General features: G+C 58.7%; 55 protein-coding genes and 9 pseudogenes (1 of these 64 only partly in view). 27 read left to right on the plus strand and 37 right to left on the minus strand.

The genetic code is table 11. The features are described 5' to 3' along the window. Window positions 1–459: 459 nt before the first annotated feature. The 4 genes from AC13RC_RS31060 to AC13RC_RS31075 all read right to left on the minus strand — a co-directional run bounded on the left by AC13RC_RS31060 (window position 460) and on the right by AC13RC_RS31075 (window position 3,186). Window positions 460–1,164 carry a DUF899 family protein gene (locus tag AC13RC_RS31060; protein ID WP_113420999.1) on the minus strand — a complete coding sequence of 235 codons (705 nt, stop codon included), beginning with the start codon at window positions 1,162–1,164 and terminating at the stop codon, window positions 460–462. Window positions 1,165–1,333: 169 nt separating this feature from the next. Next, a complete protein-coding gene (locus tag AC13RC_RS31065) occupies window positions 1,334–1,615 on the minus strand; it encodes an alpha/beta fold hydrolase (RefSeq protein WP_113353591.1) in 282 nt (93 codons plus the stop codon). A gap of 263 nt (window positions 1,616–1,878) precedes the next feature. Further along, window positions 1,879–2,439, minus strand: a complete 561-nt coding sequence (locus tag AC13RC_RS31070) for a cupin domain-containing protein (protein ID WP_488559520.1) — start codon at window positions 2,437–2,439, stop codon at window positions 1,879–1,881. Between the two features lie 18 nt (window positions 2,440–2,457). Beyond that, window positions 2,458–3,186 carry an NAD-dependent epimerase/dehydratase family protein gene (locus AC13RC_RS31075; RefSeq protein WP_488559521.1) on the minus strand — a complete coding sequence of 243 codons (729 nt, stop codon included), beginning with the start codon at window positions 3,184–3,186 and terminating at the stop codon, window positions 2,458–2,460. A gap of 69 nt (window positions 3,187–3,255) precedes the next feature. On the opposite strand from AC13RC_RS31075, the gene pdxR reads away from it, so the two are divergent. From pdxR to AC13RC_RS31090, 3 genes are all read left to right on the plus strand, one after another. Next, window positions 3,256–4,701, plus strand: a complete 1,446-nt coding sequence (gene pdxR, locus AC13RC_RS31080) for a MocR-like pyridoxine biosynthesis transcription factor PdxR (protein ID WP_488559522.1) — start codon at window positions 3,256–3,258, stop codon at window positions 4,699–4,701. Window positions 4,702–5,148: 447 nt separating this feature from the next. Continuing rightward, entirely contained in the window at window positions 5,149–7,362 is a 2,214-nt protein-coding gene (locus AC13RC_RS31085; RefSeq protein ID WP_488559523.1) for a PAS domain S-box protein, read from the plus strand. Between the two features lie 55 nt (window positions 7,363–7,417). After that, window positions 7,418–7,729, plus strand: a complete 312-nt coding sequence (locus AC13RC_RS31090) for a PAS domain-containing protein (RefSeq protein ID WP_162759652.1) — start codon at window positions 7,418–7,420, stop codon at window positions 7,727–7,729. Between the two features lie 146 nt (window positions 7,730–7,875). Here the strand turns inward: AC13RC_RS31090 and AC13RC_RS31095 are convergent, their stop codons facing one another. Then, a complete protein-coding gene (locus AC13RC_RS31095; RefSeq protein ID WP_488559524.1) occupies window positions 7,876–8,859 on the minus strand; it encodes a PAS domain S-box protein in 984 nt (327 codons plus the stop codon). Window positions 8,860–9,540: 681 nt separating this feature from the next. On the opposite strand from AC13RC_RS31095, the gene AC13RC_RS31100 reads away from it, so the two are divergent. Then, window positions 9,541–10,035 carry a response regulator gene (locus AC13RC_RS31100; RefSeq protein WP_488559525.1) on the plus strand — a complete coding sequence of 165 codons (495 nt, stop codon included), beginning with the start codon at window positions 9,541–9,543 and terminating at the stop codon, window positions 10,033–10,035. A 608-nt stretch (window positions 10,036–10,643) separates the two neighbouring features. Here the strand turns inward: AC13RC_RS31100 and AC13RC_RS31105 are convergent. Next, a complete protein-coding gene (locus tag AC13RC_RS31105; protein WP_488559526.1) occupies window positions 10,644–11,621 on the minus strand; it encodes a 3'-5' exonuclease in 978 nt (325 codons plus the stop codon). Between the two features lie 135 nt (window positions 11,622–11,756). Next, window positions 11,757–11,972, minus strand: coding sequence for a hypothetical protein (locus AC13RC_RS31110; RefSeq protein ID WP_113353600.1), 216 nt, complete (start codon window positions 11,970–11,972; stop codon window positions 11,757–11,759). 260 nt (window positions 11,973–12,232) lie between these two features. Here AC13RC_RS31110 and AC13RC_RS31115 point away from each other — a divergent pair, with 260 nt between their 5' ends. Next, window positions 12,233–12,697 (plus strand): hypothetical protein, encoded by a 465-nt coding sequence (locus AC13RC_RS31115; RefSeq protein WP_488559527.1) that lies wholly within the window; start codon window positions 12,233–12,235, stop codon window positions 12,695–12,697. Window positions 12,698–13,131: 434 nt separating this feature from the next. Then, entirely contained in the window at window positions 13,132–13,710 is a 579-nt protein-coding gene (locus AC13RC_RS31120; RefSeq protein ID WP_145324678.1) for a response regulator, read from the plus strand. A gap of 29 nt (window positions 13,711–13,739) precedes the next feature. Here AC13RC_RS31120 and AC13RC_RS31125 read toward each other — a convergent pair whose 3' ends face one another. From AC13RC_RS31125 to AC13RC_RS31140, 4 genes are all read right to left on the minus strand, one after another. Further along, window positions 13,740–14,207 (minus strand): hypothetical protein, encoded by a 468-nt coding sequence (locus tag AC13RC_RS31125; protein ID WP_145324676.1) that lies wholly within the window; start codon window positions 14,205–14,207, stop codon window positions 13,740–13,742. 102 nt (window positions 14,208–14,309) lie between these two features. After that, window positions 14,310–14,657, minus strand: a complete 348-nt coding sequence (locus AC13RC_RS31130) for a VOC family protein (protein WP_352231215.1) — start codon at window positions 14,655–14,657, stop codon at window positions 14,310–14,312. 51 nt (window positions 14,658–14,708) lie between these two features. After that, on the minus strand, window positions 14,709–15,125 hold the full coding sequence (gene arr / locus AC13RC_RS31135) for an NAD(+)--rifampin ADP-ribosyltransferase (RefSeq protein ID WP_488559528.1): 417 nt from the start codon (window positions 15,123–15,125) through the stop codon (window positions 14,709–14,711). Between the two features lie 49 nt (window positions 15,126–15,174). Continuing rightward, window positions 15,175–15,795: a CGNR zinc finger domain-containing protein gene (locus tag AC13RC_RS31140; protein ID WP_488559529.1), complete on the minus strand. Its 621-nt coding sequence runs from the start codon at window positions 15,793–15,795 to the stop codon at window positions 15,175–15,177. 88 nt (window positions 15,796–15,883) lie between these two features. Here AC13RC_RS31140 and AC13RC_RS31145 point away from each other — a divergent pair, with 88 nt between their 5' ends. From AC13RC_RS31145 to xth, 5 genes are all read left to right on the plus strand, one after another. Then, the gene (locus tag AC13RC_RS31145; RefSeq protein WP_488559530.1) at window positions 15,884–16,828 is read left to right on the plus strand and encodes a DMT family transporter; all 945 of its coding nucleotides are present in this window, start codon (window positions 15,884–15,886) and stop codon (window positions 16,826–16,828) included. A gap of 28 nt (window positions 16,829–16,856) precedes the next feature. Next, a complete protein-coding gene (locus AC13RC_RS31150) occupies window positions 16,857–17,336 on the plus strand; it encodes a GNAT family N-acetyltransferase (RefSeq protein WP_113420325.1) in 480 nt (159 codons plus the stop codon). Between the two features lie 294 nt (window positions 17,337–17,630). Next, on the plus strand, window positions 17,631–18,035 hold the full coding sequence (locus tag AC13RC_RS31155) for a GFA family protein (protein ID WP_113353606.1): 405 nt from the start codon (window positions 17,631–17,633) through the stop codon (window positions 18,033–18,035). A gap of 194 nt (window positions 18,036–18,229) precedes the next feature. Continuing rightward, a complete protein-coding gene (locus AC13RC_RS31160) occupies window positions 18,230–18,406 on the plus strand; it encodes a DUF3606 domain-containing protein (RefSeq protein ID WP_113353607.1) in 177 nt (58 codons plus the stop codon). Window positions 18,407–18,409: 3 nt separating this feature from the next. Continuing rightward, on the plus strand, window positions 18,410–19,210 hold the full coding sequence (gene xth, locus AC13RC_RS31165; protein ID WP_488559531.1) for an exodeoxyribonuclease III: 801 nt from the start codon (window positions 18,410–18,412) through the stop codon (window positions 19,208–19,210). Window positions 19,211–19,293: 83 nt separating this feature from the next. On the opposite strand, the pseudogene AC13RC_RS31170 reads toward xth, so the two are convergent. After that, window positions 19,294–19,465: pseudogene (locus tag AC13RC_RS31170) on the minus strand (SOS response-associated peptidase); the annotation flags it as partial. A gap of 379 nt (window positions 19,466–19,844) precedes the next feature. After that, entirely contained in the window at window positions 19,845–20,732 is an 888-nt protein-coding gene (locus AC13RC_RS31175; protein WP_162759613.1) for a LysR family transcriptional regulator, read from the minus strand. Between the two features lie 96 nt (window positions 20,733–20,828). On the opposite strand from AC13RC_RS31175, the gene AC13RC_RS31180 reads away from it, so the two are divergent. Both AC13RC_RS31180 and AC13RC_RS31185 read left to right on the plus strand, forming a co-directional pair. Further along, entirely contained in the window at window positions 20,829–21,749 is a 921-nt protein-coding gene (locus AC13RC_RS31180; protein ID WP_183813610.1) for an NmrA family NAD(P)-binding protein, read from the plus strand. A gap of 20 nt (window positions 21,750–21,769) precedes the next feature. Beyond that, the gene (locus AC13RC_RS31185; RefSeq protein ID WP_113420322.1) at window positions 21,770–22,708 is read left to right on the plus strand and encodes an NADP-dependent oxidoreductase; all 939 of its coding nucleotides are present in this window, start codon (window positions 21,770–21,772) and stop codon (window positions 22,706–22,708) included. 97 nt (window positions 22,709–22,805) lie between these two features. On the opposite strand, the gene AC13RC_RS31190 is transcribed toward AC13RC_RS31185, so the two are convergent. After that, window positions 22,806–23,426: a TetR/AcrR family transcriptional regulator gene (locus AC13RC_RS31190; RefSeq protein ID WP_488559532.1), complete on the minus strand. Its 621-nt coding sequence runs from the start codon at window positions 23,424–23,426 to the stop codon at window positions 22,806–22,808. Between the two features lie 87 nt (window positions 23,427–23,513). Here AC13RC_RS31190 and AC13RC_RS31195 point away from each other — a divergent pair, with 87 nt between their 5' ends. After that, a complete protein-coding gene (locus AC13RC_RS31195) occupies window positions 23,514–24,959 on the plus strand; it encodes an MFS transporter (RefSeq protein ID WP_488559533.1) in 1,446 nt (481 codons plus the stop codon). Between the two features lie 317 nt (window positions 24,960–25,276). Here the strand turns inward: AC13RC_RS31195 and AC13RC_RS31200 are convergent, their stop codons facing one another. The 3 genes from AC13RC_RS31200 to AC13RC_RS31210 form a co-directional block, all read right to left on the minus strand. Continuing rightward, window positions 25,277–25,756 carry a Rid family hydrolase gene (locus tag AC13RC_RS31200; RefSeq protein ID WP_113353613.1) on the minus strand — a complete coding sequence of 160 codons (480 nt, stop codon included), beginning with the start codon at window positions 25,754–25,756 and terminating at the stop codon, window positions 25,277–25,279. A 175-nt stretch (window positions 25,757–25,931) separates the two neighbouring features. Next, window positions 25,932–26,147 (minus strand): hypothetical protein, encoded by a 216-nt coding sequence (locus tag AC13RC_RS31205; protein WP_183813606.1) that lies wholly within the window; start codon window positions 26,145–26,147, stop codon window positions 25,932–25,934. Between the two features lie 105 nt (window positions 26,148–26,252). Continuing rightward, window positions 26,253–26,891, minus strand: coding sequence for an outer membrane protein (locus tag AC13RC_RS31210; RefSeq protein ID WP_183813604.1), 639 nt, complete (start codon window positions 26,889–26,891; stop codon window positions 26,253–26,255). 298 nt (window positions 26,892–27,189) lie between these two features. On the opposite strand from AC13RC_RS31210, the pseudogene AC13RC_RS31215 reads away from it, so the two are divergent. Continuing rightward, window positions 27,190–27,347, plus strand: a pseudogene (locus tag AC13RC_RS31215) (LysR family transcriptional regulator); the annotation flags it as partial. Between the two features lie 47 nt (window positions 27,348–27,394). Here AC13RC_RS31215 and AC13RC_RS31220 read toward each other — a convergent pair. The 3 genes and pseudogenes from AC13RC_RS31220 to AC13RC_RS31230 all read right to left on the minus strand — a co-directional run. Beyond that, window positions 27,395–27,670, minus strand: a pseudogene (locus AC13RC_RS31220) (ester cyclase); the annotation flags it as partial. 18 nt (window positions 27,671–27,688) lie between these two features. Then, on the minus strand, window positions 27,689–28,597 hold the full coding sequence (locus AC13RC_RS31225; protein ID WP_183813600.1) for an alpha/beta fold hydrolase: 909 nt from the start codon (window positions 28,595–28,597) through the stop codon (window positions 27,689–27,691). Further along, window positions 28,594–29,736, minus strand: a complete 1,143-nt coding sequence (locus AC13RC_RS31230; RefSeq protein WP_488559534.1) for an epoxide hydrolase family protein — start codon at window positions 29,734–29,736, stop codon at window positions 28,594–28,596. The genes AC13RC_RS31225 and AC13RC_RS31230 overlap by 4 nt, the downstream gene beginning before the upstream one ends. Before the next feature lie 152 nt (window positions 29,737–29,888). Between AC13RC_RS31230 and AC13RC_RS31235 the strand changes: the two genes are divergently transcribed. The 4 genes and pseudogenes from AC13RC_RS31235 to ligD all read left to right on the plus strand — a co-directional run bounded on the left by AC13RC_RS31235 (window position 29,889) and on the right by ligD (window position 32,960). Continuing rightward, window positions 29,889–30,803 (plus strand): LysR family transcriptional regulator, encoded by a 915-nt coding sequence (locus AC13RC_RS31235; protein ID WP_488559535.1) that lies wholly within the window; start codon window positions 29,889–29,891, stop codon window positions 30,801–30,803. A 240-nt stretch (window positions 30,804–31,043) separates the two neighbouring features. Beyond that, window positions 31,044–31,474 (plus strand): annotated as a pseudogene (locus AC13RC_RS31240) (ATP-binding cassette domain-containing protein); the annotation flags it as partial. Window positions 31,475–31,480: 6 nt separating this feature from the next. Then, window positions 31,481–31,699, plus strand: a pseudogene (locus AC13RC_RS31245) (DNA polymerase Y family protein); the annotation flags it as partial. A 217-nt stretch (window positions 31,700–31,916) separates the two neighbouring features. Continuing rightward, window positions 31,917–32,960 carry a non-homologous end-joining DNA ligase gene (ligD, locus tag AC13RC_RS31250; protein ID WP_488559536.1) on the plus strand — a complete coding sequence of 348 codons (1,044 nt, stop codon included), beginning with the start codon at window positions 31,917–31,919 and terminating at the stop codon, window positions 32,958–32,960. 201 nt (window positions 32,961–33,161) lie between these two features. On the opposite strand, the gene AC13RC_RS31255 is transcribed toward ligD, so the two are convergent. From AC13RC_RS31255 to AC13RC_RS31265, 3 genes and pseudogenes are all read right to left on the minus strand, one after another. Then, window positions 33,162–33,584, minus strand: a complete 423-nt coding sequence (locus AC13RC_RS31255; protein WP_488559537.1) for a phage prohead protein — start codon at window positions 33,582–33,584, stop codon at window positions 33,162–33,164. Between the two features lie 344 nt (window positions 33,585–33,928). Beyond that, window positions 33,929–35,095 (minus strand): ATP-binding protein, encoded by a 1,167-nt coding sequence (locus AC13RC_RS31260; protein ID WP_488559538.1) that lies wholly within the window; start codon window positions 35,093–35,095, stop codon window positions 33,929–33,931. Between the two features lie 76 nt (window positions 35,096–35,171). Continuing rightward, a pseudogene (locus AC13RC_RS31265) lies at window positions 35,172–35,580 on the minus strand (tyrosine-type recombinase/integrase); the annotation flags it as partial. A 252-nt stretch (window positions 35,581–35,832) separates the two neighbouring features. Between AC13RC_RS31265 and AC13RC_RS31270 the strand changes: the two are divergent. After that, window positions 35,833–36,450, plus strand: a complete 618-nt coding sequence (locus tag AC13RC_RS31270; protein ID WP_113353623.1) for a type IV toxin-antitoxin system AbiEi family antitoxin domain-containing protein — start codon at window positions 35,833–35,835, stop codon at window positions 36,448–36,450. After that, a pseudogene (locus AC13RC_RS31275) lies at window positions 36,443–37,312 on the plus strand (nucleotidyl transferase AbiEii/AbiGii toxin family protein). The gene AC13RC_RS31270 and the pseudogene AC13RC_RS31275 overlap by 8 nt, the downstream one beginning before the upstream one ends. Window positions 37,313–37,509: 197 nt before the next feature. Here the strand turns inward: AC13RC_RS31275 and AC13RC_RS31280 are convergent. The 7 genes from AC13RC_RS31280 to AC13RC_RS31310 form a co-directional block, all read right to left on the minus strand. Continuing rightward, entirely contained in the window at window positions 37,510–38,490 is a 981-nt protein-coding gene (locus tag AC13RC_RS31280; protein WP_183813435.1) for a L,D-transpeptidase, read from the minus strand. Window positions 38,491–38,817: 327 nt separating this feature from the next. Further along, window positions 38,818–39,735, minus strand: coding sequence for an NADP-dependent oxidoreductase (locus tag AC13RC_RS31285; RefSeq protein ID WP_368518408.1), 918 nt, complete (start codon window positions 39,733–39,735; stop codon window positions 38,818–38,820). 140 nt (window positions 39,736–39,875) lie between these two features. Beyond that, the gene (locus AC13RC_RS31290; protein ID WP_113390856.1) at window positions 39,876–40,340 is read right to left on the minus strand and encodes a DUF3788 domain-containing protein; all 465 of its coding nucleotides are present in this window, start codon (window positions 40,338–40,340) and stop codon (window positions 39,876–39,878) included. An 85-nt stretch (window positions 40,341–40,425) separates the two neighbouring features. Further along, window positions 40,426–41,118 carry an FMN-dependent NADH-azoreductase gene (locus AC13RC_RS31295; protein ID WP_488559539.1) on the minus strand — a complete coding sequence of 231 codons (693 nt, stop codon included), beginning with the start codon at window positions 41,116–41,118 and terminating at the stop codon, window positions 40,426–40,428. A 42-nt stretch (window positions 41,119–41,160) separates the two neighbouring features. Beyond that, a complete protein-coding gene (locus AC13RC_RS31300; RefSeq protein WP_488559540.1) occupies window positions 41,161–41,706 on the minus strand; it encodes a carboxymuconolactone decarboxylase family protein in 546 nt (181 codons plus the stop codon). A gap of 33 nt (window positions 41,707–41,739) precedes the next feature. Then, a complete protein-coding gene (locus AC13RC_RS31305) occupies window positions 41,740–42,393 on the minus strand; it encodes a nitroreductase family protein (protein WP_145322810.1) in 654 nt (217 codons plus the stop codon). Window positions 42,394–42,506: 113 nt separating this feature from the next. Next, the gene (locus tag AC13RC_RS31310) at window positions 42,507–43,475 is read right to left on the minus strand and encodes an AraC family transcriptional regulator (protein ID WP_113353630.1); all 969 of its coding nucleotides are present in this window, start codon (window positions 43,473–43,475) and stop codon (window positions 42,507–42,509) included. A gap of 282 nt (window positions 43,476–43,757) precedes the next feature. Here AC13RC_RS31310 and AC13RC_RS31315 point away from each other — a divergent pair. After that, window positions 43,758–44,030, plus strand: a pseudogene (locus AC13RC_RS31315) (LysR substrate-binding domain-containing protein); the annotation flags it as partial. Between the two features lie 54 nt (window positions 44,031–44,084). Here the strand turns inward: AC13RC_RS31315 and AC13RC_RS31320 are convergent. Genes AC13RC_RS31320 through AC13RC_RS31335 form a run of 4 tightly spaced genes read right to left on the minus strand, consistent with a single transcriptional unit; the run spans window position 44,085 to window position 46,673 of the window. Continuing rightward, window positions 44,085–45,290, minus strand: coding sequence for an MFS transporter (locus AC13RC_RS31320; RefSeq protein WP_488559547.1), 1,206 nt, complete (start codon window positions 45,288–45,290; stop codon window positions 44,085–44,087). Then, window positions 45,290–45,619 (minus strand): hypothetical protein, encoded by a 330-nt coding sequence (locus AC13RC_RS31325; protein ID WP_113390851.1) that lies wholly within the window; start codon window positions 45,617–45,619, stop codon window positions 45,290–45,292. The genes AC13RC_RS31320 and AC13RC_RS31325 overlap by 1 nt, the downstream gene beginning before the upstream one ends. 2 nt (window positions 45,620–45,621) lie before the next feature. After that, a complete protein-coding gene (locus tag AC13RC_RS31330; protein WP_069614900.1) occupies window positions 45,622–46,188 on the minus strand; it encodes a cysteine hydrolase family protein in 567 nt (188 codons plus the stop codon). A gap of 35 nt (window positions 46,189–46,223) precedes the next feature. Beyond that, complete coding sequence (locus AC13RC_RS31335; protein WP_069614899.1) at window positions 46,224–46,673, minus strand: MarR family winged helix-turn-helix transcriptional regulator; 450 nt, start codon at window positions 46,671–46,673, stop codon at window positions 46,224–46,226. Window positions 46,674–46,738: 65 nt separating this feature from the next. On the opposite strand from AC13RC_RS31335, the pseudogene dnaE2 reads away from it, so the two are divergent. The 3 genes and pseudogenes from dnaE2 to AC13RC_RS31350 form a co-directional block, all read left to right on the plus strand. Further along, window positions 46,739–47,330, plus strand: a pseudogene (gene dnaE2, locus AC13RC_RS31340) (error-prone DNA polymerase); the annotation flags it as partial. A 391-nt stretch (window positions 47,331–47,721) separates the two neighbouring features. After that, window positions 47,722–49,512, plus strand: coding sequence for an ABC transporter ATP-binding protein (locus AC13RC_RS31345; RefSeq protein ID WP_488559541.1), 1,791 nt, complete (start codon window positions 47,722–47,724; stop codon window positions 49,510–49,512). Window positions 49,513–49,589: 77 nt separating this feature from the next. Then, window positions 49,590–49,901 carry a DUF982 domain-containing protein gene (locus tag AC13RC_RS31350; RefSeq protein WP_113390861.1) on the plus strand — a complete coding sequence of 104 codons (312 nt, stop codon included), beginning with the start codon at window positions 49,590–49,592 and terminating at the stop codon, window positions 49,899–49,901. Window positions 49,902–50,028: 127 nt separating this feature from the next. Here the strand turns inward: AC13RC_RS31350 and AC13RC_RS31355 are convergent, their stop codons facing one another. From AC13RC_RS31355 to AC13RC_RS31365, 3 genes are all read right to left on the minus strand, one after another. Next, on the minus strand, window positions 50,029–50,478 hold the full coding sequence (locus AC13RC_RS31355) for a hypothetical protein (protein ID WP_488559542.1): 450 nt from the start codon (window positions 50,476–50,478) through the stop codon (window positions 50,029–50,031). 95 nt (window positions 50,479–50,573) lie between these two features. After that, window positions 50,574–51,569, minus strand: a complete 996-nt coding sequence (locus AC13RC_RS31360) for an MDR family oxidoreductase (protein ID WP_069614895.1) — start codon at window positions 51,567–51,569, stop codon at window positions 50,574–50,576. Window positions 51,570–51,609: 40 nt separating this feature from the next. Next, window positions 51,610–52,362 (minus strand): FadR/GntR family transcriptional regulator, encoded by a 753-nt coding sequence (locus tag AC13RC_RS31365; protein ID WP_069614894.1) that lies wholly within the window; start codon window positions 52,360–52,362, stop codon window positions 51,610–51,612. Window positions 52,363–52,496: 134 nt separating this feature from the next. Between AC13RC_RS31365 and AC13RC_RS31370 the strand changes: the two genes are divergently transcribed. Together AC13RC_RS31370 and AC13RC_RS31375 are read left to right on the plus strand one after the other, a co-directional pair. Continuing rightward, window positions 52,497–53,954, plus strand: coding sequence for an FAD-binding oxidoreductase (locus tag AC13RC_RS31370; protein ID WP_152094325.1), 1,458 nt, complete (start codon window positions 52,497–52,499; stop codon window positions 53,952–53,954). After that, window positions 53,955–55,494 carry the 5' end (the start) of an indolepyruvate ferredoxin oxidoreductase family protein gene (locus AC13RC_RS31375; protein ID WP_488559543.1) on the plus strand. It continues 1,973 nt past the right edge of the window, so 1,540 of the gene's 3,513 nt are visible here — the first part of the coding sequence; it begins with the start codon at window positions 53,955–53,957; its stop codon lies off the right edge, out of view.

The following is a 55,494-nucleotide window of genomic DNA, read 5'->3' on the forward strand; positions in this document are numbered from 1 at the left end:
AGACAATGTTTTTCGCGATCGTTGTCTGTCGACTCAACGCATGGCTTCAGACTCCACCGCGATGACTGGCGTACCAACGCTGTGCGATAGGGGCCATGCACCATGTCCAGATTTCTCGCGCGCGCTCTAAGTCGTCCGACGCGGGCAACGGCGAACGCTCCAGAGCGATGCTCGAGCACGACACCTGGCGCGTGGTTCCGTAGCTCCTCTGGCAGATGCCCTCAAGCGTCGTAAGGTAACGATGATCACCTGCCTGCGCATCAACGCCGCGCTAATCCAGGCGGTCGGTCCACAGCTCGGGTACACGAGATCGGGTCGGATCTCCACATCCGGCCTCACGGCGCCCCGCATGCTGGATCGACATCCATCTTACCGCGGTTCAAAGGAGGAGGTGGTGCCGCTGTCGTTCCATCTGACTTCTGACTCGTAGCATGAGACCAACGACTACAATGATCGTGCTCAGTAATTGAGCTTCGGGTACCAGTCTGTGCCGCGGCCGGCTGGCGTCATGTCCAGAATGTTCCAGAGTGGTGCGATATCGACTGCGCCCCTTGGATCCTGGCCAGGATCCGCCGCTTCGGTCGGCATCTCGCCATTGTAGAAGACGCGGATATCTTTCCCATCCTTCTGGTAGACGGTGAATCCTGGATTTTCAGATCCGTTGTCATTCAGCAGGCCTAGGTCACGGGCGTAGTCGTCGCCGACGATCTGGACGAAGTCCAGGTCGCGCCAGCCGCGTTCGATGGCAAAGGCGCGTTGTCGTGCCACCGGGCTGCGACCGATGATTTTGAAGGCAACCCGTTGCTTGATGTCGGCGCCGTTGCCGTTCGCTCCGCCAAGAAAGTTCGTGCACATGGGGCAGGGCCGTTCGCGCTGTGGGCCGAACATCCAGAAGTACGTCACTAGTGTATCGTGGTGACCGAACATGTCCGCGAGACCGACCTCGTCGCCGTTCTCATCCTTGAAGCGATAGTTCTTCTCAACGACGGGACCTGGAGGCAGGCGCCGGCGCTGCTCCGCAAGCCTCGTGAGATGTCGCCGGACTTCGATTTCCTCCGCCAGCAGGGCCGTCCTTGCCTCGGCGTATTCCGGAGTTTCGTTCGTGAACTTGCTCACACGTTTTGCGGCCAGTTCCTTTGCGGGTCTCAATTCGCTCATGTCCATGTGCCTGCTCCTTGGATCTATTCCGACCGTCTCGCAAAACGACCTCCATTCGGCCATCCCATGCTTGTCGTCGGAAATCGGCGGGCGCGCATGATGGTTTTCCACGCCTCACTTGAAATAGACGTACGAGGCGATCCGTTCTCGACAAGAGCTCGAATTTTTTTCGGTTTCAGTTGCGGTCGCCTTGCTCAGAGGTGGCAATCAGAATCAGCGCGATAACACGCTCGGACGCCTGGCGCACAATTTCAAGGGCCACGTGGCCTCCCATCGAGAAGCCGACCAGCACCATTTCCGCCATCGCCACAGCAATAGCACGACTCGCCATTTCAGCGGTTGACGAGTCCTGCGATAGGTCGGCATGGATGATTGGGCCATATGCCGCCAGCTCGGGTTCAACGTCACGCCAGAGGTCGGCGTCGAGCATGAATCCTGGAATTAGGACCATCCCCATCTTCACGCTTCCTTCTGAGATCTGGCAAAGGTCGCCGGTCGTGGCTCATGCGGAGATCAATCACGTGCGAGCGCCTTCGACAACCAAAGAGAGCTGACGCTGCCGATTGCCGGCAATGCTATATGGTAGCCCAACGCGGTGCTTCTTCTAACCTAGCATACGCGGCGTTGATGTCACGTGAGGGTCCAGGTGGCATATTACCTTGATTCATTGATGAAGCGAGGCTCGGACAAATGTAATCCAAACGACGTCAAAGGAGATCGTCAATCGGGTATTACCAGCGGCCCGCAGTCACTATCGGCGACAAAGGTCGCCAGCAACTCAGCGGGCTCGGTCTTGCTGACGTTCTCTGCAAAAAGATGCACAGTTCCGGGTGGCTCGAACCAGGTTTCGCCCGCGCGATAGGTCCCGGCCGGGCCACCTTCAAGCTGAGAGCGCAAGGTCCCCTTCAGCACGAAGGCCGAGACCGAGCCAGGATGCCGATGACGTGGCGTATAGGCGTTGGGTGGATAATCGACGACCGCGACGGTCAGTGACTTACCCGGCACGTTCGGCAATGGCTCGCAGGAAATTGGCCTCACTGTGGTCTGGGGTCGTCCGGCGGCCGCCGGATCGGAGGTTTCGGACATATGATGCTGAGCAGGGCCTGGATCGGCCTCGCCGCTCCGGTAAGCGGTAATGCCCAGGAATAAAGCAAGCACGGCGACGGTTCCCAAGGTCATCGAAATAGATGATGAGATCGCGCTGTTCTCCGCGACCGAGCCGAGGATTGAATGAACGTTTGGTTTCAGCATGGAGTATCTCACCGGCGACAGGGTTTTCAATGATAGCTCACGGGGGCTTCAGATCCGGAACTCCGGCGTCCATCCGAGTTCTCGGATAGCCTTCGCAGAGCTAACCATTGGGCTCGCTTCGGCAATATTGTAGATGCCCTGCGTTCCCGCCTTGACTGCAAGCATGGCCGCGCGGGCCGCCGCGTCCACATGGACGGCGAGCGTGGCATCGGGGAGGTCCGCTCCGGTCGCGGGGCCGTAGAGGCGCCCATAGCGCAGAACGATACCGGTTACCCTTTCAGGCTCTCCCAGGACAGCGGCCTCCAGCGCCGCAACACCCGAGACGCTAACGCTGCGAGGCTCGGGCGCTGCGAGATCCAGGGGTGCCGACTCGTCATGGGGTTCGTTCCCAGCAGCATAGGCCCAGGCGATGCTTTGCGCGATAATGCGCTTGGCGCCCGCAGCCATCGCGGCCCGCATAAGATTGGCGGTCCCCTCGCGGCGGATGCGCGCATTGCGGGCGGCGAATTCGGATGCTCGTGACGGGTCTACGGCCGGGGGGAGATCGGTCAACTGGTGGATGATCACATCCGGATTTGCCTCTATCACCGCCCGCTTTAGCGCATCGCGATCGAAGACGTCGACCACCACTGCATGGACGCCGGCCGCATCAAGGTCGCGCGCTTTGTCGGACGAGCGTGTTGTCCCGAAAACGTCATATCCTGCATCCAACAATTGCGGCACGAGCCGCCTGCCGATAGCACCTGTGGCACCCGCCAGAAAAATCGTCTTGAGCACGATATTCTCCTTGCCTCTTCGTTGTATAGCTACACTATGGCCGCTATCATCCAGTAAAAAGGACCAAGATTGGGCAAAAAAACTGTACCATCCACGGATGTTCGGTCCCTCTCCATAACGGTTGATCGGCAATCTGGAAAAACGCTCACTGACCAGCTGACGCAGTCGATCGAGGCCGCCATTCTGGATGGGCGGTTGTCGGGAGGCGCGCGGCTGCCATCGTGGCGCGATCTGGCAAGCCAGCTCGGCGTTGCGCGCGGGACGGTCAAGGCCGCATATGAAAGGCTTATCGACCGCCAACTTCTGATCAGTCACGGTCCCGCGGGAACGCGGGTCAGCGCGCACCTGCCCCCGCGCACCGCGGGCGAGCGTCGCATGTCGCTCCGCGATCCCTTCCACGCGCTCGGAATGATCACACCCGGTATGCCGCCGCGCCTGTTTCAGCTCGGCGTGCCTGCACAGGATGCGTTCCCTGCGACGACCTGGTCTCGACTGTTGGTACGGGCCGGCCGAAAGGCAGCGCTCCTGCCGCTCAGTTACCCGGACCCACGCGGCGAGCTGGCCCTGCGTCGCGAGATCGCAGCTTATCTTGCCGTGGCCCGTTCTGTCGTCTGTCATGAGGAGCAGGTCTTCATCACCACAGGTTTCACCGCCGCGCTCGGCCTGATTGCCGATACGCTCGCAGCACGGCCATGCAAGGCGTGGGTCGAAGATCCGGGTTACCCTTTGGCAAAGGCCGGACTTGCGCTGAAAGGCATAGAGGTTTTGCCCGTCCCGGTTGACTGCGACGGGCTCGACGTGGCGTTCGGCATGGCGATCGCCCCCGACGCATCGCTCGCGGTCGTAACGCCGGGACAGCAAGCCCCACTGGGAATGACAATGTCGCTCACCCGTCGGCGGGCTCTTCTGGACTGGGCGGCATCGGCAGACGCTTTCATCATCGAAGACGACTATTTGGGTGAATTGCAGCTGAAGGGACGCGCTGCACCGGCACTCGCCTCGCTGGACGCCGAAGAGCGTGTCATCCATGTGGGGACGTTCAGCAAGACGATCAGCCCGGCGCTGCGACTCGCTTTCTTCGTGGCGCCTCCCCGCCTGCTGGACGAGCTTTTCCGCCGGGCGATGTTTCTTTCTCCTGCTCCCGCGACGATGGCCCAGATTGCCGTTGCCTCCTTCCTCTCCGAAGGCCATTTCCTTCGGCATTTGCGCAAGATGCGGCGACTCTATTCGGAACGGAGCGAAGTTTTGAGCGGCATCGCGGGCACCGCGCTGATGGACCGGAAGAGGGGCGGATTGGCGCTTATTCTTGGTCTTCCGGATGGTGCGGATGATGCCGCCATCGCTCGCCGCGCCCGCGACCTTGGGCTGGGGCCATCACCCCTGTCGAGCTGGTATGCGGATGCGAGCCGCTCCCGGCCTGGGCTGCTGCTGGGGGTAACGAACGTGACGCCGTGGTCGGCCGCTACCGCTTGGCAGGCACTGCAGGCCATCATCGGTGAATTTACGCAAGCTTGACGTCCGGTAGCTCACGAAGAAAGGCTGTTCGTGCTAAGCACGGAAGCTGGATTGCGCGGCTCGGCTTCTTGTATGTTGCGCAGCACATAGAGGCGAGGCGGCTCTTCCCTTTGTTGGAGAACTACACCCGAACGACCTGGAACTCGCCTATACAGTCTTTATTGGGTATGTTCCGTCCCTGAACGCCATACCCGAAGGGCCAAACCCGGACGCAGGTCTGGAGCACGGCGACTGGAAATCGCACACCCGCTTCATTGTTTGCCCCTCCGGCTATCGCAATTTTGATAATATCGGATGGAGAAGGAGCGCTGGTGCGCGAACGATATGGCGCCGCCGATCTACCACCAAGGAACTGGACGGAAGGAACTAAAGTGGGCTCTCGACGTTAACGCGCGAACGATTTTGTGGGGAGACTGAAACCCGTTGCCATCGGGTGGGAGGAGCTCGATGAACAATTCCGGAGCGCCCAGCGGTCCTGAAGCGATTTCTGCGCCTGAATGGCGACAAATCGTCCATAGCGCGGTCGATACGGCGATCATTACGACCGACCTCCAAGGCAAGGTGACGAGCTGGAACGAAGGCGCGCACCGCATCCTGGGCTGGACGGAAGCTGAAATGCTGGGCCAGACGCTGGAGCGTTTGTTTACTGACCAGGACCGCCAGCGAGACATATTGGCAAATGAGATGCGCGACGCGCTGGCATACGGCCGTGGCGGCGGCCAAGAAGGATGGCGTATATGCAAGGATGGGAGCCGCATTTGGGCGTCTGGCGCGATGACCCCTATCAGGGCCACCGATGGGGTGCAGAGCGGATACGTGAAGATCTTGCGGGATCGGACCTCCCAGCGCAAGGCTGAAGAGGTCGCGGCCGAAGAGCGTCGCGCGCTCGAATTGCTGAACCGCGCGGGATCTGCCCTGGCGGCTGAGACGGACCTCCATAAGGTGGTGCAGATCGTCACCGATGCCGGTGTTGCCATCTCCGGCGCTGAATTCGGCGCGTTCTTCTACAATGTGCTGAACGAACGTGGTGAGAGCTATATGCTCTATACGCTTTCCGGAGCGCCCATCGAAGCCTTTTCGAGATTCCCGATGCCGCGCAACACGCAAGTGTTCGCGCCGACGTTCAACGGGGAAGGCATCGTACGCTCGGACGACATCACGAAGGATCCGCGATATGGCCGAAACGCGCCTCGACGCGGGATGCCCGAGGGCCATTTGCCCGTGCGTAGTTATCTGGCCGTGCCGGTGATTTCGCGCACCGGGGAAGTGCTCGGGGGCCTGTTCTTTGGCCATGCCACGCCAGCTGTCTTCAACGAACGCTCCGAGCGGGGCCTGGAAGGATTGGCGGCGGAGGCCGCGGTAGCGATCGACAACGCTAACCTTTCACAGGCCACCCAACGTGAGATTGAGGAGCGGAAGCGCGCGGAAGGAGCCCTTCGCGATCTGAATGCAAGCCTCGAGCAACAAATCGCGGAACGAACAGCGCAGCTTAGAGAAAATGAGAGCGCGCTACGCCAATCGCAGAAGATGGAGGCCGTTGGGCAGCTGACGGGCGGCATCGCTCATGATTTCAACAATCTGTTGCAGGTCATTATCGGCAATCTTGACATCTTGCAGCGGAACTTGCCGGAGGATTCCGGGCGGCTTAAGCGAGCTGCGGGCCACGCAATGATCGGCGCTCGTCGCGCCGCTGCCCTTACCCAGCGGCTCTTGGCCTTTTCTCGACGCCAGCCACTCGATCCAAAACCACTGAATGCCAACGCCCTTGTGACGAGCCTTTCGGAGATGATCCATCGAACGCTTGGGGAAACCATGGCCGTGGAAACTGTTCTGGCCGCTGGGTTATGGCAGGTGGAGGCGGACAATAACGAGCTTGAGGCCGCAATTCTCAACCTCGCGGTGAATGCGCGCGACGCCATGCCGGATGGTGGCCGTTTGACCATCGAAACCTCGAACGCCCACATTGATGAGGCCTACGCCGCCTCCTACGCCGAGGTTTCAGCAGGGCAGTATGTTTGTATAGCGGTGTCGGATACCGGCACGGGCATGGACGAAGTCACGATCGCAAAGGCCTTCGAGCCATTCTTTACGACCAAGCCGGTCGGTCGGGGGACTGGTCTTGGACTGAGCCAAGTCTATGGCTTCGTCAAACAGTCCGGCGGGCACGTGAAGATCTATTCGGAGCTCGGCCACGGCACGACGGTAAAGATCTATCTACCGCGATTCACATCGGCCAATACGTCGGACGAGCCCCAGACTGATCTGCCGGTCCCTGAAGGGCAAAATGACGAGACCCTCCTCGTCGTCGAGGACGACGATGATGTGCGAGCCTATTCGGTCGAGATTCTTCGTGAGCTCGGGTATCGGGTGATCGAAGCGCATGACGGGCCTTCCGCTCTACGCCTCCTTGAGCGACAGGCGAGAGTCGATCTGCTCTTCACCGATGTGGTCCTTCCAGGGGGCCTGACCGGAGCGCAGGTCGCAGTCCAGGCGCAAGAGATTAAACCGGGTCTAAAAATCCTCTTTACAACCGGCTACGCGCGTAACGCGATCATTCATCACGGCCGCCTCGACAAGGGCGTAAGGCTGATTACAAAACCATTCGGTTCAGCGGAACTGGCGGCGAAGGTGCGTGATGCGCTGGATGAGGAGTTCGAGTGATGCTCCTGTCACAGAGGCCGATCTTATCGCCAATGCCGAAGGTGGGAGCTGGGATATGCTATCGCTTGCCATCGATACCGTTCTCGAACGGGCTTTCCACACGATCGGCGCGGGCATTGTGGCGCTTCGCGAGGCGCTAGACCGCATTCCGGTCGCGATTTATGTGACCGACGTCGCAGGCGTCATAGCCTACTTCAGCCCGGCCTGTATTGAATTTACCGGCCGCAGGCCTGAAGTCGAGAAGGATCGATGGGAGTCACTTGGTGCCATTATACGAACGTGGGCGAGTTGCTGCCCCATCACGAATATTCCATGGGTGGTGCCCATCAATACGCGGTGGCCGGTTCGAGGCGTGGGAGACCCTTAACCGCATGCCAATGAGTACGAGATCAAGGCTGCCCAAATCCGCGGATCGACGTGCGGTATCAATCGCTCCCCTCAGAAATTCTCCGCTTCCTATTCGTTCCGACTAGGATCGTGACACCTATCGGCGCCCAACGTCGAAGGAACTCCTCAGCCTGAAAATGCCGCCCTTGGAATACTGATGGAGACAACCAGGCCGGTCGGCCTCCAGTCGCGCTCGATGGTGGCGCCCAGCGAGCTCGCCAGAGCTGTTTCCAGCCGACTGCCAAAGCCCGAGGTTCCGGAAATTGCTGGTTCCGGACCTCCCGTTTCCCGCCAAAGCAGCTGAATCCGACCCTCTTTCTCTAGCACGTTTACAGCGAGATATCCGTCCGCTACCGAGAGAGATCCATATTTCGCGGCGTTGGTGGCAAGCTCATGCAGCAGCAGAGCGATGTGCGTCATCGCCTTGCCCGTGATCGAGGGATCGCTCCCCGATATGGTGATCCTTTCCCTTGCCCCGTAAGGCTCGAGGATGGTCCCGAACAGTGTGTGCAAGGAGATCGCCTGGATGTCGTCGATCTCACCTTTCCAATCGGCCATGGTGAGCTGGTGCGCACGCGCGAGCGAGGAGAGCCTGGCCTGGATCGTCGCCAGCAAGTCCTCCTGGGTCGTGGTGGAGCGTCCGCTGATGGAGACGATCGCCGTCGCGAGCGCAAAGAGATTCTTCACGCGGTGACGCATCTCTCCCATCAAAAGCTCTTGCTCCGCCTGCGTCCGGCGCCTTTCCGTAATATCCCTCGCGATCTTCGATGCGCCCACGATCATGCCTTGCGCGTTGCGGATGGGTGAAATCGTGAGCGAGATGTCGATGAACGATCCATCCTTGCGCCGTCGCACTGTCTCGAAGTGCTCGACGCGCATGCCACGCTGGATCTCGGCGAGGATCGCTGGCTCCTCATCGAGCCGATCCTCGGGGATGAGGATGGTGATGGATTTGCCGATCACTTCCTCGGCCTCATAGCCGAAGAGCCGGGTCGCGGCTGGGTTCCAGCTCTGGATAATGCCCCTTAGATTCTTGCTGATGATCGCATCATCCGAGCCATCGATGATAGCGGCCAGCCAGTCGCGCGGATCGGGTCCGTCCGCTGTCACTTGGTGTATCAGCTTGGCTGGCGGAAAGGGATTTGATGGAAGCCGCACGCTCGCCCGCCACGCGTGGGGTGGCGCGGACGGTCCGTCATCCAATGGGGGGTCTTCCGCGGAACTTGCCATGCAACACTCCTGAACCACTCTCATCACCGCCAAAACAGAGGCAAACGCAAGAAATCATGCACGTTTGCCTTTTTGATAGCATCTCTTCGCCGGCGGACACGTCAAAACACCAGCTGTTTCCCAAGCGAGAATCGCCGGTTTTTGAAGTATCTCCCTACTAACATAGGGCACCGTTCACATCTTTGAATGCCGTTAGGTTCCGGTCATCGCTCAGACGATAGACAAAGATCTTTAATTCTTGAAGAGATCCGACGGAAGATGGCCTCAGTCGATGGTCGGTGGCCTCCCGCCGAGGGCTGACGGCTGGATGTCTCGTTCGCGACGCATCTGAAAGACCGGATAGATGAAGGCTCGAGGGTCTACTGGTGCGAACACGGATCGAGCTTACCATTGGCCTGTTCCCATCGCCGCCCGTCGACCTTGCGTGTTCGTTGCGAGACGATGGAGGATACAATGTGATCCAGTCGGGGGGGTGTCTCCGCAAGATTTCGCGAATATAGTGGACATCGCGGCGCCACATCGGCTGTCGCTCATAAACTCGTTACCAAACGTCGCCCATCGATGTTATTTGATACCAAAGGCGAGGGCATTCAATCGTTCGAAGGTCCAGCGCGACGAACCGGAGTTCACGATGATTCCCGCAAGGGGAACCTGATCGCCATTCCGAGGTTAGACGCGATCGAAAAAACGCGGGGCCCAATGCGTCAACTTGTTCTGATTGTCGAGGACGAGCCGCTGCTCAGGATGCTGGCGGTGGATCTGGTTGAGGAAGCTGGCCTCGAAGCGTTGGAAGCTACCAACGCTGAGGAGGCTATTACTCTGCTAGAGCGCACGCCCGATACTCGGATCCTTCTGACCGACATCGACATGCCTGGAAGCATGAACGGCCTCGAACTCGCTTGGACGGTGAGCCGTCGCTGGCCATCGATTTCCACAGTGTTGGTCTCGGGCAAACAGCCCCTGGCGGCGAGAGAGATGCCTGAAGGTAGTGTCTTTTTCGCGAAACCCTACGAGCCTCGAAAGATGGTTGACCTGCTCTTGAAGATGGCGAATTGACCGCGGCCGCTTAGCTTTCAGCGACGCGCGAATTGCTGCTGCGGCCTTCGCCGCCTTCCACATATGCGTCGGAAATCAATCGGAAACCAAAGCTCTGTTCGTCTGACCTCAAGTTGTTCTGGGGATCTGGTCTTCTTCAATCACCAAACGAAAGGCTTCGAGGATCACAGTGCAGGCAGGACGCCTTGTGCGATGCATCCAATGCGCAGCCGGCGAAATGGCGGATCAATTGCAACGCCATGATGGCCAAGGACCAACGCGTGCTGGATTGAAGGCTGTCAAATTTGCAACACATGCTGGGACCTTTAGTTTTCGAGTTTCTAATAGATGGACAGCCACCGAATTGATGATGTTATGGACTCGTAAGCTCCGTTTTGGTGGTAGGCGATGCGATTTACGGACTTTCGGCGTTTCAGGATGCTCCGATCGCGTGCCTTGCGCGGTAGCAGTGGCGCGTCTGAGCTTTATGAAGCTTGGGTCTATGACGCCTTTGATCGGTTTGAGCGTGAGATGGAAGCGTTCTGCCGGCGCTCGCTGTTTTCAGTTGTAATTTGAAAGTCGGGCCCGGCAAGGTCGGGAATACCCGATGTAGTAGCGAGGGGCCGAATCTATCTGCGCCCCCTGAACCGGTCGAATGCCGTCAGACGCTGAACCGGGGGGTCAGCATCCTCCCAGCGGTAGATCTCGATTCGCAGGAAGCTAAGCTCGTCTTCCATCGCCTCCTCGGCGATCTCGATCCACCAGGATTTCGGCCGGCCGTCACTGCCGTCCGACCAGCGATAGCCCCGCTCCTTCAGCCGGTCCTTCAGATCGAAGGGCGAGTTTTCCGCGAAGATGCGCACGCGGGAACGCTGGCTTGCCTGATAAAGCTCGGCAAATGGTGTTTGACCGTTATCGCCCTGAGGAAGTGCCAGGACTTCCAGCAGCGCAAAGCAGTCATCGACGGCCCGGTGCCCGACATGAAAATACCCACTCTGGTTGATGAGGTATCCAAGCTTCGTTCCCTCATAGCCCCTGGCATTCCAATCGATCTCGGTATTGGAACAAGCCCAGGCCTTACGGACAAAGATCGGGGAGAAGGCTTCGCAGAACGGTCGATCGAAGCCGGCATTATGGGCAATGACGAGATCGGCGGGCTCGATGAGCGCACGCACGGCGGGCATGTCGATCATCTGGCCATGAACCATGGCGTCCGTGATGCCGGTCAGCCGGATCACGTCGGCCGGGATCGGGATGCTCGGTTGCTGCAGTCCGCCGTAAATGCCGGTGACATCTCCGATCTTGCCGTCCGCATTGAAGGTGAAGCCGATTAGGCCGATTTCAATGATCTCGTCCTTCCTCGCGTCGAGACCGGTTGTCTCGGTGTCGAGGATAACGCCCCTCAGCGGATAGCCCGGCCTTAGGGCAGGGGCGATCGCGCGTGGCTCGAGTTTTTTCAGGATCTGATAGCGTCCGGTTGCTTCCAGCATCCGCACCATCTCGGCTTCATCGGGCGATGATCCGATCTGCCGAACGCGCAGGCTGGGTGCCGACGCTTTGCGAACGGCCTGCGCATTCTCCGAAAACATGTCCAGCTGAGACGTCATGGGCCATCTAACGAAAACGGTCGCACAAATCTTAACGAAAACGGTCGCACAAATCTAAAGCGTCAAATGCCTCAAGAGAAGCGCCCAGCGCTGCCGGATCGTGCATACCCACTGCTAATCGACGTCACGACGACCCTAATGGGTTCGCCGTGTTGCGGTGTGGACCGCGCCGCCGATGACGGTGTCCATATAATCATCCGCGAGTTCCAGCAGGGATTCTGCTATGCACTCGGGCTCCCACCCGTCTTCGAGGAGCTCATCGACTGCTCTGGCGATGTTTTGCCGGAGCTGCTCACGACACTGCCGCTTCGACTGATCCGCGAAGCCGATCACCCATCCTTTTCCTGGCATGCAGCTCCTCCTTCGTGGCGACGGGCGCATTCACCCTCACGGAGGAGATATAGCAAAAGCCTCCGCCAGCAACCGGGAAAGTCGAATTTCGGAGAAGAATGCTGTCGTGATCACTTTGCGGACGAGTCAATCCGCAAAAATCAAGGATGCGGGTGCGAATGATTGATCTGTCACTGCCATGGATGATGGACTAGGCTGGTCCCCGTTGGGAGATGCAGGGTCTTTCAACACTGCATCTCAAAACCATGGAGCATATGGTTGTGACGAATTTTATTGAGAAATGGTCCGCCAGGAAGGCGGACAAACCCAAGGCAGGTGTACGGAACGTCGTCGAGGCCTTTCGTCTCCGGGTCGCCGAGCAGAAGAACTATCTGGAAGAGTATGAGCGTGATCCTGCCGGCTTCAGGAAATGGCGGTCCACGTGGTTCCAGCGGGTTCCAGGCGGTTTTGGCGTGAGCGTTGGCCGCGACGCGATCAGCACCGGCAACGGGTTGAGCTACGTTGTCGTCGAAACCATAGGACAAGTCGCCGAGTTTCTCGATGATCTCGCCCAGCATGCTGAGCATGATCTCGATTTCCAGAAAGCGCTTGAGGAAAATCGCGCCCGCCGCGCCGCGGTTTTGAACGCCGCAAAGGCGCAGTCCAAGACGGTCAAGTCCGCTCCCGCCAAGGTCCCACGGGCGAAGGTCGGTCCAAAGGCAGGCAAGACCAAAGCGGACGAATAAGCCCGACGCTCGTACGTAGCCAAAGCAATGCTCAGCCCGCCTCGCGCGGGCTTTGTCTTTGTGACACTTCATGGGCGACGAGCGCATCTGTTTTCAAGCTTGAGCGCGTCTGCGAACATTGAAAACGGCGTCGTCTTGTACGCTTCGTAAGCCCGGCCCTATTTGCCTGATTCCACCGATCTTTTTTCGCCACGCGTCGAATGGACAACGAGAGGGAGCAGAATTGGATGATGATTTCCAGACTAAGGACATGTGCGCGCCGGCGCGATGCAAGGCCAAGATGTGCCAGCCAAGATTGGTTTGCTATATTGGGCACGATAAAATGTCGTATGACGACACAAAGTTCAGATGACTCTTATTTTAGCGTTGATTCATGAAGTGAGACATGAAACTGTACTTGGGCGTGAATGCCTCAGATATAAGGAAACGCGCGAGTGGTATTTCGTGATTTGTCACGTGACATTTTAGGCTCGCAAGATCTCAAGATCGTCCGGGACGTATTTGAGCGGGTGAGCTCCGAACCGTGGTTCACCGCGCACGCCGAGAAGCGCGACGAATTCGCTCGATATGTCGTGCGGATGTACCGCAAAGGTGTGGTCATTCCCGACAAACTGGAAGCAGTTTGCCTGACCGCGGCTAAGGAGCGCTTCTCGAACAAGGCTGTCGGCGGGTGCCGTTTCCTTATCGTTGAAGACGAGGAAATCATTGCGGTGGACGCCGCCGATACCCTGGCTCGAATGGGGGCGGAAATTGTCGGCCCGGTTAGCACCGTTAAGGATGCATTCGAGGCCATCGAAGGCGCCGGGGCCAGTCTCGATGCGGCGCTTCTTGACATCAATCTGCGTGGACAGACAATTTTCCCCGTGGCGGCTTTTCTGAAAATGAAGCACATACCGTTTGCGTTTGTTACGGGTTACGATGATCGGTCCGTACCAGCATTTTTCCGTTCGACGCCGATTTTCACCAAGCCTGCCAACTGGGAAGTAATAGCGTCGCGTCTTGCGCAAAGTTAGTTTGGCGTCCCAAGCTCGATCGCGGAGCGCTACTCCGGGACGCTACATCCGCTATGGAGCGATTTCAACTTGAGCCGTTGGGCGTTGGGCATATCCTTGGAGAATTCGGTGTATGCCCATAACATTGCAATTTTCTGTAATTGGTTGGGCTTGACGATTCCGTATCGAAATAATCCGACCAAACCGACGGCGAAACCTTCCCGGCTATATTCGGTGTCATCAAACCAGCTTTGTGTCGTTACAATTTCGTATATTCCTTTTAGCATTGTGAGTTCGCTTTGCGACAACTTTCCCTGCGTAAGACGCTTCAGCCGTTCCATCATTGTTCCCGCTGCGCGTTCGATTCCCAAACTTGTGCACGTGCTGCATAACGATAGCAGGTCGGTCTCGAGCCCTGCCATTTTGACCATGCCCAGTACCACCGCATTTTTTATGATTGCATAAGAGGAACCTGCAGAAGAGGCGAAGGTTCCTTGCGTGATAGTCTGATAGCGCATTGCGCGTAGGCAAAGGGGTGTCCCGGGGTAGCAGCGATCGAAGCCGCGGCAAAAGCCGGAGTTCGGGGCAAGATTCGGAAAGCGCCAACCGCCCGGACATGCTTATCTGAAAGAGCTTGCTGACGGCAAAGTTGTCCCCGGCGTCGTCGATTTATTCCAGATGGAAGTCAAAGAACTCGGAACGGGGTTCAAGGTGTCAATCAGCACGGAGCCGAACAAGAGAGCTGTTCGAGGACGATCTCGATCAGTTCCGTACTCCAGCCTTTTCATCCCCAGGACCTCCACATACCATGCGGCGGACGCTTCTACGTTGGTGACGTTGATGACGAGATGATCGAGGGCGGATATTTCCCTGGGCCTTGCTTCTGGTTCTTCTTTTTCGGCGCTCCTGAGACCTGTGCTGTTCGCGGCTCCAATGATCATGTCGAGGCCGGACATCCCCGCAAGCATGGAAATGGAAGGGATCGACCGGCCGCTGAAATACCGTCGATCCCACAGCGGTCAATCGATAATGACGTTAGCACCTTCGGCCGTTAAGCGCGCCAACCCGTCTTTCATCTGACGGATCTGTTCCGCCGTATGACCTTGCCAGTTCACGACCTCTCCGATCACCCGCAACGGGTCCCTCGATCGATAGGAGAGAGTTGGGTTTCCCGGAAATTTCTTGTCGGTCACGTTCGGATCATCGAACCAGGCGCCGGTCGGCTCGACGACATAGATGCGTCCTGGTTTTTCACCCGCAGCCAATTCAGCACCCCAAATCGCCGCATCCATCGTGCCTGTGAAGTATACCCATGATAACTGCGTGTCGGCGGCGAAATTGGACGGGTATCCGGAGGCGATCATGTCCCCGGGCCGCAGATCGGCGCGGGTACCGTGAAAAAACGATGGTGAAAAGGTGGTTGCAGCTACCGACATGGCTCTATCTCCTTTTGCGCGTGAACCTTGCTGTCTGTGGCCGCGTCATTTACTCGGCTCGCACGGCCCGGAACTTCCGCACCCTGGCATGTGATCCACACGTCCGGTCAGAGCACCAGCGCCGATGACCATTACGTGAGTGGTCGAGGAAAAGCCAACCGCAGTTCGGACCTTCGCATGCCCGGATCGGGCGGCGATTCCGTCGCGATGTCAGCAAATCCGCGGCCAGCCAGCCAACGCGAGTTGAAATTGCGTCCAGATGGTCCGCGGGCGATTGCCGCCATTCGATCGCCTCACCGACGTTGACCAATCTGCGCTGCGCCTGCGCGCGCCTTGCGACCTGGTCGAGCAGCTCAAGGTCTTTCATGCGAACCGGCTCGTCGCCAACTTCGGTCAAAAAAATTCGATGGAGGGTCTCTCGCAGCTCCCTGGCACGGAATAACTCCGTCTCCGCTTCAGAAGGCGACTTTGTCGCCAGCGAAAGCAGGGTGCATTGCTCTTCGTCATCAATGACCTCGAGGCGCCCAGCCCAGGAAACCAGGTCGCTATAGCTGTTCAAGAACTCCGGACCCCATCGCTCGCCACGGCTATCGACCGTGTTGACGAAGTCGAGTGCGGGGTGGCCGCCGAGCAGGCTGATCTCGCCAATGTTTTTCTGTCTCGTCATCATAGGGAATATCGGATCGCGGAACGATTTGGGCAAGAGCTAGTTGTAACGGTCTATGGCATATTTATCCGTTACATGAATTGGAAACCCCATGGCCTATCGTTTGAACAGGAATCAGCTCCGCTTTTTGATGCTATGCGTCATCTGGGGCAGCACGTGGATCGCGAGCAAGGCCGGCATCGAAGCCGTTCCACCGTTGCTTTTTGCGGCAACGCGCTTCACCGCGGCGGGGTTGTTGCTGCTTGTTTACGGCTGGATTAAGGGCGAGGCTGCAGGCTTGAAGATCGAAGATGGCATACGCTTCATCGCCGTCAGCATATTGATGATCACTCTGTGCTACGGACCCCTGTTCTGGGGCATGCAGTATATCGACACGGGCACGGCCGCGGTTCTGGAGATGTCGCTGACACCCATCGCTCTTTTGTGTTTCGCCTTGTTGTTACGGGAGGAAAGGCTCGACGTCAGGCGGATCCTGGCAATCGCGCTCGGCGTATCAGGATTGGTGGTTCTGTTCTGGCCGTCGGCGGCAGGCGGAAGCGGATCGAAATCGGAAGCATTCGATGGTGCGAGCCTATGGGGCGGGCTGGCGGTCTCGTCGGCGGCGTTTACCTATGGCTACGGCTCGGTGCTGGCGCGACCGTTGCTGCGATCCTATCCAGCGGTTTTCGTTGCCGGTATCACGACGCTGGTCGGTGGCATCGCGCTGATGGTCGCTGCACTGATATTCGAGCCGGGTGCTGTGGCCGCTGTTTCAGGAAACTGGGGCACGAGCGCCTGGACGGCTTGGTTCTTCCTTGTGATCTTTGGTTCGCTGGTCGGGTATACGACGTACATGCGGCTGTTGCGGGATATCGGCGCCTCCCGTGCGGGCAGCTATGCCTTCGTATCTCCCGTGATTGCCGTTGTGCTCGGCGCGCTGTTCTTTTCTGAACAGGTTACCGTTTCCGACGTCATTGGCATCATCGTCATGCTGACCGGCGCCTATCTCGCCATGGTCGAGGCGCCGACCGCCAGACGTGCGCCGGTCGAAAGCTGACGTTGGGGCACAACAGAAAGGCCGAACAATGGAATACCTAAAGGCGACGCCAGAGCATGATGATATCCTTATCACGCATTACCTCGCAATCTGGAACAGTTACGGCACTCCGCCGGATCACATCTGTTTCGATGCCCGGTTGAAGGTCCATCGTTTCATCGAAGAGGGTAGGCAGAGCCGCGAGCTTGCTACATTCATCGCGTTGGACGGCGCGACCGCTGCTGGGTCCGTCTCGTGCCAAGTTCATCTCTCCCCCTATCCGGACGTCCTTCGGCAAGATGTGCACAAGCGCGGCTATATATGGAGCGTCTTCGTAGAGCCTGCGTACCGCCGCCAGGGTATTTCGCGCCTGCTGACACAGCTTGCCGTTGAATATCTCAGGTCGGCCGGCTGTACTGCTGTCGTGCTGCATGCTTCGGAAGCCGGCAAGCCGGTTTATGCGTCTCTTGGTTTCAAGCCTGCAACGGAAATGCGTCTCACATTCGGCGAAACAAGTTCCGAAGCTTGATGTAATTGCCAGCAAGATTGATCAGCGCCGAAGCGATCAGTCCAGTCATTTATACAAGAACATCTGAACTGGGGATTAAGACAGGTCACCAGCATGTTTTGACCGTACCTTTCCGATGCGGCAAACAGTGAGTTGAGCGAAATGCTTAGCCGTCCGACCGTGCGAAATTAGTGGTTCGACACAGGTTCAGGAATGGAGACGCTGCTGTTGGGGCACAAGAGTGGCAGAAGTGGATGTCGACTTGTGAGGGGCAGCCTCTATGTCCGAAATAGTGAAAATGGAGGGAGAGCTGACATGCATATCGATGGCGCATGCCAATGCGAAAAAATCACTTATGAAGCCGAGGTCGACCCGCAAGACGTGTCGATCTGCCATTGTACCGACTGCCAGAGATTGACGGGAACCGCTTACCGAGTGACGGTCAGCACACAACGCGATCACTTCCAGATTACGTCCGGCGCGCCCAGGCTTTACGTCAAGACCGCCGACAATGGTCGCCGCCGGCAGCAATTCTTCTGTGCTGATTGTGGATCGCCCATCTATACGACCGGAGAGGATGAAGATGCCGAGCGAGTTGGGATTAGACTGGGAACGGTGAACCAGCGCCAGGAGCTGAAGCCCCGCTCGCAGCTCTGGTGCTCGTCCGCGTTGGGATGGGCTCAGGATCTGACAGGACTTCCGGGTCGAGCGGGGGATTGAGCGTCTCTGTCAATATGAACCGAGCGCTTCTCACCTTGCCTTAGAGAGAAAAGCGACGAGGTTGGTGCGTCAACGGGTGCCCAGCGGCTTCCTGATGCTGCGCTCATTTGAGGGATCTCCCGCACCATACGAGTATGGAACTTCTTGAATCGGCGTCCGTTTTCCGGTGGCCGAAACCATAAGGAGCACGAACAATGGCAACCACGTCGCGAGGCAGAGCACAGGATCGAGCCAAGGTCGCAGCCGGGCAGGATCATGAAGTCCGTTACGAGGCGAAGAAGGAAGGCGTGTCAAAGGACACGGTGAAGAAGGCCGTGAAGAGCGCCGGGAATTCCCGCAAGAAGGTCGAGGCGGAAATCGGCCGAGACTAGGCCGTGAAGCTCGCGACCTACAATGTCAACGGCGTCAACGGCCGGCTCGAGGTTCTTCTCCGATGGCTTGAAGAGGCCGAGCCGGACGTCGTCTGTCTGCAGGAGTTGAAGGCGCCGCAGGAGAAGTTTCCGATCAAAGCCATCGAGGCCGCCGGCTATGGTGCCGTCTGGCAGGGACAGAAGTCATGGAACGGCGTCGCGATCCTTGCCAAGGGCCAGGAACCTCACCTCACCAGAAAAGGTCTGCCCGGCGATCCGGAAGACGCGCACAGCCGCTACATCGAGGCCATCGTTGACGGGATCGTCATCGGCGGGCTCTATCTCCCGAACGGCAATCCGTATCCTGGGCCGAAATTCGACTACAAGCTCCGCTGGTTCAAGAGACTGGAGGACTATGCGGCCGAGCTGCTCGAACTGGAAGTTCCGGTCGTGCTCGCCGGCGACTATAACGTGATGCCGACGGAGATCGACGTCTACAAGCCGGAACGCTGGACGGACGACGCATTGTTTCGCGTGGAAGTCCGGGAGGCCTACAAGAACCTTGTCGACCAAGGTTGGACGGATGCTCTGCGCCACCTGCATCCGGGCGAACACATCTACACCTTCTGGGATTATTTTCGTAACGCCTATGCCCGCGACGCCGGGCTACGGATCGATCATTTCCTGCTGAGTTCCGAGGCGGCGGCAAGATTGGCGAAGGCGGAGGTCGACAAGCATGTCCGCGGCTGGGAGCACACGAGCGACCACGCCCCCGTCTGGATCGAACTGAAGGATGAAGCGCTGAGGAAGCGGAAGGCGAAGTGAACGAAGCGCAAGTTAAGGACCGGCGAGTCACAGCGGAATGTCTTGCTCCCCGGCTCGCCAGACTTCGAAACGATCGATGATCCTTAGGGCTTACGCGCCAGAATGATCAGCGCATCGTTCGGAAGGTGGTCGAGTGAGTTGCTTTGCTTCGCCCCATGACGCTCGCATCCAGATGTCAGTTTCTTCCTTCGTCTGCAGCAGGACAGGCATGGCCTTATCATAAATTTGGCTTAACGAGTCACTGGGATCCGTGGTCGTCCGCAGCGATAGCCGATGAAAAATCACAGGCGTAGATATCATGTATGCGACAGAGAAAGTCGGGTCGTCGGTTCCGATCCCTTGAAGAGCTGGTGCTATCGGACGTCAGTTGACCGCAGACCGTCATGTCGCGCAGCGCGACCATCGGCCGGAAGACATTATGCAGGCCAACTGTTCGAGCGGGCGGGGAGCTGTCTCCCATTGACCCCGGAGGGACATTGCTGGGAAGAACGAAATCGGATCAACACAATGCGAGTTCCGCATCATCCCAATCGAGGCCGCGCCCATGACGCTCGCTGTCGCCGCTTTTGGGCTTTCCCGTTCGTTATCGCGCCAGATTTGGAAAAGGCATCCGCTTGAATGTCGTAGATCGCACTCAAACTAGGAAATGCTCCACCAGATAGTCCACAAACACCTTGACGTTGAGAGCGAGACTTCTGCGCGCACGAAACAAGGCATGAATGTCGGCCTTGTCGCGGTGGTGATGGGGAAGGAGCCGAATGAGGTGACCATTGTCGACATCATGAGCCGCAAGGAAACTCGGTAACCAACCGATGCCCGCTCCGCCTAAAAGTGCGATACGTAGCGCGGCGGGGTCGTTCACCGACAGCCGAGGCGCCACGTCGACCTCGACGGCGCCACCCGGTCCGTCGACCTTCCAGCTTTTAGGTCCAGGTAATCCGCCCTTGTCGACTATGTCATGGCGCGCGAGGTCGGTGAGATTTTCGGGGTGCCCCATCCGTGCCAGATAGGCGGGGCTGGCGAACAGGCCGAATACGGCATGGCCGAGCTTGCGGGCCGTAAGGCTCGAATCCTCTAGCCGTCCGACTCGAATGGCAACATCGAAATCCTCACCGATGATATCGACGCGGCGGTTCTCCAATTCGAGCAAGACCTGTACCTGCGGATAACACTCGAGAAAACCTGGCAGCAAAGGCGCGAGCAGCGCGTGACCAGAGGTAAATGGAGCGCTCACACGCAGGAGGCCTCGCGGCACGGCGTTAAGCCGGCCGACCGCGGCTTCCGCATCCGCGAGGTCGCCCAGAATGCGTTTGGCATGCTGCAGGAACAGTCTGCCGCTGTCCGTGAGCGTCAGCTTCCGGTTCGAGCGCTGCATAAGCGTCACGCCTAGGCTCGCCTCCAAGCGCGCAAGGTCACGGCTGACTGTGGATTTTGGCTTTCCAAGGGAACGAGCGGCGCCGGTCACGCTCTTCATCTCGGCAATCTTGGCGAAGAGCCGCACCTGATTGAGATCGGAAATCATATGTTCACTCATGGGAACATGATGTTCCAAAGTGGATACATTGTCCATTCCAGAGAACATAAATAGGTTTGTCATTGAATAGCAGAGGATCTTCACATGACAGATAAAACGACCATTCTTCTTGCGGGCGCTACCGGCATGCTTGGCGCAGGGATCGCCAACGTGCTGCTCGACCGGCCTGAGGCGAGGCTCCAGATACTCGTTCGCAAACAGACGCTCGAGGCGGGAACGAAGAAGGCCGAGCTCAATCGCCTGACAAGCCGTGGTGCAACTATCGTGGAAGGTGATCTGCACGAGCCTGCCAGCCTAGTTGCGGCGACCGGCGGTGTGGATGTTGTGATCTCGGCTGTCCAAGGAATGCGCGAGACCATCGTCGGCGGCCAGCTCGCGTTGCTCGACGCCGCCAAGCGCAATGGCGTCCGACGCATCATTCCCTCTGACTTCGCCATCGACTTGTTCAAGTTGGAGCCTGGCAGCCACCCCATGCTCGACTGGCGGCGGGAGGCAGACGAGGCGATCGAACGGAGCGGGCTAGAGCATATTCATATACTGAACGGCGCCTTCCACGAAGTGGTGCTCGCCCCCTTCTTTCAGGTCTTCGATCTGGACGCCGGCACGATCACTTATTGGGGTGATGGTGACACCGTCTTTGACGTAACTACGGTTGCCGATACGGCATCCTATACCGCAGCGGCAGCTCTCGACATCGGCCTTCCGAGCGGCAAGCTCTCGATTGCCGGCGATCAGATCACCATGAAGCAAGCCATCGCTGCGGCGGAAAAGGCTTTTGCTCGACAGTTCCAGGTGCGCCAGGTCGGCACGGTAGCGGATCTGGAACGCTGGATTGCCGACACCAAGGCGACCAACGCCGACTTCTGGGCCCCAATCGCTGCGCAATACCAGTGGGCGATGGTGTCGGGAAAGGCGAAGCTGACCGATCTCAGCAACGCCCGCTATCCTGAAATCACACCGACATCTTTCGTCGATTTCCTGATCAAGCAGGCCGGCAATCGCTAAGCGGCCAAGGAGTACGATCGATGTCCGTGAGAATGATGAAAGCATGGCGCATCCATGGCTATGGCGCGGCCGACGTTCTGATCTGCGACGACGTGCTCGTCCCGGAAATTGGGCCTGACCAAGTGCGGATCCGGACCTACGCAGCCGGTATCAACCCAGCGGACTGGCGCACCCGCAATGGGCATTTCAGCGCGATCCGGCCGGCAACCTTTCCGCTGACGCTCGGCCTTGATGTCGCCGGGACGGTCGAGCTAGCGGGGCCGCAAGTCCGTGGCTTCCGGCCCGGTGACAGAGTGATCGCTCGCGCCGAAGGCGCCTTTGCCGAATTTGTGGTGGCGAAGGCGGTTGACGTCGCTCATGCTCCGAATGCCATCCCGCTTGAGCATGCTGCCGGTATTCCGGTAGCAGCCGGCACCGCATGGTTGGTGCTGTTTGAAGCGGCGGCGGTCCGCCGCGGACAAACGATCCTGATTCTTGGGGCATCGGGGGGGATCGGTACCTTCGCAACCCAGCTCGCCAAGCGCGCCGGCGCCAGGATCGTTGGAACAACTTCGGCGCGGAATGTCGATTTTGTGCGTTCCCTCGGTGCCGATGAGGTCATCGACTATCAGAAGGGCGAATTCACGAGCGCCCTTGCGCCGGTCGACACCGTTGTCGACCTGGTCGGTCCGACAGCGCAGGATACCGCATGGCCGCTTCTGCGCGAAGGAGGGCGTTTTGTCTCGATCGTTGCCCCTCCCGACAAGCAGAAGGCGGCCCATCGCAACGCGACGCCCATCTTCGGCCGCGGCCCACGGCCGATTGATGGAGACCTTCTCAAGGAGATCGTGAACCTTGTCGATCGACAGGAGCTTCGTGTCGTTGTTGAAACCGCGTTTTCTTTCTCAAAGGCACCGCAAGCGATATCGCTCAGTGAAAGTGGTCGTTCACGCGGCAAGATCGTCCTGACACTCCCATAATGAGAATATGGATTCGATCTGCAATATGGTAGTCTTCATCAAAGGTCTCTGGTTGAGTCATTCGGAGCAGAACCGGATATACGGGAAACGTCTGGAGCTATTGGCCTCTTAGCGGATTGGGTTTCTCCAAAAGTGCTGCAGCGGAAAAAGCACACATAGCCTTCAAGCGTTTCCTGGATGCCCCGTCTCTTGCCTGCATCGAAATTCCGATGAGAAGCGCCGCGACCGCGCTACCCAGCACGTCGGGATCTGTTCCGTCCGGGAGCTCTCCGTCCCGAACCGCGCGTCTCAGGCGCTCTATTATGGATGCTTCCTGAGCGCGCCGCCGCTCGGCAAGGAACTCGCGAACGGCTTCGTTTTCCACTGCGCTGCTGGTTGCGGCTGAAACGACTAGGCATCCACGCGGTTGCCCCTGTCTTGTGTACGTTTGAACAGCGTCGTCAAGCATGCGGATGATCGCTGCGCGGGCTGTCGGTTCCTCGGCGAGCGCTCTTCCGACAAACCCCCCTTCATTGGCTTCGTAAAGCGCCACGGCTTCCCTGAAGAGATCCTCCTTAGAGCCAAATGCAGCATAAATTCGAGCTGGCGCTAGGCCGAGAGTGGCGACGAGATCGGAAATCGACGTTCCCTCGTACCCCGTGATCCAAAAGGCGTCGCGCGCCTTCGCCAGTGCTTTGTCTCGATCGAACTCCCGCGGCCTCGCCATCGGATACTCCATTCTTGAGTGGTTGATAAATAATTTGCTTGACTCAAATTGGCAAGTAGGGATTCTTGAATGATCATTCAAGAATCATAGGAGCTTTTCGTGACTGCGTCAGATCAAGCACAATCAATAGCACCGACTGCACCGAGAACCCGCTCAGCCGGAAGGCGAGCGGCCATCCTGACCTTGCTCGCATTCGCCCAACTCATCATCGCTCTGGATCTCAACATCGTGTTCGTGGCACTGCCGGAGATCGGCGCTGGTCTCGGCTTTTCCGAACAGACGCTTCAATGGGTGGTGAGCGTCTATACCGTCTTCACCGGAGGCTTTCTTCTATTTGGTGGCCGTGCTGCCGACCTGATCGGTCAGCGTCGCATGTTCATTTTTGCGCTTTGGGTCTACGCCTTGTCGTCGCTTGTCGGCGGACTGGCCTGGCGTCCAGAGGTCATTATCCTAGCCCGTGCCGTGCAGGGCATCGGGGGGGCGTTTCTGTTTCCAGCGACCCTCTCACTTGTCAATCGCCTGTTTGCAGAAGGTCCCGAGCGCAACCGCGCTCTGGCCGTTTGGGGCGGCGCGGGTGCCAGCGGCCTGACGATCGGTTCTATTGCCGGCGGTTTTCTGACCGCGACCTTCGGCTGGCCATCGGTCTTCTACGTGAATGTCCTCCTCGCCGGTCTCGCGATCATGGCGGCCTTCTTTGTAATCCCGAAAGATCCAAAGCGGCACGAACATCGCAGCTTCGATCTGGCGGGCGCCATCACCGTCACCGCGGGCGCGACGCTGCTCGTCTTTGCTCTCGTGCAGGGACCAGAATATGGATGGACGGCGCCAAGCATTATTTGGAGCGCACTGGCCGCTCTGACTCTCCTGCTGATTTTCGTGACGATCGAGGCGAGAAGCTCGGACCCGCTTATGCCACTGCGGCTCTTTCGAAATGGCAGTCTGGTCGCTGGAATGGCCATCACCTTCCTCTACATGGCAACGTTCGGCACTTTGCCTTACTTTCTTACAGTCCTATTTCAGAATATTCAGGGCATGACAGCGATGCAGACCGGACTGGCTTTTCTCGTTCCTTCTCTTGCGATCGCCGCTGGAACTCAGATCGGCGAGCGGCTTGCGACATGGTTCACAACCCGGTTGACCCTTGTTGCCGGCATGGTCGTTGGAGTACTAGGCACAATTGCTATGATCCCTGGAGCCACGGTGGAAGCCGGTTATCTTGCCATCGTCCCCGGTGTGATCATTTCCGGAGTTGGCCAGGGCATTGTGTGGACCGGCATGTGGATCGCAGCCGCGTCCGGCGTTCATCATGACGAACAGGGTATCGCTTCCGGCATGGCATCGACAACGCTCAATGTGGGCAATGCCATCGGTCTGGCGATCATGATCGCGGTGGCCAATCGCCACACACAAGGACTATCCGGCGAGCCGCTCAAACTCGCTATGACGGATGGAATGCAAACGGCGTTCTGTCTTGTTGCGGCAGGTATCGCCGTGTCGATCCTGATTGCTCTCTCGCTTCGCAAACATACGACACTCGCTGATTAGGAAAGTGGGAGCAGAGCGATCGGAGGAAGGTTGGTTCGGTGGTTTTCATGTCATGGCCACCGAACCATAGGGTCGAAGAGTGCCGGCGAGGGCTTTTGCTGCCTGGACAGAGGAGCCCTCGGCAAAGGAACGCATTCCCGAACGCGGTCAAGATAGCCCTGTCCTTCCGGGGTCATCGACGGCGTGCAGGAACTTAGATATAGCGGGTGCCGCCAATCGTGTTCGCTCCGCAATGCGCCACGCCGGTTCTGAAGGCGATAGCGGCGGCGTCCGCGCCGCCGCCTGGCTGAGGCAGCAGGGCAAGGTCGGCTGAGCTGCTACGGTGCGCGCTGCTGCGGCACTACCGGCGCGAAGGCGGTTGCTTTGATCTCGACCAGCCCGCCATCCGGGTTCAGTTCTGCCACAGCCAGCTCGACCGCGGCTGGATAGGGGGCAGGGAAGAATTCGTCTCGCACGGCCGCGATCGCAGCCAGTTGTCCGGCCTTGTCTAGCGCCAGCCGGTCGCTGCCGAGCACATGGAACATTTGCAGTTCCACCACGTCCTCAAGCCGCGCGTCGCAGGCGTGCAACAGCTCTTCGATCTGCCGGAAGACGCGGCGCAGCTCCGCGCGAAAGCCCTCCGCGTCCAAGGGATGCGGTTGCCGGCTGCAGGCAACGATGCCCGACAGGAAGACGAAGTCCCCAGCCCGGCGCGCCGGCGCGTAGTGGAACTGGTCGACATCGGCCTGCAGTCCGGATGGAATTGCCACCATGCCGGTGCGGGTTGTAACACTGCGGATATCCGATTGGAGATCCATTGAAGAGTCCTTTTTCATACACTTTGATGCAGAATTTCTGTCAATGATTGCGGCGTCGGTCAAGCGAATTATGGAGTGATTACTAAAGAATTTCCGATGGGTCAGCACGCCGTCAGCGCAATTGCTGAGGATTGTTGCACTCTTCACCTGCGGGCTCATTCTTCAGTTGCCGCCATCAAAGTTTTTTGTTCTGGAGCCAGCAGCCGATGACCTGGACGAGTTCGTCCTTCTCCAATGGCAGCCAATGCCTGCAGGACATGCTCGCCAGGGTAATGTTTCGACAGGCTGCACGCATCGGGTCGCCCTGACGATTTGCGTTGCTGCTGCAGATCAGATCGAAATCGCCGTTGACGAATAATGCCGGCAGCCACGGCGTGGTCATCCAGACCAATGACCTTCCAACGGTTAAGCCCACGACAAACGTGACATTACCGTCCTACGAAAAACCCCGCCAGCAAACGCCAGCGGGCTCTCCAAATCAAACCGGTCCTAAATCTTAGAACTTCACGCCGACGCCGACGCCGACAACGTGCTGGTCGAGGTCGGCCTTGATGCCGACAATGTCCTTATCGCCGTAGCTGTTGAAGCGGTATTCGGCGCGGGCGAAGATGTTGTTGGTGAAGGCGTAGTCCACGCCGGCGCCGATGGTCCAGCCGTTGAAGGTCTTCGTTTCCTTGTCGCCGGGCACCTTGATAAAGCCGCGCGTTGCGGTCCAGCCACCGGTCGCGTAGATGAGCGTGCGGTCGAACGCATAGCCGAGGCGCCCGCGCACCGAGCCGGTAATATCCGTGCCGACCTTTACCTTCGTGCCGAATACGTCATAGCTGTTGGAGTTCCAATTGCGGCCGATATCGCCGTCGATGCCGAGCACGACATTGTTGTTCAGCTGATAGTTGAAGCCGGCAAAGCCGCCAGCGAAACCGCCGTTGAAGTTATCCGAAGCGCTTGCGCCGGGAACGCTGAAATCGCCCTTAAGCCAGCTTCCGCCGCCGTGCACGCCGACATAACCGCCGGTCCAGGAAAAGCCCTCAGCAGGCGCGGCAACTGGGGCACCGGGCGTCGTCAAATCGGCTGCATGGGCAGAAAAGGCGAGAGTTGATACAGCGATCACGACGGATGCGAAAAGGGATTTCATTCTTCTTTCTCCTCAAGATTGTTCTTACTACGGTCGAACGCAGAGCCACCCATATACAACCCAGAGACAAACAATGCTGTGTTGAAGTTGCCACAATACACAATTAATAGAGGTAAGGAGTAGTAATGGATCCATTGAGAAAAACATCTTATTACTGTTCACTAATACATGGGAAGTATCCAGTGCACTAGGGGGAGAGTAGATTAGAAGCCCTCCCATTACATCCATCCTGGCCCGGGAGAAAAGCCGCTATGTCCAAGCTACGTATCACCGTCTTTTGGAGACTGTAGAAACCGCTCTTCCGGACTGGGTCAACGAGGGAGAGGTTCGCGCTACAGGGGTTCCGTTCACGGCCCGAACCCCCAAGCGCAGATCGCTGCGGCGCAACAAGGGATTGGCATGACCCGACTGCCCTGCTTTGTCGGAGATGCCGATCCCCTGCTGGCGAGAGTTCCGCCCTTATATTCGTAAAAGACGTTCTCGCAGAACGACACGCGCTGGTCATTGACCGGAAGGCCGAGAAACTCCCCGGTTGGACTAATGTCAAATTCGAGGCGGCTAGCCAGCGTATTGTTGTCTGAGACCAGGATGTCGACTGTGTAGTACAAGTCGGGGATCTCATGAGCCTCTTTCTCCCGCGCCCGCCGATATGCATCAAGGCCGACGATCTCTCCGTTGTAGGCGACATCGGTATTGACGTAGTCCGCCAGGCTGCCCCAGTCCCGGTTATTGAGGCAGTCGATATATTCTTGATACAATTCCGAAAGTGGGGCCGTCATCTCGTTCCTCCTGGGGCTTCAACTGATCTGCTGGTGGATCCTAATGACAGCGTTCGCGAACTCCTCGGGTTGCTCCTGCGGCACGTTGTGTCCGGCGTTGACGACGCGGTGTTCATGGAAGCCGACAAACATTTTTGCATGGTGCGACGTCCCACCGGGCTTCAGGGGATCACTGGTCCCGTCAATGGTGACAGCCGGCACGGCGATTGCAGGCTTCTGGGCCAGTCTGACCTCGAACTCCTGCATCGCCATCTCACCGGCCTCAAGGCCGAAAGAATGGCGATAGCAGCTAATGACGACGTCCGCAAAGTCAGGATTTTCGAACGCCTCGGCCGACCTGGCAAACGTCGCATCATCAAACCGCCAGGCTGGAGACCACTCGCTCCATAGTATCCGGCAGAGATCCCGGCGGTGTTGCAACAGGCACTCGCGTCCACGCTCCGTCTGGAACAGGTGCTGATACCAGAAGACTTTTTCCAATGCAGGAGCCACAGGGTGCCGTTGCCCGTTGACGTCAATGATGTCGTAGCCAGCATAGGATACCAAGCCGCCGATCTGTTCCGGCCATAGGGCTGCCGCCACGCATGAGGCATTTCCGCCCCAGTCGAAGCCGCCAAGAATGGGCCGCTTGATCCCAAGCGCGTCGATCAGTTCGACGATATCGAGGCCGCGGGCGGCTTGCTGTCCGCTGCGAGGCGTTTCGTCCGACAGGAAGCGCGTCGGTCCGAAACCACGAGTATACGGTACAATGACCCGCGCTCCGGCCCGCGCCAAAGTCCGACCGACTTCATCGAACGCGTGCACGTCGTATGGAAATCCGTGTGAGAGAACGACCGGCCAACCGTCGGGCGCCCCGTGTTCAAGGTAACCGATGGAAAGGGTGCCGGTCTCAACGGTCTTCGTGGCTGTTCCGTTCGCCGCGCTCAACGCTTGCCTCCCTCAACCCTTGCGATGAACGTCCGCAGGTCCGCGAGCATCAGTTCCGGTTGCTCGAGCGCCGCGAAGTGGCCTCCCTTGGCCAACTCACTCCAATGAACGACGTTGTAGGTCCTTTCGGCAAGCGATCTAGGTGGAGGGAGGAATACCGGATCGGGAAACGCAGCTACGCCCATTGGGACCTCGATGCGGGTGCCTTCCGGAAATGTCTGCGATCCCTCCAGACGCTTGCCGTGATAGATCCAGGTCGAAGTGACAACCGATGACGGTGCCAGGTAGAGCATGATGTTGGTCAGCAGTTCATCTTCGGAGAACTTGCTCCAGAGATCTGGACTACCGTCTGCCATCGTACCCAGGTCGGCCCATTTGCCAAATTTTTCCAATATCCATCCAGCCGCTCCGACCGGGCTGTCGGCAAGCGCCACCCCCAGCGTCTGCGGGCGAGTCTCCTGTTCGTGATTATAGCCCGTCTCCCAGTCCAGGATCACGGCTCGCCTTCTGACCAGGTCCTCCTCTTCCGGGGTAGTCGGGACAACATCCTTGGCCAGGACACCGACCATGTTAAGGTGGAACCCAAGCAACGCGTCTGGCTGGCTATAAGCCATCCAACTTGCGATCCCTGCGCCCCAGTCTCCTCCCTGCACGACGTAACGGCGACCTGGAAACAGCCTCGTCATCAGCAGATGCATCAGTTCGGCTGCCCGCCGTGGTCCGATGACGCCCGTGATCGGCTGTGAAAACGCGAAACCGGGGAGGGAAGGGACGACCACGTCGTGCCCGTCCGCGACGAGCGGGTCGATTAGGCGTTCAAACTCAAGATAGGATCCCGGCCAACCATGCAGAAGGAGGACAGGTGACTTGGCGCCATCGCCTTTGGCGTGGAGGAAGTGAATTCCTTCGCCCTCCACATCCGTCTTGAAATTCGGACGCCGATTGAGACGCTGCTCGACCTCACGCCAGTCGTAGCTGTCGAGCCAGTAGGCTACCAGGCGCTTGAGGTCACGCACTCCGACCCCTGCCGACCAGCCGCCGACGTCGGCAAGCTGAGACCAGTCATACGCCTCGACCTTATTGCGGATCGCAGCGAGGCGTTCATCGGATATGTGGATCTTAAATGGCGAGATCATCATCCTGTTTTGCCCTCCAACTTATTCGACCGCGAGTTAGCTCCACGAACGGAAGGTTGCATCATTCGATCAGGCGCAAAGATGGGCTTTTCTTTTGGCCTGTGTATCCCATCTTTCCGCGAAAATCTTTTGCGCAGGCCGCATAAATGGATGGGATGGAAGTGACAGGTGATCTTGAGGTGTTCACGTTAGTCGCCGAAGCGGGAAGCTTCTCCGCGGCCGGCCGCCGGCTCGGTCTTGCGCCATCTTCGGTCGCCAGGATCGTCGATCGCATCGAAGCAAGGCTTGGGGTCCGGCTGCTGCTGCGCAGTACTCGATTGCTGACAATTACGCCGGAGGGCACCGCTTATCTATCGGCGGCGCGCAGAATTCTCGCGGATCTCCGCGAAACCGAGCAGATGATCTCCGACCGGAGTTCCCCGCGCGGTCGTCTTCGGGTGACCACGTCCATCCAGTACGGGAGACTGTCGCTGGTCCCGCTTCTGGGCGAGTTTATCAGGCGGTATCCCGGCATCTTGCTCGACGTCAATCTCACCGACACGATCGTGAACATCGCCGCAGGGCAAGCGGACGTTGGCATCCGCTTCGGTCCCGTGACCGACGAGGCGTTGACCGCGCGAAAGCTCGGCGAAACGCGCAAGGTGATCGTCGCATCCCCGGAATACCTCGCACGTCGAGGCACGCCGCAGGTTCCAGAGGACCTTCATGATCACGACTGCCTAGGGTTCAACTTCAAGCGAGCCGCCCCAACATGGCCGTTTCGGAAAGACGGGCTCGATTATCCTTTGACTATCAAAGGCAGTGTAGAAGCAAACAATGGCGAGACGCTGGGGCAACTCGCCGCAGAGGGTGTCGGAATTACGCGCGTGGGAACGCAGACCGTCGAGGACGCAATCCGGTCTGGACAACTCGTGCCGCTTCTCGAGGAGTTCAATCCCGGCGAAGTGGAAGAGATCCATGCGGTATTCGTCGGCGGAGCCCACATGCCGGTGCGTATCAGGTGTTTTGTTGACTACCTCGTCGAAAATTCACACCTGCTTGGCACTGGCCGTCCAGTACGTGTGGATTAGGCGGTACAGCCGCCCCATGTCTAAGTCTACCTAATGGGTGTGCTGTCCACCTGTAGCGGACATTTCTCTGGGGCACGGCTATCTTGTTCTTTATGGCAAAAGGTTTGCGCTGCTCGAGGCGTTCACGTTGAAGCCAACAGTAAGCGCCTGATTAATCCGTTCAAACTGCCTACGTTCGGGCTTCCAGAACGAGTTTCAACAGGACACGCAATCGGTCCAGCGCCTGCTTGGCGCGTGGGTATCCGCGCCATCACGCAGGCAAGCCTTCGCTGCGCGACAAGAGTCAACGCGCCAGGATGTCGCGTCGCTGTACCGTTCCGTCGGCGCAATATCCGCGGCGGCCGGCCGGAGGCGACGCAGGAAGAGATCGAAGGGTGGCAAGATGGTGAGCGCCGATGGCTTCATTGCCGACCTTGCCGACAGCGAGGGCCGCAAGTTTATGACGCCTTCGTCGGCGATCGCTGCATCAAATTGCCGGGCGGTCAGCGCCGGCGGGGGCTATCGCTCGCGTGCTCCTGAAGGATGCATCGATCTTAGTGCTCGACGAGGCGACGTCGGCCCTGGACAGCGAATCCGAAGCAGCCATCCAGGAGAAGCCCAATCTTGTGATGGAGGGAAAGACGGTGATCGCGACCACCCACCGCCTTTCGACCGTTATCAGCGGCTCCAGGCGCTGGATATCGGCGGCCGATGCCAAGGCCAGGCAAGCAGGTGTGCGCGTCCGCATGCCGGCCGCCAAGGCGCAAGTCATGGTGCATGGGCTGCGGTTCGCCGATGCGGATCCAGCGGCCGGTGCGGAAGCGCTCCAGCGGATCGCGCCCTGGTCCCTCTCGCAATATTCCCCGATCGTAGCCGTCGATGGCACGGACGGTATCGTCATGGACACCGATGGCGCCGGGCCTTGGACGGAATTTTAGCGAGGCTAAAGGTTGGCAAGGACAGCGAGGAAGCGCAACGCGCAGCGGCGATCATTATCGAGCTCTACCGGCAAGGCGTGCATAACGACACGCAACTCATAGAACTGGCGGCGGTGGCGCGAGGAGTAGGCAATCCGGATTGATCGCCAAGAGGAAAGACTCGACTCCTTAAGCTTTCTCTGTTGCAGTGTTTTTCATGACGAAGTCCCCGCGTAAGTCATCAAAACCACTTCTCGCCTCCTCTGAAATGCCGCTGCGAAGCCAGCCGCGCAAGGCCCGCGACCCAGCCCAGCCCCGGTTGCCCCTCGATCCCATGCCCGAGCGGATCGAGCCGGCGCTGGCGCTTTTGAAGTCGGAAGTCCCCACGGGACCGCAATGGCTCTATGAGATAAAATGGGACGGCTATCGTCTTGCGGCCCATGTTGAACCAGGCCGCGTACGGATCCTCACACGTGGAGGGCACGATTGGACCGATCGTTTTCCGACGATCGCCAAGGAAGCCGCCGAATTCGGCACGACGATGATCCTCGATGGCGAAGCCGTCGTCCTGGATGAGAAGGGGAGATCGAACTTTGGCGCTCTTCAGCGTGCCCTTGGCGGAAGGGGAGGGCACCGCCAAGCAAACGAGGCGATCTTTTATGCTTTCGATCTCGTGTATTTCGATGGGCACGACCTTACGAAGCTGGATCTCACCGAGCGTCGGCAGATCCTGGATGGCTTTCTCCTCGATCACGCAGGCGTCATAAAGCTATCCGAAGAGGTGGAAGCCGATGGCAACGAGCTGTTGGCCACCGCATGCGCGCATGGGCTCGAAGGCATCATCGCCAAGAACCGGGAGCAGCCCTATCGCTCCGGTCGCACCGGTGATTGGATCAAGGTGAAATGCGTCCACAGCGACAGTTTTTTCATCGTCGGCTATGAACCGTCCGCTGTTGCACACGGCGGGATCCGCAATTTGTTTCTCGCTGCTTATCGAGGCCACGATCTCATCTACGTCGGCAACGTCGGAACAGGCTTCAATGAGCGCGACGCAACCAAGCTTCGCAAGGATTTGGATAAGCTCAAGACCTCGCGGGCGCCGATTGCCTTGAAACAGCGCGGCGTTGTCTGGGTTCAGCCGACATTGATCGCCGAGATCGAATATCGTGCCTGGACGGATGATGGCAAGCTACGCCATGCGTCGTATAAAGGCCTCCGAGAGCGGCAGGACAACGCCGAAGTCTATCATCTGCCTCAATGAGGCTCAGAACTATGCTCTGAGCGCGATCCATATCAAGGTGATTACGTTTCGCACATCGTTTGGTTGATCGCGGGTCGGTGAACACGTCGATCTCATCCCTGGCCGGCGCGAAATCAGTCCTCATACTCGTAGAGGGCAAGTGCTCCCTGTTGAGCGTGCAACCCGAAACGACGTCGGGAGTGGCCTAGAGACAACGTTTCGTCAGGTTGGCAATGAATCCAGGATCGGATCAGGCTTGAAAATCTCCGGTCCAAAACGGAGGCGGCCGTCAAATGGCCGGATGTCTCGTAAATCCAGGCTGTCGAGCGCGAATGAAACGTGGGGTGTGTAATCTCGATAAAACCACGTCATTCCCGCCCGGCGAAACTCCGTGTGACGGCGGGAAAGCTTGATGGAACCAAAGGCCAGTACGACGATGCCTCCAAAGTTCAGGACAGCTCTTCGTTGGCTCGCGCGGATCGTCAAATCGTCCGCGGCGGGTACCAGCTGCCGCCAAACGTTCGTCTCGTGGAATTTTCCGACGGTAACATGCAAAGCGGTCGCCGGTACGATCTCCCGGAAGCCCTCGGTGATCGCCCATTCAATCAAGTCGTTTCGATTAAGAAGTTCCCTGATGACGAACATGGGCTTCTTTCACAGGAGTTTCAGGAGGCGCTTATCTCTCGGTCTCTAACTGATTACAAAAATTTATGAAATCGGGAACGGGATCTTTGGTTCGATTCTCATCAAGAGCGGGCATCTCGACAGCGGCGCTATACTATGTTCGAGAAAATAGTATAATGAGGATCAGGGTGGATGGTGACCGGTATTGGAGGAGTTGAGGCTATAGGGCAATCCGCCTTACGGTGGCATAAGCCTGCGCCTACCGTATATCTATGCCGCCTTGAATGTTCAGGGGCCATTTTGAAGAGGGCGAGCTCCGCCTGGTCATTTTGGACAGGCTTTGGCGCCGAGAAGCGCTCAGTGCGCTAGCCGAGTTCGGCCAAGGCTGCCCCTAACGCTGATACCGGCATTGCTTCCACGTCTTGCTTCATGGGGAAGATCTCCTGTCCGGGGTAGACGACGATCCGTCGCAGCGGATTCAAATCCTCGCACGCAAGATAGAAGCCCTTTTCGAGTCTAGGCGACAGACTACGCTTGATTTCGATGGCCCACGGACGATTGCCCGGTGGCGTGAGGAGCAGATCGATTTCGGCGCCGGCGGATGTCCGATAGAAACTACTCTGTGTTCCGGCCGGTGCTGCAGCAATCAGCGTCTCGATAACGAAACCTTCCCAACTTGCACCGGCGACCGGATGGCCGAGCAGATCCTCCTGAGTGGTCAACCCCAAGAGAGTGTGGGTGATGCCACTGTCGCGAACATAAACCCGAGGCGATTTTACGAGACGCTTTCCAACATTTGCATGCCAAGGCTCCAGACGTCGTACGAGCAGCAGATCAACCAGCAGGTCGAGATAGGAGGCAACGGTCTTGCCATCGACGCCAAGCGCACGTGCAAACTCTGCGGCGTTCAGAAGTCCGGACTGATGATGCGCGAGCATGGTCCAGAAGCGCCGCAATGTCTCCGCAGGAATACGAGGACCGAGCAAAGGAATATCTCGCTCCAGATACGTACGAATAAAGTCCTGCCGCCATCGCTGGCTTGCGCGATCGGTTTGAGCGAGTAGACTGTCTGGGAAACCCCCTCGTAGCCATAGCGTATTTAGTTCGTCAGCTGGTACTTCGATGCCGTTAACGGGGCCCATTTCAAGATAGGCTATACGGCCAGCGAGCGTCTCACCCGACTGTTTCAATAAGTCAATGGATGCTGACCCAAGCAGCAGGAACTGCGCCGCTTTTCTATCACTTCGACGGCCGCGGTCGATAAGTCCGCGCAAATTCTGAAAAAGATTAGGAAGCCGGTGAACCTCGTCCAATATGACGAGCTTGTCACTATGTTGGCTGAGATATAGTTCCGGTTCGGCGAGCTTGGCACGATCAGCATCCGATTCCAGGTCGAGATAGATCGAAGGCCGATGGTCGGCTATGGAGAGTGCCAACGTCGTTTTTCCGACCTGACGCGGCCCGATGAGCGCGACAGCTGGGCGCGTATCGAGGAGTTCGTTCAGTTCGGATGATATTCGACGGTTAATCATCCTTGCATTTATGGAATAAAACTCCAGAATTGCAAGGAGAAAATAGCGCGCGTCTCTCGAGAATCCGGACGTAGCGCTACAAAAACAAACGCGCCGCCCGTCCGTTCTTCGCTCCGCGTTGTTATAATAGCTCGCCGCCTGCGCCACGGCTTGTGCAGGGATTGCTGCATGCCTCCTTCAAAGGGATGCCGCGATTGGCCGCCCTGGTCAGATATCCGGATCGCAGTCCATGCGCCAAAGAGCTCCGGATCCAAACCGGCCTGGCTGCACCGCGTCTTCAGGATCAGATTGACCGACTGCGGCGTCAGCGCCGGCCGATCGATATTGCCCCATTGGTCGATGCGGCGGAACACCGGTCCGGTATCGATTCTGGCTTCCTCGATCCACCGCTTCAGCGCTTCGATCGGCCGGCCGATCAAAACGACGACGTGCGTGCGGTCGTCCGCCGTTGTCGTCTTGGTGCGGCCGAGAAACCGCGATCGGCACGTCGTTGCAGTTCGCCGGTGGAGGCCGCAGGCCCGCGGGTCGGACATTCTATCGAGGCAAAGTCGATACATGCCTTTGGAAAATTTGAGGAGTGAAACACTTTGTAACCACAGGGTCGTCGGTTCGACTCCCATCAAGAGCATAACTATCGTTGTTGCTCGCGATTTCGTCCAATCGTTGCCTTCCCCAAGGGTATGGATTGTGATACAAATCCTCGGACAATAGATTCTATACTCCGAGTTCTTGTGTCAATGCCGGCTTCCGTCACTCAACGCCAGATCGCCCGTAATGTGCTTATCGAGCGGGGCATCGCACGACTGGCGGAACTTCGGAGCGCTGGCGTGACAGCGGCAACCATGAGCCGAATGGAACGGGATGGTGAAGTGCTGCGGCTTGCTCGCGGTCTATATCAACTTCCAGATGCCGAACTCGATGCCAACCATAGTCTGGCAGAGGCTGCCAAACGCGTTCCGAAAGCCGTTGTCTGCCTTGTTTCGGCTCTGGCATTCCACGGCCTTACCGATCAACTGCCAGGACACGTGTGGCTTGCCATAGGCCGCAAAGACTGGCCTCCGAAACCAGATGGCACACCTATTCGCATCGTGCGCTTTACGGAGAGCCTGCTCCACGATGGCGTTGAAATCCATGTTATTGAAGGTGTTCCCGTGAAGATTTTCGGAGTTGCCAAAACAATTGCCGATAGCTTCCGCTATCGCAACAAGATCGGCCTCTCCGTGGCGATCGAGGGGCTTCAAGAAGCGCTACGGCAACGCAAGGCCAACCCCGGCGAGATCGCTGCTGAAGCCGAGCACGGCGGTGTTAGAACGGTGATCCGGCCGTATCTCGAGGCATTGACCGCCAATGGCTAAAGAAATCAGAAATCTCTGCGCCTCGGTGCGCACCCGCCTGTTGCAACTCGCCAAGGCAAGTGGGCAAACCTTCGATTTGGTTCTGACGCGTTTTGCGCTTGAGCGGTTATTATTCCGGCTCAGCGAATCACCTCATGCCGGCCGCTTTGTGCTGAAGGGCGCGATGCTAATGATGAGTTGGTTTGACGATCCGCACCGTGGCACACGCGATCTCGACCTTTTGGGCTTTGGCAATCCCGAGCCGGACCCGATGCTGAAGACTTTTCGCGAGATTCTGGCGCAACAAGCTGATGATGGCGTCACGTTCGATGCAGAAACTTTACGCGTGGATCGCATTAGTGAGGGACTGGAATATGGCGGGCTCAGGCTGCGGGTCGTGGCCTTGATCAGTGGCGCGCGGATTACCCTGACGATCGACATCGGATTTGGCGATGCGCTCGAGCCTGGGGCGGAGATGCTGGATTATCCTTCCATGCTCGGCTTTCCGATGCCCCGGCTCCGAGCCTATGCGCGGGAGACGGTCATTGCCGAGAAGTTCCAGGCGATGGTCATGCTAGGGCGTGCAAACAGCCGCATGAAGGACTTCTACGACATCTGGATTCTCAACCGGTCATTCGATTTCAATGATGACAGATTGGCGCGTGCGATCAAAGCGACTTTCGAACGACGAGAAACACCGATCCCCACGGAGATACCCGACGCCCTCACGGACGCGTTTGCCAAGGACCAGGAAAAGCAACGACAATAGCACGCTTTCGTTGAAAGCGTTGCACATGAACCCGGCGATCTGAAGGAAGTTATCACAGAGATTGCCGCGTTCCTGATGCCACATGCCATTGCCGCCGTGAGGCTGCGCAAATGAGCATTTTGCTCACAATCGTCCGGTTATGGAGCAATGACAAATCGATTTCGCTGACGAAGTAAATAACGGCGTCACAGGTTCATATCCTTTCACATCAACGGACTGGATTTTGTCGAACCTGAGTCGATCTTTGAAAAGTGGCATTTCAGCCAGGCGGGGGGACGGCCACTTTGCTCCTTCCCTCCGCAACCTAATGTTCAGTCGACAAATTCAACCACTACGCCCGGCTTAACCATCCCTGCGAGCTCTTCCACATCCCAGTTGGTCAGGCGGACGCAACCGTGAGAGTCGACCTTGCCGATAAGTTCCGGATCCGGCGTTCCGTGAATCCCATAAGTTGGTTCCGTCAAATCAATCCAGACGGTGCCGACGGGATTATTCGGCCCGCTCGGCAGCTTTAATATCTTCTTATTGTGACCCTGCTGAAAGTTGATCGTCGGGTTGTAGATGTATGTCGGCAATCGCGCGACACCTTTGACCTTGTGCTTGCCGGAGGGAGAAGGTGTCTCCTCGCTGCCGATCGTAGCAGGGTAGACTGCCAATAACGACCCATCTTCTGCAAATGCGAATACCTGTCCCGATTGCCTATGGACCTCGATTCGTTTCACTACACCGCTCTTTGCAGCGCCGGTTGCTGCGACCGAGATCGTTTCACCGGGAGTGAAGGAGGCGGTCGGATTGAGCGCCTTGAGGAGGGCAATACTCATATGGAAACGTTCGGCTAGTTTCTCGGCGATGCTGGTATAACCGAGATGATCCATCTTTGCCTGCAAGGCATAGTCCTTGGGAATCTTCGGTACCAGGTCCTTCCCGTCGTCTGCGGTTATGGAATAACTCTGAACGACCGGGCCTTGCTCTTCGAGCCGCCCGAGCACGGCCGTATCGGGCTTATTGCCAACTGGAAGTCCCTGCAATGCGTTAAATCCCGCAATTGCCTTGTTGAGGTTGTCCCCGCCAAAACCGTCGATCGCGCCCGGTGAAGCGCCAGTTCGATCTAGCAGAATTTGAAGTTTTACGATTGCCGCATCAGGATTGGTCGGTTTGGGGCTTGGTGCTTCGATGTGCGCGGACGAAATGGAAGCGGCATTCACATCTTGTGCGGTTATGGTGGCGGCGACAGCCGGATACCATGATGTCAAAATAATCCAGATCGCAAGGTAACAGCGCGCGGTGGCCATAGGAAGAAAATCGCGATAGGCGCTAATTGGTTCCATCCGAATGGGCGGAATACTTCTCTCGGGGCGAGGGCTGGGCGCTCACACATGTTGAGAAATGTGGTCCAAACGGGAATCTTCTGGGAGGTGCTCAAATGCCGTCGTCTGTGTGGTGACGTGCTTGGCAATTGCGGTGCGTGTTGTGCGATCGCGAAACTGGCGGCGGCTTTATCCATTGAGAAGCAGCCGTCATACGTCCGCAGAATAGGGCCGGAGTTGTTGCTCCGGCCATCATGGTTCAGCTTGGGTTCGCTTAGGAAAAATAATGACGATATTGATGGCTAGCGCCTCTCATTCGCGAGTGCGAATGATCGTTTTCCCTGTCCGCCGTCTGGTGGGAGTGAATGCAGCGACCGCATTATCCAAGGTCGAGATGTAGCCGATGTTCGTCCGAAGGCGTTCGTCACGTACCCGCTGAACAACCTCATTAAGTTGAGCGCGATCGGATTCCACGACGAAGTCAATTGCCCGGCCATCGACGGGTCGCGCTTCAACCGGGCCAACTACGGAAACGAGCGTACCTCCGGGTCGTACCAGACCTGCGGAGCGCTTCTGGATCTCGCCGCCGATCATGTCAAGCACGAGATCGACGCTCCCGATTTCCTCGAGCGTATGATTTGCCAGATCGACGAACTCGTTCGCGCCAAACTCCACCGACTTCTGCCGGTCGGCGGCACGTCCGGTGGCAATGACGTAGGCTCCGAACTCGCGCGCAAGCTGCGTCGCGATCGAACCCACCGCACCGGCGGCGCCATGAACAAGGACGCTCTGGCCTGCTTGGAGGCGGCCATGTCGCAACAGTCCTTGCCAGGCGGTCAGGCCGGAGATCGGCAGGCTGGCAGCCACTGTGAACTCCACGTCGCCGGGAAGTGGTACGAGGTTGCGAGCCTCTACGGCGACATATTCCGCCAGGGTGCCGTCGCGGTACCAGTCCGTCAGGCCGAACACGCGCTGTCCCAAAGAAAGGCCGGTCGTACCATAACCGAGAGCGGTAACCACACCGGCGAACTCATGGCCCGGGATCGATGGCGTTCGTTTTTGGCCGATGCGATCGGTCCAGGTGGAGGGCCAGCTCAGTTCGGTCGGCACGAAGCCCGACGCGTGAACCTCGACGATGACGTCGTTTATCGCCGCCTGCGGCTGCGGGTACTCCGCCAATGACATGCCGGCCGCGCCGGCGGCTTCGTCGGTTGCTATGATGGCTTTCATCGATTTGTCTCCTTCGATGCTTTGATGATTTGAGGTGATACAGCGCGGAAGACCACTTCGATCTTCCTTGGGTGCCGTGGGTAGATGTCTTTGGGTCCGGTGTCGGCTCGTGAGAGGAACGATTGCAGATGACGGGCTAGTCAGCGTGGGAGCGGCGGACGCTTCATCGCCAAAAGCTCTGTCACATCCTGCAGCTCATCTTTGGACAAGACTGGAAGCGTTAGCCATTTCCCGTCGATGTAGGTCTTCGCGTCATCGTAGGCTCTGACCAATCGCGGGCGCCAGAAATAACGCCGCTCCTCGAACTTCTCGCGTTCGGCTCCGCCCATCACGACGATGGCGGAGAACCGCTGATATTCCGGCACCAAAGTAGTAAGCGCCCTAGTCTTCTTGAAGCGCAAGGACCAACCGCGCTTCTTTCCGCCGTAAAGCCAGTCGGGTGCGAATACTCCGGGATAGGATGCATCGATCCAGGTCCGCAGTTCGCTCCATTGACCGTATGCCTCTGAGCCCAGCCATTCGCGGATGGCGCGGTCATCGGGCGGTGTCGAATTGCCGGTGATCCTGTCACCGACCTTGGGAAGCGTAGACGTAGATAAGATCATCTGAAGCCTCATGTTGATTGGCCGGCGGCGTCGGATGGTTGATGAACAAACGTTGGAAGCTTTCGGTCCCTCAGTGTGCGCTTGGCTATGCGTGCCTGGGCAAGGCGAGGTCGGCATGGTTCCAGCCGACGCTCGCGACCATTGCGGGTTGATCCTGGATTTCGGTCAGGCGCTTCACGGCGGTGACGTCGAGAGCTGCAAGCGTCTTGTCTCTCGTCTCTGCCGCCTGCTCCCAGTTAAGGAAGGCCGTTCCTTGAAGCGGGAAAAACTGCTGGCTCTTCAGCCCGATCGAGCTAAGCGCAATCGACAGGTAGGGGGTCAGGAAATCCGGTTGGTTGGCGCGCTCGCCGATGAAGAAGCCGCCGGAAGCCACGCCGATAAGGACCGGACGGTCCCGAAGCATTCCGACCTTCCCGACCGACGTCGATTTTATTGTACGGCCTACACGCAAGATCTGGTCGACCCAGGCCTTCAGGACCGAGGGAATGGTCAGATTGTGCATCGGCGTTCCTATGACGACCACATCCGCCGCTTCGACTTCCCGCACAAGCTGTTCGGAAAGATCGAGCGACCCGGCCGGCGGGGCCGCCAAAGTGGCCGGTGACGCCAGTGCAGCGGCATAAAGGGCCGCGGTCTGAGGTAGGGGATCAGTGCCGAGGTCACGTCGGATGATGTCCGCGCCAGGTGCAACCTCAAGAAGCCTTTTAACGATCGCCGCCGAAAGCTGACGGCTATGGGATTGTTGGCGCGGACTGTTGTCGATGTGGAGAATGTTCATGGGGTTGATCCTACAGATTCATGAGACTAGGAGAGATGGGACTCAGATCGCGCCGGCCGGGGCAACGGCAGGAAAGTCCTTGTCCGGATCGAAGACGTTGTTGAACAGGTTCGTCAGGGTGTACATTGCGACCAGAGCAACGATCTCGATGATGTTCGCTTCGGTGAATTCGGCATCGCGAACAGCCTTCAGATCCGCGTCACTGACTTTCCCGCGGGTCTCGATAACCTTTCGCGCGAATTGCACCGCCGCATCCCGCTTCGGGTCGGTCGCATGGCCCTTGCGAGCGAGAATGATCTCTTCGGCTGGCAGCTTGGCCATATGTTCGGCAGTGAAGCTGTGCACCGCCAGGCAGTAATTGCAGCCATTCACTTCGGAGACGGCAAGGCCGATGCTGTCTCGAGTCCTCACGTCAAGCACCTTCCTGAGCGACCCGAGTAGGGCAGCCCATGCGTTGAAGGCGATCGGGCTTTGAGCAAAGGCCGCCATCATGTTTGGGGTGAACCCGATGTTTCTTTTGAAAGCATCGAGGGTCTCTTTGGATGCAGCCGGCACCTGTTCCGGCGTCAGAACGGTCGTTCTGGTCATGGTCGTCTCCATAAATGTTGATTGAGTTGCGGGTTATGCGAAGGACAGGACGTCGGCTACGGGCAGGCGTGGCTTCTGCGGCCAGTTGCCGGACCGCTCGGGTCCGACGGTCAAGAGCATGACCGGGATTTCATCTTCGGCGAGGCCAAATTCGCGATGCACCGCTTCCGCGTCGAAGCCGATCATCGGCGTGGAACCGAGGCCGAGCGAGCGCGCCGCGTAGATGATCGCAGCCGTACCGAAGGTCGCGGAGCGCACCGCTTCGTCCCGCTGCCGTTGGGGTTGGTTGTCATAGAGGCCGCGGGCGGGCGCCTCCCATTCCGGCACCAGGTGGGCCGGCATGATGCCGGCTTCCACGACCGGCGCCAGACGGGCAGGCACGGCGCTGGCATCGGCCAATTGGCCGACGATAACGAAGGTAACCGCGGCATCGAGGATCGCGGGCTGCTTCCAGGCGATCGGATGGAGCCGAGCCTTGGCGTCAGGTGTGCGGACCGCGATAAACCGCCAATTCTGAAGGTGAAACGAGGTCGGCGCCGACGTGCCGATGCGCACCAGATCTCGGATCTGATCGTCGCTCAGTGTGGCGGTGGAGTCGTAATATTTAGCGGCGCTGCGGCTGAGGATGGCTTCGATGACCGCATTCGTCGGTACCGCTTCGGAGGCTATGTTGTTGATGTAGTTCATTGGGTGGCTCCCTCATCAAGTGATTACGGAGCCGATTTTACGACCGCATGTGATATTATCGAGATTGAATTGCCTCAATATGATGCTTAAAAGGATCAAACCTTAGGCCGGCGCTAACTCGCACTTTTCCCGCCGGTCTGCGCGAGCCTGCGCCATTCCCCTGGCGTCATTCCCATTTTCTCGGCGAATACGCGCCGGAATGCCGAAACAGATTGATAGCCGACCGTTTCGGCGATTGTCTCGGTACTGATCGCTGGCTTCTTGAGCTCGTTGGCAGCCAAACTCATGCGCAAATCGGTCAACAGGTCGAGGGCGGAGCAACCGAGCCTGTCCCGGAAGTGTCGCATGAACGTTGCGCGAGACATGCCACACAGCTCTGCCAGATCAGGTAGTTTCCAGGGCTTGGCGGGATCAGCGAGCATGGCGCTGATTGCCGGCGCCAAGCGCGGGTGGCCGGCCAGTGCCAGCAGACCCTCAGGAGCTGTTGCTGATTGGCTGGCTGCACGCAACACCAACGTAAAAAGAGCCGAAGACAGTGCATTGAGAACGGCGCGTCCTCCGGGTCGATCGCCGGCCGCTTCCATTCGCATCAACCCCACCAGATTAGAGAGTTGGCCAGTTGCGGACGCGACACCCTCTTCTCCGGGGGCATCCATGGTCCGTGCCACCAGATCGAGGGGCAGGTAGTTGCGGACCAATCGATCGTGAGGAGGCGAAATGAAAAATCGGCCACACAACAGATCTAGTTGTTCGCCGTCGCTGTCGTTCTCGCTCAGCATCCACCCGGCAGTATTCTGCCGCTGCTGCGTAGGAGCGGGCGTCTGCCCGCTGCCATCGTGCAGCACATGCGCCGCACCGTGCGGTAACAGCACGATATCGCCGCTCGTCAACTCCCGCCGGGTTCTTGCCTCCGGATCCTCAAAGATCGCTCGGCCCCTGACGACGACGTGGTAGGGAATTTCGTTCGGCGCAGCCCGGTTCCACATAATGCGCCAGGGAGCGCCATAGGCGCAGCGCACCTCGAGCTGGCCGGTGACCGTGATGATTTGAAGCAGTTGGCTCAACCAATCGAGTTCAGACATAGGATCTCGTCAACGTGAAGGGTGCCGGCATCCTATTCTATCTGCACCAAGGCTCAATGCACCGCCTGCAAGGCAACATGGCGGGCAAAGTGTAAGCCGAGCTCAAGCTCATGCGCCAAAATGAAATCAAATACTTCGGCATCTGGAACCAAGTAGGGCGTTGTGGTTCAGATCCCTTCAAGAGCTTGAGACATTGGACCGGAGCGCGATGCCTATCGAAGGAGCTATCCTAGCAGTTCTTCATCATCTGCGGCTTTGCGTTATTTGCAACAGCAACGAGTCCGGCCCAACGATCGCATCGAACTCGACGCGCTGGATGCAATCGCTGTACTCGTTGACCGCGGGATTGGTGTTTCGCTCGTCCCGGATCGGGTGCTGCCTTGGCCGGGAGGCTTGTCGATCGTAAGACACCGCCTCCCTGATCCGGCTCCCGAACGGGTGCTTGGACTGCTCTGGCCGCAGGCCTCGGCACACGCGCGGCACATTCAGGCCGTAGAGCGTGAAGCCATCCTGACGCTCGGTGGTGCGGAAGCGACGAACTCTGCAGGTCCTTAGCGCAAAAAACATGGCGATAGAGCGACCAAACCTTGCCGGAGGTACTCTCAGCTCCTAGTTCCGACCTGCTCCTTGTTTGGCAAAGATGCCGATCGTCGCCGCGATGATCCCTGATGCCGCCGCAATGGCCATCGCCCAGCGCGGGCTTTCATGATCGGCCACCCAGCCGACGATGGGCGCTCCGATCGGCGTGCCACCGAGTGCGATGCCGACGCGCAGCGCCATCACCCGCCCGCGCATCGTAGCCTCAGTCGAAAGCTGCATCAGGCTGTTGGTGGCGTTGGTGAAGGAGAGTGCGGCGACGCCGATGACGACAAGCGCCGCCGCGAAGAGCCAGTAGCAGGGCGCAAGCGCCGCCAACGCACAGCCGAGGCCAAATACCGTGGCGCTTACGATCAGATTGCGGAATTCGATGCGGTCGCGGCCGGCATTCAGGAATGCCCCCGTAATCGTCCCGACCGCCATAACAGACGACAACAGCCCGTAGCCGGTGGCATCGGCATGGAAGATGCGCACGCCCATTGTCGAGACGAAGATCGGAAAATTCAGGCCGAAGGTGCCGATGAAGAACAGCATGAACAGGATCGCCACGAGATCGGGGCGGCCCCGGACATAGCGCAGGCCCTCGACAAAGCGGCCCTTGCCACGTGCCGCCCGTCTGTTCGGCCGCAGCTCCGACCGCCGCAGCAGCGTCAGAGAAATCAGGACGGCCAGGAAGGATACGCCATTGGCGAGAAAGCCCCATCCGGTCCCGATAGTGGCGATCGCGACACCCGACACGGCCGGACCGATCATCCGCGCGAGATTGAACGACATGGAGTTCAGCGCCACCGCATTCGGCAGATCGTCGTCGCCGACCAGCTCCGCGATGAAGGTTTGGCGGACCGGCGCGTCGAGCGCGGCCACGCTGCCAAACAGGAAGGCGAACACATAGACGTGCCAGAGCTGCGCGAGGCCCGTGACGGTGAGGATACCGAGCGCCAGCGCGAGCGCGCCCATCGTCGCCTGCGTCGCCATCAGGAGCTTACGCTGGTTCAGACTGTCGGCGGCAAGACCCGACCAGGGAAGCAGCAGAAACTGCGGTGCAAACTGCAGAGCCATGACGATACCGACAGCCGAGCCGTTATGTCGCGTCAGTTCGGCGAAGACGAGCCAGTCCTGTGCGGTTCGCTGGACCCAGGTGCCGATATTCGACACGAGCGCCCCCGCCGCCCAGAGCCGGTAATTGTAGTGTCGGAGCGACCGGAAGGTCCGCAGCATCATTGCCGTTCCGGCGCGTTCCCGCCATGGAACCGGCCGAAGTGACGCGCGCAAAACAGGGCGATGGCGAAGGCCCCAAGGCCTGCAGATAAGACATCCGTGGCGCCATCCCAATTCACGCTGCCGAAACGGATGAGAAGCACATAGGCCAGTACCAGATTGGCGAAGCCCCATAGGATATTGACGGTCGACGATGACAGGCCTTCACCGGGTGGCCTGGCGAAGGGCGATTGAAAGGGCCGGCCGAGAACGCCGCTGACGAGGTGCGGAATTGCATTCATCAGAAATGCACCGCCGGCAAGCAGCGAGAGAGTGTGGAGGAAGGTCATCCTTAAGCGTTCCGCTTTGCGAGTTCGGTCATGATCTCTTCCGTCGTGGCGGTTTCGCCGAGCCGGGGAAAGACGTTCTTGATGCTGTAGGCATGGGCCTCGGGCCGGGTATCGGTCATGGCGTCGATCGCGAGCGCGACATTGTACCCGGCCTCGAAGGCCTGCCGCGCGGTCGCCTCGACGCCGGTTCCGGTTGCGACGCCGATGACCACCACCTGAGTTACGCCGAGGGATTTGAGACGGGCGTCGAGGTCGGTCGTCGCGAAGGCGCCCCAGCTGTATTTCGTCACGACGATATCGCCGGGCTGCTGGTCGAGATCAGGAATGAAGTCCGTAAAGCCGTCCGGCAGTGGTCCGATGTGGCGTCTGGGCTGCTCCGCGCGCCCGGGCGCGGTGCCGGCAACCTTAACGAAGACGACGGGCAGATCGTGCTGCCGGAACGCGCGGATGAGCGCGACGGCGCGTTCGATGACGGGAGCGATCGGCTCGATGAAGGCCGCGCTCATGATCCCTTTCTGGAGGTCGACCACAATTAGGGCGGTCTGTTGATCCAATGCGGTCAGGGCCATGGGATATCCTAAGGTGTGAGGAAGGAAAGGACGGTCTAATCCTGCTCGACTAGTCGCTGCAGCAGGCCGATGGCGGCCAGCACTTGGCTTTGCTCTCCCGGCGAAAGCCTGGCTTCGATGGTGCGGCTGAGCCAGTCCTGGCGGGCGGCGCGGCCTTCCTGGATCAGGCGGCGGCATCGCTCCGTCAGCGAGAGAATGGTTTGCCGGCCATCAGAGGGGTCGGGCATTCCCGAGACGAGGCCCATCGCATCCAGCGCCGATAGGAGCGTGCCCATCGATTGCGGGCGCATGCCTTCGGCGCGCGCCAGCGCCGAGGTGGTCATCGGGCCTTCTTTTTCCAGTCGGACGAGCGCCGACGCCTGACTTGGCGTCAGGTCGCCGGCGTGGCCCTGCTCGCGCAGCTTGCGCTTCAGCTTGCTTGCGAAGCCTCTGAGCTCTTCGGCAACTGTGGAGGCGAGGGGTGATTTGTCGGCGTTCTCGATCATGGCAGCATCTCTACCATATATGAAGGTAAACTGTAAAGATTAACTTCATACATCATCGCGCCACGAAATACGCCCCCTATTTCCTGACGATGTTCTCAATCGTCCGCTATGCCCGCGGCCAGAGCATCCTATGCCAGGGGTGGGGATCGACCGCCAATTCCGCCGTCTGCTATATCCTCGGCATCACCTCCATCGATCCTGAGGCCAACAATCTGCTCTTCGAACGCTTCGTTTCCCTGGAGCGCGACGAGCCACCCGACATCGATGTCGATTTCGAGCACGAGCGGTGCGAGGAGGTGATCCAATGGATCTACAGGACCTACGGCCATGACAAGGCCGCCCTGTGAGCGACCGTCACGCGCCAAGGGCGCAATTCGAGATGTTGGCAAGGCGCTCGGCTGGTCGGAGCACGTGATCGAGACGCTATCGGCGGGCATGTGGTCGTGGCCGAAGGAACTAGTGACCGAGCGTAGCCTACGCGAGCTCAATCTCAATCCAGAGGATCGCAGGCTTGCCTTGACCTTGAAGCTGGCCCAGCAGCTGATGGGCGCTCCACGCCATCTCGGCCAGCATCCCGGCGGTTTCGTGCTCACACATGATCGTCTCGGCGATCTCGTGCCGATCGGGCCCGCCACCATGGCTGACCGGCAAGTGATCATGATGAGATCTTCAGGGTGCCGGCCGGCCGCGGCGACGAGTTCGCGCATGGGTCCCTGTCCGAAATGGTGTGGCGTTCGCGCATGTTTCCCCACAAAGTAGAAAAACCGGCTTGGCAAAGTCGAATTAGTCCGATACAAACTCTCCATCGCTGCACATCAAACAGAGGAGGCGTTGCATGACACCAGCATCCATCGAAACGCTTCCGTCCGGAATGAACCGAAATTAGATCATTCCCATTTGTGGCCCGCAGTGGGCACGCATGAAGCGGTTTTTGTTTCCTTCACAGTTCGATTGATTTGCCGAGGTCGGCTCGTTTCCGTTCCGGCAATGTCCGTTAACTCTCGATTTTTGGGGCCGACCGCCGAAATGTGCGGTCGGACTGGTTAAGATGACTCGCAAGAAGCTCGACTTCCGCGCCGATGCTTATCGCAATGTGCTCGGCTTTGTTTTTCGTCAGTGGACCCACCGTCCCGCTTTGGTGGGCACCATCATCCTGCTGGTAATTGTTAGTACGCTAGCCGAAGTTCTGGTGCCGGTGTTTTCAGGCCAGATCGTCGATGCGATTGCCAGCGGCAGTGCGGCGGCCGATGCCATCCGCGCCTTCGTTGTCGTCGTCACCCTTGGCTTGACCAGCGTTACGCTGCGCTGGTTTATCTTCGACGGGATCATCCGTCTGACGCTGCGCATCATGGCCGACGTGGTCAATAACGGCTTCCACAAGGTGCAGCGCTTCTCGACCGATTGGCATGCCAATAGTTTCGCCGGCTCGACGGTGCGCAAGATCACTCGTGGCATGTGGGCGCTCGACTCGCTCAATGACCTGTTGCTGATAGCCTTACTACCCTCGATCGTCATGCTCGTGGGCGCCAGCGTCGTGCTCGGTAGTTATTGGCCGGTCATGGGGCTGATCGTGGCTGCGGGATCGCTGATCTATATCGGCGTGACCATCTTGCTTTCGACCGGATACGTGTCGCCAGCGGCGAAGCTTGCTAACGCATGGGATACCAAGCTGGGCGGCGCACTGGCGGATGCCATCAGCTGCAACTCGGTCGTGAAGGCTTTTGGCGCCGAAAACCGCGAAGAGGAACGCTTGCGCCAGGTGCTGCTCAAATGGGACAGTCGAACACGGCGGACATGGAAGCGCGGGACACTGAACGGCACGATCCAGGGTTTCATGATGGTCTCCATGCAGGCCGGCATTCTTGGCACTGGCCTTGTCATGTGGCGGCAGGGACTGGCGACGCCGGGGGACATCACATTCGTGCTAGCGATGTTTTTCATCCTGCAGGGTTACCTGCGCTCGGTCGGACAGGACATTCGAAACCTGCAGCGCGCCGTCAACGATATGGAAGAACTTGTCCTGCTCGACAAAACGCCGCTGGGCATTGAGGATAAGCCAAACGCGAAGGCGATCAAGATCGATAGGGGCGAAGTCCTGTTCGATCGCGTCACCTTCCAGTACGGGGCGCATCCTGCACCGCTCTATGAGGATTTCTCGGTGACGATCAAACCGGGCGAGCGTGTCGGATTGGTCGGCCATTCCGGCTCGGGCAAGACGACCTTTGTCAAGCTCATCCAGCGCCTCCATGACGTTAAGGCGGGGTCGATCCGCATTGACGGCCAGGATATCGCCCATGTCACTCAGTCCAGCCTGCGCAGCCAGATTGCCATCGTGCAACAGGAGCCGATCCTGTTTCATCGCACGCTTGCCGAAAATATCGCCTACGGCCGACCGAACGCGTCACGGCGCGAGATCGAGAATGCAGCGAAGCAGGCCAGTGCCCATAGGTTTATCATGGACCTGCCAAAGGGCTATGAGACATTGGTGGGCGAGCGCGGCGTCAAATTGTCGGGCGGCGAGCGTCAACGTGTCGCCATCGCCAGGGCATTTCTGGCTGATGCGCCGGTGCTGATCCTGGACGAGGCGACCTCGAGCCTCGACAGCGAGAGCGAGGTGCAGATCCAGCAGGCAATGGAACGCCTTATGGAAGGTCGCACGACGCTGGTGATCGCGCACCGACTTTCGACGGTACGAGCTTTGGATCGACTTTTGGTCTTCGACAAGGGAAAGATCGTGGAAGAGGGTGACCATCAGGCGCTCATTCGCCTCAATAACGGCATTTACCGCCGGCTGTTCGAGCGTCAGGCGCTGGAGTTGACCAAGGGCCTCGTGGCCTGAGGCAAACTCTTGAAGTGACAATCCTCTCTTACAATATGATCCTGGGAGAGGTCCTTGGCATGGAAAGGAGGAAGAAGATGCCACTCAACGATATTCCGTGGACCCGTCCGGTGACGATCAGGCTCCAATGCGGGCTGGAGCGCACCTTTACAGGCGTCTATGACGCTCTGGACTTTCTGGAAAATGAATGGCCGCTGCGGCATGGCGAGCGCCACGAACGTGCGGTGAAGACCTGCCGCGGCGCGCTCAATCGGGTTGTGCCTGCTGTCATAGCAAGAGAGGCGTTCCTGACCGCCTGTCTCGAAGCGGGAATGCCTGTGGTCCTGGCGCCGTCGAAGATAGCGCCGAAAACGCAGCCTATGCGACCGGCCGGCGCGCTATCCTTATAGTCTGCTGGCTTTTGGAGCTCGCCGCCTCTGAAGGCGAGCTCTCGAAAGCTGCATTACAAACAACAGCAGATTAGTCTTCGCTCATTGAAACGCGTCGATGCAGGTACGCTGCGTTGGAGCAATGCAATCACGCGACTTTTGCCGCGAGCATTTCATTGATGCAGTCTTCGTTCAGTGCTTCCAATTGCTGCAGCGGAAAGGCGTTGATGAAGATGCGAATTGTCTCATCGAAATTGGCGCCGGATTGGGACCAGGCAGGCCCAATCAATCTGCTTGCCGGCAAGATCCTCGACCTGGACAGGCCGCAGGTTTCATCGGCCTCGTCGTCGACCGCAAGCTCAAACGTACCGAAGTGCCGATCTCCATCAACAGCGAGCCATGGACCTCGTCGGTCGATGGCGGCTTTGGCTCGTCCCAGCAAAGTTCCTCGTCCAAGGTTGGGTGGTCCGTAACGTCTTCCGGCATCTCGCGCATTCTGTCGAGATGGCGAAGCATCTCTCGACTTGCCACGGAAGCTGGGCAGGTCGTCCCTGAAGGTGTCAAAGGCATCCCGGCCCCAAATGGCCGACAAACTCATGTAGTATCTTCGCTTGGTTCTGAGTGATGGTGAGGACACTTTCTCTCGGGTGCGGCTCTCTCGAATATTCAAATAGCTTGCCCGCTGGAGCAGCCTTATTCTGCGATTTCCACCACGACACGCCCCCTAATTTTGCCCTCGACGATATCCTGAGCAAGGCTCGGAAGCTCGGAGAAGGGCTCGATCCTTGCCAATGTCTCGATCCTTTCTGCTTTCAGGTGTTCGGCGAGGGTCTGCCATGCGCGGATCCGTTTGGACATTGGTGCCATAACGGAATCAATGCCAAGCAGTGCCACGCCGCGCAGGATATGCGGGAGTACCGTTGCCGGCAGGTCTGCGCCGGCTGCAAGGCCACAGGCAGCAACTGCCCCACCGTATACGGTCTGTGAAAGTGTGTTTGCGAGCGTCGTCGAGCCCACAGAATCAACCACGCCGGCCCAGCGCTCCTTTTGTAGAGGACCGCCCTTTTCTGAAAGCGATGCCCGGTCAACGAAAGCGCTCGCGCCGAGCGATCCGAGATAGTCCCGCGTTTCAGGGCGACCGGTCGATGCGGTTACTTTGTAACCCTTGTCCGCAAGCAGGCTGATCGCCACCGAGCCGACACCGCCCGCCGCACCGGTCACGAGAATTTCGCGATCGTCGTTGAGGATCGTGCCCCAATCCTCAAGCGCATTGACACAAAGCGCCGCCGTGTAGCCGGCCGTTCCAATTGCCATTGCCTGCGAAAGGCTGAAGGTTTCGGGAAGTGCGATCAGCCATTCCGCTTTCAGGCGCTGAAATCGCGAATATCCGCCCCATTCTGTTTCAGACAGCCCCCATCCGTTGACGATGACCTTGTCGCCACGCGCCCATTTGTCAGATCGGGATTCAACTACGATTCCGGCAAGGTCGATGCCTCCGACCATGGGAGTACGCCGGGCGATCCGCCCTTTGCCGGTCAGGGCCAGGCCGTCCTTGTAATTGACGGTCGAATAATGAACCTCGACGAGAACATCATGATCCGGCAGATCGGAGAGTGAAAGCTGGCGGAACCCGGTCTGCGGCTTGCCATCGGCCATGTCGATGACCATTGCCTGGAATGTATCGGACATGCGTCCCCCTTTTCACACTTGAAATCGGCCGTTCGCCTTCTCAGGTCTGAGGCGCCGCCTTCATCCTGTCGCGTGCGTCCATCGCGGCTGCGTAGCTGTTGCGAATGTAGGCCAGCAGGTCCGCCAATGCCCTTGTCGCCGTCTCGGTGTCGCGCTTGGCGACGGCCTCCATGATCTGCCGGTGAAAGCCAGCGACCTTGCGGCGCTCGCGAACCCGGAACACGATCATGTTGGTTATGGGGATGAAGGACTCGATCACCGTATACATCATCAGCTTCAGCGGGCCATTGCAGGTGGAATCCACCAGCGCGCGATGAAAGCGCACGTCGGATGCGCAGAAGTCCTCGTCACTGATCGTCTCATCGCGTTGGATCTCGATCTCCGCCGCCATTCGTTCCAGATCGGCAGCGCCGTGATTTTCGCAGGCGAGCCTGCAACAGATCGTCTCCGTCTCAAGGCGGGCCGTAATAATCTCGTGGATATCGAAGGCGCCGATGCCGACTAGCAGGGTTGCTGCTGCGGTGATCGCCTTGGAAAGCCCTTCCGGATCCGGCCGTTTGACGAAGTTTCCGCCGAGCGGGCCGCGCCTTGAATGGATGAGATTTTGCGCTGCCAGACGTTTTAGCGCCTCACGCACGGTCGGCCGCGATATGCCGAAGCTTCTCGCGAGATCCTCTTCCGTGGGAAGCCGCTCGTCGATTTTCAGGCGGCCATCCATGATCGCGGATTTTATGTTCTCCGCGACCTGCTTGGCGATGCCAGCCCTCACGACCTCATCAAATTTCAGCGTCATTGATTGTCACCCTTACCTCGATTTCATAGATGCCACGGCCGCTTCGAAAACGCCACTGAAAATTGAATATAGGTTTGACAAATATCGGATAGACGATAACCTGCCCTCGATCCAGATAACCAAGGGGAACGAAATTGGGCGGATCGACTGGTCGGGCGGAGAGCGCCCAAGGTGCCCGTGCGCCTGTTGGCCGGCATGCAGAATTGCTGCGCCGGCTCGACGGAAGGATCGATAGTAAGGCCATTCTCGCTGGCGACGACGTCGGCGATGGCTATCGTGGTGACGCAACGGACGAGGCCGGCGAGCGCCCGATAATCGTTTTCCGGCCCGCGGATACGGCGGAAGTGTCCGCTATACTTGAAGAATGCAATCGTCTGGGGCAGCCCGTCGTGGTCCAAGGCGGCAGGACGGGCCTTGCCGGCGGGGCGAGGCCTCAAGTCGACGAAGTGTCGCTTTCGCTTGAGCGAATGGTGAACCTGTCGCCGGTGGATGAGAATGCCGCCACCATCATCGCACAGGCCGGCGTTACGCTTCAGTCGGTACAGGAGGCTGCGGCAGGCTGTGGGCTGTTTTTCGGTGTTGATATCGGCGCGCGCGGCACGTCCACGGTTGGCGGTAATGTTGCCACCAATGCGGGCGGTATTCGTGTCCTGCGCTATGGCATGTATCGGTCGCAGGTTCTGGGGCTTGAGGTTGTGCTGGCGGATGGCTCCGTGCTGACCAGCTTGAAGGGATTACCCAAGGACAATTCGGGCTTCGATCTCAATCAGCTCTTCGTTGGAAGCGAAGGTGTGCTTGGCGTGGTCACGCGGGCCTGTTTGCGGCTGCATCCTGAGCCGCGGTCGCAAGCGAACGCCTTTTGCGGATTGCCGTCGTTAAGTGCCGCTATTGCCCTTCTAAAACATTTACGCTCTACGCTCGGCCCGTCGCTGTCGGCCTTCGAAGTGATTTTTCCGAATGTTTATAACGGGGTTCTGTCGCAGACCGGTGCTCAGCCACCTGTTGCAGCAGGTGCGGGGATGTACGTTCTTGTGGAAATGCAGGGGCAGGACGAGGCCGGTGATCACGCGCGTTTTTCCGAAGCGCTTATGGCGTGCTACGAAAGCGGCGTCGTGACGGACGTGGCTGTTTCGGGGTCGCCGCGCGAATATCACGCAATCTGGAAACTTCGCGAGGCTGCCAGTGAATTCATTTTCTCGATGGACCACGTCTCCGGCTTCGATGTCAGCCTGCCCTTGTCCCGCATGCAGGCCTTCCTTGATGCTGCCAGCCGTGAGATCGCGGCGGCCGATCCAAATGCCGAGATCTATATTTTCGGCCATCTCGGCGATGGCAATTTGCATTTTCTTGTCCGCACTCACCATCATGAGCGGATCGCCGACATAATTCTTCCTGCCGTGATCCGGGCCGATGGCGCGATTTCCGCCGAGCACGGAATTGGCCTTGAGAAGAAGAAGTGGCTGCCTCTCGGCCGAAGTGCCGCCGAGGTGAATGCAATGCGCCGCCTGAAGGCCGCCTTCGATCCCAACAATATTCTCAATCCCGGCCGGGTTTTCGATATGCCGTTGCCGGGCGTGCCGGAGCGCGCGTAGATGCAGAACCTGTCCGAGACGGCCCGCGCATTGCCCAGTGAAAAAGGTCCGAGCCTTGATGACCGGTATACGGTCAATCATGGAAAAATCCTGGTGTCCGGCACACAGGCGCTGGTGCGTCTTCCGATGATCCAGCGACAGCGCGATCTGGCAAAGGGCCTCAACACTGCCGGATACGTCTCCGGGTATCGCGGTTCGCCGCTCGCAAGCTTCGACCGCGAGATGGCGCGCGCCAAGACCTATCTAGACCAGAACCATATCCGCTTTCAGCCCGGCCTCAATGAGGACATGGCGGCGACGGCTGTATGGGGAACGCAGCAGACGGCGATGTTCTCCGGCGTCCGCTACGACGGTGTCTTTTCGATGTGGTATGGCAAGGGGCCGGGCGTCGATCGCACCATGGATGTGATCCGGCACGCCAATGCCGTCGGCACCAATCCGAATGGTGGCGTGCTGCTGCTCGCTGGCGACGATCATGGGGCCGTCTCATCGACCTTGCCACATCAGAGCGAGCACAACTTGATATCGGTCATGGTGCCCTTGCTGTCGCCCGCCGGCGTCGCCGAATATATCGACTACGGTTTGCTGGGATTTGCGCTTAGCCGCTATTCGGGTGCATGGATCGGCTTCAAGTGCCAGACGGAGATTGTCGAATGCACGGCAACCGTCGATCTCGATCCGGCTCATCCGGCGATCGTCTATCCGGATGCGCAAGGCAATCTGTCGCTTCGCTGGCCTGACGGGCCGCATGCGATGGAGCGCCGGCTGGAAGACAAGCTTTCTGCCGTCCATAGATTTGCGCGTCACAACAGGCTTGACCGCACCATCTGGCAGGGGCAGCGCACCAAGGCGCGTCTCGGCATCGTCTCGACCGGTAAATCCTGGCTCGATCTGATGGGCGCGCTTTCGCGCCTCGCCGTAGACGAGCGGCGCGCAGGCGAGCTCGGCATCCGGCTCTACAAGGTTGGCCTTGTCTGGCCAATCGAGCCGGAGGGAGTCGCACGGTTTGCCGCCGACGTCGAGACGCTGCTGGTCATCGAAGAAAAGCGTCCGATTATGGAAGACCAGATCAAAGCTCTGCTCTTCAACATGCCGTCCGATGAGAGGCCGAGAGTGTTTGGCAAGCTCGGGCCGGCGGGCCGGCCGCTCCTGTCAGCCGTCGGTGAGATCGATGCGGTGGCCGTCGGGCGCGCCATCCTTGCCGTGCTCGAGCCGCAGGCCGACGATCTCGATAACCGGTCGCGGGAGATGGAGGCAATTGTTGCAGCCAGCGTGACGGAAAGTCCGGCACTCAGGCGCGATCCGTATTTCTGCTCCGGCTGTCCGCACAGCGTCTCGACCAGACTGCCCGAGGGAAGCCGTGCCTCGACGGGTATCGGATGCCACATGATGGTCATCGGGCTTGAAGACCGGAACACCTCGACCTTTACCCAGATGGGGGGTGAGGGCGGTGCATGGATTGGGCTTTCTCAATTCACCGATGAAAAGCATATCTTCGTCAACATGGGCGACGGCACCTATTTTCATTCGGGCCTGCTTG

It is taken from the genome of Martinezella sp. CNPSo 3890 (assembly GCF_057784455.1).

Coding starts and splice junctions, on each gene's coding strand:
- AC13RC_RS31335 (WP_069614899.1), bottom strand. CDS start 46,673: ATGATCGAGAACGCCGACAAATCACCCCTCGCCTCCACAGTTGCCGAA.
- AC13RC_RS31060 (WP_113420999.1), bottom strand. CDS start 1,164: ATGGACATGAGCGAATTGAGACCCGCAAAGGAACTGGCCGCAAAACGT.
- AC13RC_RS31350 (WP_113390861.1), top strand. CDS start 49,590: ATGCCACTCAACGATATTCCGTGGACCCGTCCGGTGACGATCAGGCTC.
- AC13RC_RS31365 (WP_069614894.1), bottom strand. CDS start 52,362: ATGACGCTGAAATTTGATGAGGTCGTGAGGGCTGGCATCGCCAAGCAG.
- AC13RC_RS31180 (WP_183813610.1), top strand. CDS start 20,829: ATGACAGATAAAACGACCATTCTTCTTGCGGGCGCTACCGGCATGCTT.
- AC13RC_RS31330 (WP_069614900.1), bottom strand. CDS start 46,188: ATGGCCCTGACCGCATTGGATCAACAGACCGCCCTAATTGTGGTCGAC.
- AC13RC_RS31355 (WP_488559542.1), bottom strand. CDS start 50,478: ATGAGTTTGTCGGCCATTTGGGGCCGGGATGCCTTTGACACCTTCAGG.
- AC13RC_RS31255 (WP_488559537.1), bottom strand. CDS start 33,584: ATGTTCGTCATCAGGGAACTTCTTAATCGAAACGACTTGATTGAATGG.
- AC13RC_RS31150 (WP_113420325.1), top strand. CDS start 16,857: ATGGAATACCTAAAGGCGACGCCAGAGCATGATGATATCCTTATCACG.
- AC13RC_RS31300 (WP_488559540.1), bottom strand. CDS start 41,706: ATGACCAGAACGACCGTTCTGACGCCGGAACAGGTGCCGGCTGCATCC.
- AC13RC_RS31325 (WP_113390851.1), bottom strand. CDS start 45,619: ATGACCTTCCTCCACACTCTCTCGCTGCTTGCCGGCGGTGCATTTCTG.
- AC13RC_RS31130 (WP_352231215.1), bottom strand. CDS start 14,657: ATGCTTGCGGGGATGTCCGGCCTCGACATGATCATTGGAGCCGCGAAC.
- AC13RC_RS31105 (WP_488559526.1), bottom strand. CDS start 11,621: ATGACGTCTCAGCTGGACATGTTTTCGGAGAATGCGCAGGCCGTTCGC.
- AC13RC_RS31155 (WP_113353606.1), top strand. CDS start 17,631: ATGCATATCGATGGCGCATGCCAATGCGAAAAAATCACTTATGAAGCC.
- AC13RC_RS31145 (WP_488559530.1), top strand. CDS start 15,884: ATGGCCTATCGTTTGAACAGGAATCAGCTCCGCTTTTTGATGCTATGC.
- AC13RC_RS31230 (WP_488559534.1), bottom strand. CDS start 29,736: ATGATGATCTCGCCATTTAAGATCCACATATCCGATGAACGCCTCGCT.
- AC13RC_RS31100 (WP_488559525.1), top strand. CDS start 9,541: ATGTTATTTGATACCAAAGGCGAGGGCATTCAATCGTTCGAAGGTCCA.
- AC13RC_RS31360 (WP_069614895.1), bottom strand. CDS start 51,569: ATGTCCGATACATTCCAGGCAATGGTCATCGACATGGCCGATGGCAAG.
- AC13RC_RS31295 (WP_488559539.1), bottom strand. CDS start 41,118: ATGAACATTCTCCACATCGACAACAGTCCGCGCCAACAATCCCATAGC.
- AC13RC_RS31190 (WP_488559532.1), bottom strand. CDS start 23,426: ATGGAGTATCCGATGGCGAGGCCGCGGGAGTTCGATCGAGACAAAGCA.
- AC13RC_RS31280 (WP_183813435.1), bottom strand. CDS start 38,490: ATGGCCACCGCGCGCTGTTACCTTGCGATCTGGATTATTTTGACATCA.
- AC13RC_RS31125 (WP_145324676.1), bottom strand. CDS start 14,207: ATGCGCTATCAGACTATCACGCAAGGAACCTTCGCCTCTTCTGCAGGT.
- AC13RC_RS31110 (WP_113353600.1), bottom strand. CDS start 11,972: ATGCCAGGAAAAGGATGGGTGATCGGCTTCGCGGATCAGTCGAAGCGG.
- AC13RC_RS31210 (WP_183813604.1), bottom strand. CDS start 26,891: ATGAAATCCCTTTTCGCATCCGTCGTGATCGCTGTATCAACTCTCGCC.
- AC13RC_RS31305 (WP_145322810.1), bottom strand. CDS start 42,393: ATGAACTACATCAACAACATAGCCTCCGAAGCGGTACCGACGAATGCG.
- AC13RC_RS31345 (WP_488559541.1), top strand. CDS start 47,722: ATGACTCGCAAGAAGCTCGACTTCCGCGCCGATGCTTATCGCAATGTG.
- AC13RC_RS31200 (WP_113353613.1), bottom strand. CDS start 25,756: ATGGATCTCCAATCGGATATCCGCAGTGTTACAACCCGCACCGGCATG.
- AC13RC_RS31090 (WP_162759652.1), top strand. CDS start 7,418: ATGCTATCGCTTGCCATCGATACCGTTCTCGAACGGGCTTTCCACACG.
- AC13RC_RS31085 (WP_488559523.1), top strand. CDS start 5,149: ATGAACAATTCCGGAGCGCCCAGCGGTCCTGAAGCGATTTCTGCGCCT.
- AC13RC_RS31320 (WP_488559547.1), bottom strand. CDS start 45,290: ATGCTGCGGACCTTCCGGTCGCTCCGACACTACAATTACCGGCTCTGG.
- AC13RC_RS31065 (WP_113353591.1), bottom strand. CDS start 1,615: ATGGGGATGGTCCTAATTCCAGGATTCATGCTCGACGCCGACCTCTGG.
- AC13RC_RS31140 (WP_488559529.1), bottom strand. CDS start 15,795: ATGATGACGAGACAGAAAAACATTGGCGAGATCAGCCTGCTCGGCGGC.
- AC13RC_RS31260 (WP_488559538.1), bottom strand. CDS start 35,095: ATGATTAACCGTCGAATATCATCCGAACTGAACGAACTCCTCGATACG.
- AC13RC_RS31175 (WP_162759613.1), bottom strand. CDS start 20,732: ATGATTTCCGATCTCAATCAGGTGCGGCTCTTCGCCAAGATTGCCGAG.
- AC13RC_RS31235 (WP_488559535.1), top strand. CDS start 29,889: ATGGAAGTGACAGGTGATCTTGAGGTGTTCACGTTAGTCGCCGAAGCG.
- AC13RC_RS31185 (WP_113420322.1), top strand. CDS start 21,770: ATGTCCGTGAGAATGATGAAAGCATGGCGCATCCATGGCTATGGCGCG.
- AC13RC_RS31285 (WP_368518408.1), bottom strand. CDS start 39,735: ATGAAAGCCATCATAGCAACCGACGAAGCCGCCGGCGCGGCCGGCATG.
- AC13RC_RS31160 (WP_113353607.1), top strand. CDS start 18,230: ATGGCAACCACGTCGCGAGGCAGAGCACAGGATCGAGCCAAGGTCGCA.
- arr (WP_488559528.1), bottom strand. CDS start 15,125: ATGTCGGTAGCTGCAACCACCTTTTCACCATCGTTTTTTCACGGTACC.
- AC13RC_RS31310 (WP_113353630.1), bottom strand. CDS start 43,475: ATGTCTGAACTCGATTGGTTGAGCCAACTGCTTCAAATCATCACGGTC.
- ligD (WP_488559536.1), top strand. CDS start 31,917: ATGACGAAGTCCCCGCGTAAGTCATCAAAACCACTTCTCGCCTCCTCT.
- AC13RC_RS31270 (WP_113353623.1), top strand. CDS start 35,833: ATGCCGGCTTCCGTCACTCAACGCCAGATCGCCCGTAATGTGCTTATC.
- AC13RC_RS31290 (WP_113390856.1), bottom strand. CDS start 40,340: ATGATCTTATCTACGTCTACGCTTCCCAAGGTCGGTGACAGGATCACC.